Origin of the sequence: Streptomyces sp. NRRL S-340 (assembly GCF_000720185.1) — a bacterium.
Classification (GTDB): domain Bacteria; phylum Actinomycetota; class Actinomycetes; order Streptomycetales; family Streptomycetaceae; genus Streptomyces.
Genome location: NZ_JOIY01000043.1, coordinates 1 through 57,671, shown reverse-complemented (window position 1 = coordinate 57,671; position 57,671 = coordinate 1). Strand labels below are relative to the sequence as shown.

General features: G+C 73.3%; 44 protein-coding genes and 3 pseudogenes (1 of these 47 running past the window's edge). 32 read left to right on the top strand and 15 right to left on the bottom strand.

The window, feature by feature from the left end; genetic code table 11:
* Nucleotides 1-814, top strand: partial view of a transglycosylase family protein gene (locus IG64_RS29540; protein WP_037861711.1) — the 3' portion only. The gene continues 428 nt to the left of window position 1, outside the view; the window shows 814 of its 1,242 coding nt (coding positions 429-1,242); its start codon lies beyond the left edge, outside the window; the stop codon is at nt 812-814.
* Between the two features lie 16 nt (nt 815-830).
* Here IG64_RS29540 and IG64_RS29535 read toward each other — a convergent pair whose 3' ends face one another.
* Nucleotides 831-2,051, bottom strand: coding sequence for a DMT family transporter (locus IG64_RS29535; protein ID WP_037861710.1), 1,221 nt, complete (start codon nt 2,049-2,051; stop codon nt 831-833).
* 255 nt (nt 2,052-2,306) lie between these two features.
* Here IG64_RS29535 and IG64_RS42510 point away from each other — a divergent pair, with 255 nt between their 5' ends.
* The 3 genes from IG64_RS42510 to glgC are packed head-to-tail and all read left to right on the top strand — an operon-like array spanning nt 2,307 to nt 5,804.
* The gene (locus IG64_RS42510) at nt 2,307-3,245 is read left to right on the top strand and encodes a (2Fe-2S)-binding protein (protein WP_234438650.1); all 939 of its coding nucleotides are present in this window, start codon (nt 2,307-2,309) and stop codon (nt 3,243-3,245) included.
* A 40-nt stretch (nt 3,246-3,285) separates the two neighbouring features.
* Nucleotides 3,286-4,533, top strand: a complete 1,248-nt coding sequence (gene glgA, locus IG64_RS29525; RefSeq protein WP_037861708.1) for a glycogen synthase — start codon at nt 3,286-3,288, stop codon at nt 4,531-4,533.
* Between the two features lie 50 nt (nt 4,534-4,583).
* Complete coding sequence (gene glgC / locus IG64_RS29520) at nt 4,584-5,804, top strand: glucose-1-phosphate adenylyltransferase (RefSeq protein WP_037861707.1); 1,221 nt, start codon at nt 4,584-4,586, stop codon at nt 5,802-5,804.
* 88 nt (nt 5,805-5,892) lie between these two features.
* Here glgC and IG64_RS29515 read toward each other — a convergent pair whose 3' ends face one another.
* Nucleotides 5,893-6,270: a hypothetical protein gene (locus IG64_RS29515; protein WP_037861705.1), complete on the bottom strand. Its 378-nt coding sequence runs from the start codon at nt 6,268-6,270 to the stop codon at nt 5,893-5,895.
* A gap of 308 nt (nt 6,271-6,578) precedes the next feature.
* Between IG64_RS29515 and IG64_RS29510 the strand changes: the two genes are divergently transcribed.
* From IG64_RS29510 to IG64_RS29495, 4 genes are all read left to right on the top strand, one after another.
* A complete protein-coding gene (locus IG64_RS29510; protein WP_037861703.1) occupies nt 6,579-9,194 on the top strand; it encodes a glycoside hydrolase family 2 in 2,616 nt (871 codons plus the stop codon).
* A gap of 52 nt (nt 9,195-9,246) precedes the next feature.
* Entirely contained in the window at nt 9,247-11,571 is a 2,325-nt protein-coding gene (locus IG64_RS29505; protein WP_037861702.1) for a GH92 family glycosyl hydrolase, read from the top strand.
* 156 nt (nt 11,572-11,727) lie between these two features.
* On the top strand, nt 11,728-13,113 hold the full coding sequence (locus IG64_RS29500; RefSeq protein WP_037861700.1) for a wax ester/triacylglycerol synthase family O-acyltransferase: 1,386 nt from the start codon (nt 11,728-11,730) through the stop codon (nt 13,111-13,113).
* A 129-nt stretch (nt 13,114-13,242) separates the two neighbouring features.
* Nucleotides 13,243-14,742, top strand: a complete 1,500-nt coding sequence (locus IG64_RS29495; protein WP_037861699.1) for an SDR family NAD(P)-dependent oxidoreductase — start codon at nt 13,243-13,245, stop codon at nt 14,740-14,742.
* 28 nt (nt 14,743-14,770) lie between these two features.
* Here IG64_RS29495 and IG64_RS29490 read toward each other — a convergent pair whose 3' ends face one another.
* Nucleotides 14,771-15,313 carry a hypothetical protein gene (locus IG64_RS29490; protein ID WP_037861698.1) on the bottom strand — a complete coding sequence of 181 codons (543 nt, stop codon included), beginning with the start codon at nt 15,311-15,313 and terminating at the stop codon, nt 14,771-14,773.
* Nucleotides 15,314-15,748: 435 nt separating this feature from the next.
* Between IG64_RS29490 and IG64_RS40745 the strand changes: the two genes are divergently transcribed.
* A complete protein-coding gene (locus IG64_RS40745; protein WP_107474392.1) occupies nt 15,749-15,922 on the top strand; it encodes a hypothetical protein in 174 nt (57 codons plus the stop codon).
* Nucleotides 15,923-16,135: 213 nt separating this feature from the next.
* Entirely contained in the window at nt 16,136-16,531 is a 396-nt protein-coding gene (locus IG64_RS29485) for an iron chaperone (protein ID WP_107474393.1), read from the top strand.
* A 60-nt stretch (nt 16,532-16,591) separates the two neighbouring features.
* On the opposite strand, the gene IG64_RS29480 is transcribed toward IG64_RS29485, so the two are convergent.
* On the bottom strand, nt 16,592-17,935 hold the full coding sequence (locus IG64_RS29480) for an amidase (RefSeq protein WP_037861696.1): 1,344 nt from the start codon (nt 17,933-17,935) through the stop codon (nt 16,592-16,594).
* A 195-nt stretch (nt 17,936-18,130) separates the two neighbouring features.
* Between IG64_RS29480 and IG64_RS29475 the strand changes: the two genes are divergently transcribed.
* The 3 genes from IG64_RS29475 to IG64_RS29465 all read left to right on the top strand — a co-directional run bounded on the left by IG64_RS29475 (nt 18,131) and on the right by IG64_RS29465 (nt 22,254).
* Complete coding sequence (locus IG64_RS29475) at nt 18,131-20,515, top strand: alpha-L-fucosidase (RefSeq protein ID WP_037861693.1); 2,385 nt, start codon at nt 18,131-18,133, stop codon at nt 20,513-20,515.
* A 257-nt stretch (nt 20,516-20,772) separates the two neighbouring features.
* Nucleotides 20,773-21,024 (top strand): hypothetical protein, encoded by a 252-nt coding sequence (locus IG64_RS29470; protein ID WP_037861690.1) that lies wholly within the window; start codon nt 20,773-20,775, stop codon nt 21,022-21,024.
* Between the two features lie 12 nt (nt 21,025-21,036).
* Nucleotides 21,037-22,254: an SPFH domain-containing protein gene (locus tag IG64_RS29465; RefSeq protein WP_037861689.1), complete on the top strand. Its 1,218-nt coding sequence runs from the start codon at nt 21,037-21,039 to the stop codon at nt 22,252-22,254.
* 357 nt (nt 22,255-22,611) lie between these two features.
* On the opposite strand, the gene IG64_RS29460 is transcribed toward IG64_RS29465, so the two are convergent.
* Entirely contained in the window at nt 22,612-23,658 is a 1,047-nt protein-coding gene (locus IG64_RS29460; protein WP_037861688.1) for a LacI family DNA-binding transcriptional regulator, read from the bottom strand.
* Between the two features lie 220 nt (nt 23,659-23,878).
* Here IG64_RS29460 and IG64_RS29455 point away from each other — a divergent pair, with 220 nt between their 5' ends.
* The 6 genes from IG64_RS29455 to IG64_RS29430 all read left to right on the top strand — a co-directional run bounded on the left by IG64_RS29455 (nt 23,879) and on the right by IG64_RS29430 (nt 33,512).
* Nucleotides 23,879-25,171, top strand: coding sequence for an ABC transporter substrate-binding protein (locus IG64_RS29455; protein ID WP_037861686.1), 1,293 nt, complete (start codon nt 23,879-23,881; stop codon nt 25,169-25,171).
* 6 nt (nt 25,172-25,177) lie between these two features.
* Nucleotides 25,178-26,134 carry a carbohydrate ABC transporter permease gene (locus IG64_RS29450; RefSeq protein ID WP_037861685.1) on the top strand — a complete coding sequence of 319 codons (957 nt, stop codon included), beginning with the start codon at nt 25,178-25,180 and terminating at the stop codon, nt 26,132-26,134.
* The gene (locus IG64_RS29445; protein ID WP_037861684.1) at nt 26,131-27,033 is read left to right on the top strand and encodes a carbohydrate ABC transporter permease; all 903 of its coding nucleotides are present in this window, start codon (nt 26,131-26,133) and stop codon (nt 27,031-27,033) included. Before IG64_RS29450 ends, IG64_RS29445 begins: the two co-directional genes overlap by 4 nt.
* A 94-nt stretch (nt 27,034-27,127) precedes the next feature.
* Nucleotides 27,128-28,384: a glycoside hydrolase 5 family protein gene (locus IG64_RS29440; protein WP_107474391.1), complete on the top strand. Its 1,257-nt coding sequence runs from the start codon at nt 27,128-27,130 to the stop codon at nt 28,382-28,384.
* Nucleotides 28,381-30,444 (top strand): endo-beta-N-acetylglucosaminidase, encoded by a 2,064-nt coding sequence (locus IG64_RS29435; RefSeq protein WP_037861682.1) that lies wholly within the window; start codon nt 28,381-28,383, stop codon nt 30,442-30,444. Before IG64_RS29440 ends, IG64_RS29435 begins: the two co-directional genes overlap by 4 nt.
* 47 nt (nt 30,445-30,491) lie before the next feature.
* Entirely contained in the window at nt 30,492-33,512 is a 3,021-nt protein-coding gene (locus IG64_RS29430) for an alpha-mannosidase (RefSeq protein ID WP_037861678.1), read from the top strand.
* A 96-nt stretch (nt 33,513-33,608) separates the two neighbouring features.
* Here the strand turns inward: IG64_RS29430 and IG64_RS29425 are convergent, their stop codons facing one another.
* A complete protein-coding gene (locus tag IG64_RS29425) occupies nt 33,609-34,361 on the bottom strand; it encodes a FadR/GntR family transcriptional regulator (protein WP_234438651.1) in 753 nt (250 codons plus the stop codon).
* Nucleotides 34,362-34,532: 171 nt separating this feature from the next.
* On the opposite strand from IG64_RS29425, the gene IG64_RS29420 reads away from it, so the two are divergent.
* From IG64_RS29420 to IG64_RS29385, 8 genes and pseudogenes are all read left to right on the top strand, one after another.
* Entirely contained in the window at nt 34,533-35,648 is a 1,116-nt protein-coding gene (locus IG64_RS29420; RefSeq protein WP_037861676.1) for a sugar ABC transporter substrate-binding protein, read from the top strand.
* A pseudogene (locus tag IG64_RS29415) lies at nt 35,645-37,150 on the top strand (sugar ABC transporter ATP-binding protein). The gene IG64_RS29420 and the pseudogene IG64_RS29415 overlap by 4 nt, the downstream one beginning before the upstream one ends.
* Nucleotides 37,143-38,174, top strand: a complete 1,032-nt coding sequence (locus IG64_RS29410; RefSeq protein WP_037861673.1) for an ABC transporter permease — start codon at nt 37,143-37,145, stop codon at nt 38,172-38,174. The pseudogene IG64_RS29415 and the gene IG64_RS29410 overlap by 8 nt, the downstream one beginning before the upstream one ends.
* Nucleotides 38,175-38,212: 38 nt before the next feature.
* The gene (locus IG64_RS29405) at nt 38,213-39,643 is read left to right on the top strand and encodes an L-fuconate dehydratase (protein ID WP_234438649.1); all 1,431 of its coding nucleotides are present in this window, start codon (nt 38,213-38,215) and stop codon (nt 39,641-39,643) included.
* Entirely contained in the window at nt 39,640-40,395 is a 756-nt protein-coding gene (locus tag IG64_RS29400) for an SDR family NAD(P)-dependent oxidoreductase (protein ID WP_037861670.1), read from the top strand. The genes IG64_RS29405 and IG64_RS29400 overlap by 4 nt, the downstream gene beginning before the upstream one ends.
* On the top strand, nt 40,392-41,381 hold the full coding sequence (locus IG64_RS29395; protein WP_037861668.1) for an aldo/keto reductase: 990 nt from the start codon (nt 40,392-40,394) through the stop codon (nt 41,379-41,381). The genes IG64_RS29400 and IG64_RS29395 overlap by 4 nt, the downstream gene beginning before the upstream one ends.
* Nucleotides 41,378-41,692, top strand: coding sequence for an L-rhamnose mutarotase (locus tag IG64_RS29390; protein ID WP_037861666.1), 315 nt, complete (start codon nt 41,378-41,380; stop codon nt 41,690-41,692). The genes IG64_RS29395 and IG64_RS29390 overlap by 4 nt, the downstream gene beginning before the upstream one ends.
* Nucleotides 41,689-42,540: an amidohydrolase family protein gene (locus tag IG64_RS29385; protein WP_037861663.1), complete on the top strand. Its 852-nt coding sequence runs from the start codon at nt 41,689-41,691 to the stop codon at nt 42,538-42,540. The genes IG64_RS29390 and IG64_RS29385 overlap by 4 nt, the downstream gene beginning before the upstream one ends.
* Nucleotides 42,541-42,728: 188 nt before the next feature.
* Here IG64_RS29385 and IG64_RS29380 read toward each other — a convergent pair whose 3' ends face one another.
* The gene (locus IG64_RS29380; RefSeq protein WP_037861661.1) at nt 42,729-44,153 is read right to left on the bottom strand and encodes a lipase maturation factor family protein; all 1,425 of its coding nucleotides are present in this window, start codon (nt 44,151-44,153) and stop codon (nt 42,729-42,731) included.
* A gap of 95 nt (nt 44,154-44,248) precedes the next feature.
* Here IG64_RS29380 and IG64_RS29375 point away from each other — a divergent pair, with 95 nt between their 5' ends.
* Both IG64_RS29375 and IG64_RS29370 read left to right on the top strand, forming a co-directional pair.
* Complete coding sequence (locus IG64_RS29375) at nt 44,249-46,336, top strand: SpoIIE family protein phosphatase (protein WP_037861660.1); 2,088 nt, start codon at nt 44,249-44,251, stop codon at nt 46,334-46,336.
* Nucleotides 46,337-46,421: 85 nt separating this feature from the next.
* Entirely contained in the window at nt 46,422-47,285 is an 864-nt protein-coding gene (locus tag IG64_RS29370) for an Fpg/Nei family DNA glycosylase (RefSeq protein ID WP_037861659.1), read from the top strand.
* A 25-nt stretch (nt 47,286-47,310) separates the two neighbouring features.
* On the opposite strand, the gene IG64_RS29365 is transcribed toward IG64_RS29370, so the two are convergent.
* Nucleotides 47,311-47,835: a hypothetical protein gene (locus IG64_RS29365; RefSeq protein WP_037861658.1), complete on the bottom strand. Its 525-nt coding sequence runs from the start codon at nt 47,833-47,835 to the stop codon at nt 47,311-47,313.
* Between the two features lie 146 nt (nt 47,836-47,981).
* The gene (locus tag IG64_RS29360) at nt 47,982-48,527 is read right to left on the bottom strand and encodes a sigma-70 family RNA polymerase sigma factor (protein WP_037861712.1); all 546 of its coding nucleotides are present in this window, start codon (nt 48,525-48,527) and stop codon (nt 47,982-47,984) included.
* A 302-nt stretch (nt 48,528-48,829) separates the two neighbouring features.
* Here IG64_RS29360 and IG64_RS29355 point away from each other — a divergent pair.
* Nucleotides 48,830-49,986 (top strand): annotated as a pseudogene (locus IG64_RS29355) (CapA family protein).
* Nucleotides 49,987-50,166: 180 nt separating this feature from the next.
* Here the strand turns inward: IG64_RS29355 and IG64_RS29350 are convergent.
* A complete protein-coding gene (locus tag IG64_RS29350; protein WP_037861657.1) occupies nt 50,167-51,594 on the bottom strand; it encodes an amino acid permease in 1,428 nt (475 codons plus the stop codon).
* 117 nt (nt 51,595-51,711) lie between these two features.
* The gene (locus IG64_RS29345) at nt 51,712-52,191 is read right to left on the bottom strand and encodes a universal stress protein (protein ID WP_037861656.1); all 480 of its coding nucleotides are present in this window, start codon (nt 52,189-52,191) and stop codon (nt 51,712-51,714) included.
* Between the two features lie 304 nt (nt 52,192-52,495).
* Between IG64_RS29345 and IG64_RS29340 the strand changes: the two genes are divergently transcribed.
* Nucleotides 52,496-53,341 (top strand): polysaccharide deacetylase family protein, encoded by an 846-nt coding sequence (locus IG64_RS29340; RefSeq protein ID WP_037861653.1) that lies wholly within the window; start codon nt 52,496-52,498, stop codon nt 53,339-53,341.
* A 56-nt stretch (nt 53,342-53,397) separates the two neighbouring features.
* On the opposite strand, the gene IG64_RS29335 is transcribed toward IG64_RS29340, so the two are convergent.
* A complete protein-coding gene (locus tag IG64_RS29335) occupies nt 53,398-54,087 on the bottom strand; it encodes a class F sortase (protein ID WP_037861651.1) in 690 nt (229 codons plus the stop codon).
* Between the two features lie 954 nt (nt 54,088-55,041).
* Here IG64_RS29335 and IG64_RS43355 point away from each other — a divergent pair.
* Nucleotides 55,042-55,521, top strand: coding sequence for a hypothetical protein (locus IG64_RS43355; protein ID WP_078884290.1), 480 nt, complete (start codon nt 55,042-55,044; stop codon nt 55,519-55,521).
* Nucleotides 55,522-56,025: 504 nt separating this feature from the next.
* Here IG64_RS43355 and IG64_RS29320 read toward each other — a convergent pair.
* The 3 genes and pseudogenes from IG64_RS29320 to IG64_RS42495 form a co-directional block, all read right to left on the bottom strand.
* Entirely contained in the window at nt 56,026-56,448 is a 423-nt protein-coding gene (locus tag IG64_RS29320) for a hypothetical protein (protein WP_037861648.1), read from the bottom strand.
* 223 nt (nt 56,449-56,671) lie between these two features.
* Nucleotides 56,672-57,436, bottom strand: coding sequence for a DUF4239 domain-containing protein (locus tag IG64_RS29315; protein WP_107474389.1), 765 nt, complete (start codon nt 57,434-57,436; stop codon nt 56,672-56,674).
* A gap of 16 nt (nt 57,437-57,452) precedes the next feature.
* Nucleotides 57,453-57,671: pseudogene (locus IG64_RS42495) on the bottom strand (hypothetical protein); the annotation flags it as partial.

Here is a 57,671-nt window from a genome sequence, read left to right as displayed (position 1 = left end):
CCGTACGGGCAGCGGGGCCGCGTCCCACGGGGCGACCGGGGGCCGGGCGGACCGTGCGGCGGCTCCCGCTCACGACGTCAGACCGCAGACCACGCCCCAGTCCCGCGCGGGCACCGCCGAGATGTACACGGTGGTCCGCGGCGACACCCTCTCCGGCATCGCCGACGACCGCCATGTCCGCGGCGGCTGGCGGCAGTTGTACGCGGCCAACCGGACCGTCGTCGGGGACGACCCGGACCTGATCCTGCCCGGCCAGCGGCTCTCCGTGCACCCGGCGCGGCAGGCACCCGTCCGGCACCAGGATTCCGCACCCGCCCGCCGGCCGGCCGCGCAGCAGAAGACGAAGCCCGCGTCGAAGCCCGCCACCCGCCCGGAGAGCGGCAGGGCCGGCCGGCCGCACACCGCCTCGCACACCCTCGTCGCCCCCGTGCACGGCCCCATCGGCACCGGCTACCGGGCGTCCGGCTCCCACTGGTCAAAGGGCTACCACACGGGCGTCGACTTCCTGGTGGGCACCGGCACCTCCGTGCACGCCGCCGGGGCGGGCCGGGTGGTCACCGCGGGCTGGGGCGGTTCCTACGGGTACCAGGTGGTGATCCGGCACGCCGACGGCCGCTACACCCAGTACGGGCACCTGTCGGCGATCTCGGTCCGGGCCGGCCAGTCGGTCACCGCCGGACAGCGCATCGGCCGCTCCGGGGCGACCGGGAACGTCACGGGCCCGCATCTGCACTTCGAGGTGCGGACGGGGCCCGGTTTCGGCTCGGACATCGACCCGGTCGGCTATCTCCGGGCGGGCGGGGTCAACATCTGACCCCGGCCGGGCGGCGTCAGGACCCGACCCGGGGCCGGTGCCGGGCGAGGACGGGCATCGGGACGTACGCGACCCCGTGGACGAGGCCGCAGAACGGGCCGCTGTACAACATGTCCGTCACCGTCCCCGGTTCGGCCGCCGTCACCGGCCCCGGCGCATCCGCCGTCGTCGGGCCTGGTTCATTCGCCGTCGCCGGTCCGCCCTGCGCGGGCCCGGCTCCGGAGGCCGCCTCACGCGGTGCGGGGAGAGCGGGCAACGCGAGCACCGCGGGAGCGGCTGGCATCACGGGCACCGCGGGAGCGGCAGGCACGGCAGGGGAGGCAGGCACCGCGGGAGCGGCAGGCGCCGGGGGAGCCTGCCGGGGCGTCGCGTCCTGCCCGGGTGCGGCCGCCCCCGAATCCGCCGCCGTGCGTTCGATGCGCTCGGTCGTCAGCAGGATCAGGCCACCGGCGGCCACCACACCGCAGCCCAGGGCGAGCACGGTGCCCGTGGTCCCGTAGCGGAAGGATTCGCCGAACATGGTGATGCCGACCGCGGCCGCCGCCATCGGGTTCGCCACGGTGAGCGTGGCCAGCGGGGCCGCGAGGCCACCGCCCCGGTACGACGCCTGGGACAGCAGCGTGCCCGCCGTGGCCAGGACGGCGATCGCCGCCAGCGACGGCAGGTCGGCCGCCGTGATCCCGTCGGTCCAGTCCACCGCGACCGCCTTGGTGAACACCGAGGACATGCCGAACGCGATGCCGGAACCCGTGGCGAGCAGCACGCTGCGCACGGCGGGGTGCCGGTGCGCGGCACGCCCCGCCACCGTCAGCGCGATAACCGCGCCGCCGGTGAAGGCCGCCAGGGCCACCCGCTGGGCCCCGCTCAGCGACTGCGCGTGGGACGCGCCCACCAGGGACAGCAGGCCCGCCAGACCGGCCGTCGCCATGACCGCGCCGCGCCACGCGGCGGCGCCCGCCCGGCGGCCGACCAGCAGGGCGGCCATGGGCAGGGCGAACACGATCGTCAGGGCGCCCAGCGGCTGCACCAGACTGAGCGGACCGCAGGCCAGCGCCACCACGTGCAGCAGGCCGCCCAGACCGTTCAGACCGACCGCCGCCCACCAGGCCGGCCGGCGCAGCGGCGCGTACTGTTCCCCGGGACTGGACACCGCGACCTGCTCCTGCACGATCGCGCCGCCCGCGTACGCCACGGCGGACACGAGTGACAGCAGCACGGACAGCGCGAGGGCGCTCATGAGCTGGTCCTCTGCGGGAGGCGGGGGCCTCGGGCCCGGCGCGGTGAACAGGCGGCTTCCATGGTCCAACACCTTGCCGTGCCGATCTCTTCCCGTCGTCGTCCCTGAGCAGTCAATGGGTCATACTGCCGATGGAGTAGCCGTCCCGCGCTGTCCTCCCCAAGGTGGGCGACACACGGTGGAGCGCCCCTGACGAGCGGCCCGCACCCGCCCCCTGGGGGACGTCGCCCCCAGGGCTTGCTACTACTGCTTCCCGTGGAACCCGACGCACAACTCACCGCCCTCCGCCCCCTCGGCGGCTTCTTCGCCCTGCGCACGGGCGAACCGCCCCGAGGGCCGCTGCCCACCCTCGCGCAGGCCTACGCCCAGGAGCCCTCCGGGCACGGCGCCGACCCGCTCACCGTGCGGGTGCGCCGGGTCGCCGACGGCATCCGGGCCCCCGAGCCCCGGGTCGCCGCCTCGGTGGCCCACCAGGGGCTCGCCGCCCGCCTGTGGTCGGTGGCACTGGGCTGTGCCGTGCGGTACGGGCGGCTTCCCGACCTCGCCCCTGACCTGCTCCGCTGGGACCCCACGGGCAGCGCCCCCGACGACCTGTGGCTCACGGAGGTGCGCCCGCTGCCCGCCGCCCGCCCGGCCGATGGGACCGCGGCCCGCACCGAACCCGCCACCCTCACCGCCCCCGACCCTGACACCGCCACCGACCCCGAAGCCGCCACCGAGACCCTCACCCACCCCGAAGCCGACCCCGACCCCGAACCCGCCCAAGAACCTGCCACCCACCGCGAAGCCGCCACCGCCCCCGACACCCTCACCGACCCAGCCACCGCCACCGACGCCCTCGCCCGCGCCGTCCTGCACGCCCATCTGGAGCCCCTGGCCGCCGCCCTGCGCGCCCGCTACCGCCTCGCGCCGGGCCTGCTGCGGGGCAACGCCGCCTCCGCGCTGGCCGCGGCGGCACGGCAGGTGCGCGGGTGGGCGCTCCGGGACGGCCGGCCCGCGACCGGCGACCTGGCCCACGGCCTGGCCGTACGCCTGCTCGCCCACCCGGCGCTCGCGGGGGCGGGCACCCTGGGCGCCACCGGCTTCCGGCGGCGCAGTTGCTGCCTCTACTACCGCGTGCCCGGCGGCGGTGTCTGCGGGGACTGTTGTTTCTCACGTGCCCCGGCCCCTTCCCCCCGGGCCGCATCCGGGTGACCATGAAGGGGACTTGCCGCCGGACTCAGGGGGTTTGCGGGTGCGCGTGGGACTACTGACCCGGGAGTACCCGCCGGACGTGTACGGCGGTGCGGGCGTCCATGTCGAGTTCCTGGCACGGGAACTGCGGCCGCTGGTCGACCTGGAGGTGCACTGCTGGGGCGAGGCCTCCTCGGCGGAGCGGGCGTCGGGTGTCGTGCGCCACCGGCCCTGGCCCGTGCTGGACGGCGCCAACGACGCCCTGCGGACCTTCTCCGTGGACCTGGCCATGACCGCCGCCACCGAGGGCTGCGACCTGCTGCACTCGCACACCTGGTACGCGAACCTCGCCGGCCACCTCGGCAAGCTGCTGCACGGCGTGCCGCACGTGCTGACCGCGCACTCCCTGGAGCCGCTGCGCCCGTGGAAGGCCGAGCAGCTCGGCGGCGGTTACGCCCTGTCGAGCTGGGCCGAACGCACCGCGATGGAGGCCGCCGACGCGGTGGTCGCCGTCTCCGGCGCGATGCGCGCCGACATCCTCGGCTGCTACCCGGACCTGGACCCGGCCCGTGTCCACGTCATCCACAACGGCATCGACACCGCCCTGTACCGGCCCGACCCGAAGACCGACGTCCTCACGCGCATCGGCCTCGACCCGGACCGCCCCTACGTGCTGTTCGTCGGCCGCATCACGCGGCAGAAGGGCGTGCCGCACCTGCTGCGCGCCGCCCGGGACATCGACCCGGCGGCCCAGGTCGTGCTCTGCGCGGGCGCCCCCGACACCCCGGAGATCGACCGGGAGTTCCGGGATCTGTTCCGGGAGCTGAGCCAGGACCGCGACGGTGTCCACTGGATCCCGCAGATGCTGCCACGCCCGGACGTGGTCCAGTTGCTCACGCACGCGGCCGTCTTCGTCTGCCCCTCGGTGTACGAGCCGCTCGGCATCGTCAACCTGGAGGCGATGGCCTGCGGCACGCCCGTCGTCGCCTCCCGCGTCGGCGGCATCCCGGAGGTGGTCGACGACGGCCGCACCGGGATCCTCGTCGACCTGGACGGCGGCCGGGACGAAGAGCCGGTCGGGAGCCGGGACGAAGGACGCGGCGAGGGCCGGGACCCAAGGAAGGACGGCGGTCCGAACGAGGCGTTCGAGGCGGCTCTGGCCCGCGCCCTGGACGCCGTGCTCGCCGACCCGGCGGCGGCGCGCCGCATGGGCGAGGCGGGGCGGCTGCGGGCGGTGGCGGAGTTCGGCTGGGACGCCGTCGCCCGGCGCACCGCGGCGCTGTACGAGGAGATCCTCGGGCAGGCTTAGGCCACTTCGCACCAGGGCAGTAGTGGTTCAACCGGGTGAGGGGAGCGGCCATGCGTCGTGGTGGACCTTCGGTCCTCGGAATCGTCCTCGCGGGCGGTGAGGGCAAGCGTCTGATGCCCCTGACCGCGGACCGCGCCAAACCGGCGGTGACCTTCGGCGGGACGTACCGCCTCGTCGACTTCGTCCTGTCCAACCTCGTCAACGGGGACATCCTGCGCGTCTGTGTGCTGACCCAGTACAAGTCGCACTCGCTGGACCGGCACATCACCACGACCTGGCGCATGTCCAGCCTGCTCGGCAACTACGTCACACCGGTGCCCGCCCAGCAGCGCCTCGGCCCGCGCTGGTACCTGGGCAGCGCCGACGCGATCCTCCAGTCGCTCAACCTGGTCCACGACGAACAGCCCGAGTACGTGGCGGTCTTCGGCGCCGACCACGTCTACCGCATGGACCCGCGGCAGATGCTCCGGCAGCACATCGAGGGCGGCGCGGGGGTGACCGTCGCCGGCATCCGGGTGCCGCGCACGCAGTCCTCGTCGTTCGGCGTGATCACCCCGGCCTCGGACGGGCAGAGTGTCGAGCGGTTCCTGGAGAAGCCCGCCGATCCGCCGGGCCTGCCCGACGACCCCGACCACGTCTTCGCCTCCATGGGCAACTACATCTTCACCACCAAGGCGCTCGTCGAGGCACTGCACCGGGACGCCGAGGACGAGGGATCCGTGCACGACATGGGCGGCTCGATCCTGCCCGCCCTCACCGAGCGCGGCGAGGCCCAGCTGTACGACTTCAGCGCCAACCACGTGCCCGGCGAGACCAGCCGTGACCAGGGCTACTGGCGGGACGTGGGCACGCTCGACGCGTACTACGACGCCCACATGGACCTCATCGCCGAGCGTCCCGCCTTCAACCTCTACAACCGGGACTGGCCGGTCTACACCCACTCCAACCAGCTCTCGCCGGCCCGGTTCAACGCGGGCGGCATCGCGGGGGAGTCCATCATCAGCGCGGGCTGCCTGATCCGCGGACAGGTCACGCGGTCCGTGCTCTCCCCGGGCGTGCGGGTGGATCCCGGCGCGGTGGTGCAGGGCTCGGTGCTGCACGACAACGTCCACGTCGGGCGGGGCGCGGTCGTGCGCGGCGCGGTCCTCGACAAGAACGTCGAGGTACCGCCCGGCGCGACGATCGGCGTCAACCCGGAGCGGGACGCCGCGCTGTACACCGTCTCCACGGGCGGGGTGATCGCCCTGGGCAAGGGCCAGCGCGTTCCATAGGGCCTCGCGCCCGCCACGCGCCCCCCCGGCCGACGCCGCCCCGGCCGGCGTGGGCCGCCGTCCCCCGGCCCCCGGGGCGGCGGGCGGCTCAGCCGGTCAGCGGCGGGAAGTGGTTCAGGGTGATCGCACTGGCCCGGCGCGCGTCCTCGGCGGGACTGAACTGCACGTACTCGGTGCCCGGCGCCGTGTGCACGGGGACGTGGCCCGGAGGCGCGTAGAACGCCTCTCCGGCCTGGTAGACCTCGTCGTGGTCGGGGTAGCGCAGCCGCAGCTCGCCCTTGAAGACGTAACCCCAGTGCGGGCACTGGCAGCGGCCGTCCGGCAGTTCCCTGAGCAGCGGGGTGAGGTCGACGTCCTCGCGGAAGACACGGAAGTCCACCGTGTAGGGGTCGAGGTCCTCGGACTGCTCGACGACGGGTCCGTAGTCGCCGCCCTGGGTGGCGGTGCGCCGGGAGACCTTGGGCATCCGGTTCACTTCCCTTCCGCGGGAGAGGCGAGCCGCGCGGGAGCCCCGCACGACACGGGAGCGACGCCCCCATGGTGCGCGCCCCGCGGGCGTACGGTCCACTTGGATCTCGCCCCGGCCGGGGGCGCCCTGCGCGCAGGGCGGGGGCACCGGTTGATCCGACCTTTTGTCATGTCCCTGGACTACGAGGCGGATCCGTGCTGTCATGCCGTCGACTGCCTTGACAACGTTGTTCCACACCGGACCGAACAATCCCGCAACCGGGCAGTGCACAAGAGCCGCCATTTTCCCTCGTCACGAGGAGGATCGTGCGCACCAGCCGCTTCAGGGACCGACTCGCGCTGCTGCTCGCCGCAGCGCTCGGTCTCGCCGCGTTCACCGCGGCCCCCACCGCGACCGCCACCCCCGCCGACGACCCCGTGGAGGTCCACGGCCTCAAGGGCGACTACTACACCCAGTCCGCCCCCGGAGCCTTCGACTTCGACGAGCTGAAGGCCACCGCGTTCGACCCCGCACTCGACTTCGACAACCTCGAACCCCGCCTGGCCGCCACCACCGGCCGCTCCGACGACGTCAGCGTCCGCTGGACCGGCCGCATCGTCCCGGAGAAGACCGGCGCCCACACCTTCTCGATCACCGGCGACAACGGCTTCCGCCTCTGGATAGGCGGCAGCCTCGTCATCGACCACTGGGTCGACGACTGGGACCGCGAACAGAACTCGGCCCCCGTGCAGCTGACCGCGGGCACGGCCTACGACATCAAGGTCGAGTACTTCGAGCACTACGGCGGCTCCAACCTCCACGTCCGCTGGACCGAGCCCGGCGGCACCAAGGAGGCGGTGCCGCAGTCCGCGTTCCGCCTGCCCGACGGATACGCCTACGACGGCGCGCTCAGCACCACCGTCCTCGGGGACGGCCGCACCCTGAGACTCGCCTTCGCGCAGCGGCTCGCCGCGCCCCCGGCCGGCCTCGCCGACCACCTGAAGGCCGTGATCGGCGGCGCCGCCTGGCCGCTCGGCACCGCCCGCACCGACCCGGCCGACCCGCGCGCCCTGCTGGTGAGCCTCCAGCAGCCCGTCGTCGGCAACAAGAGCGGCACCGCGCGCGGCACCGCCGACGTGCGCTACGACGGCCGGGGCGGGCTCACCGGCGCCGACGCCAAGGCGGTCGGCGCGTTCTGGAGCAGCGGACCCAACCGGTCGACGTACGAACTGCGCACGCCGTGGGCCGGGCAGGTCGGGCCGGACAACGCCCTTCCCGAGTACCCGCGCCCGCAGCTGACCCGCTCCGACTGGCGCAGCCTCAACGGCCGCTGGCAGTTCGCCGCTGCCCACGAGGGCGAGCAGCCGCCCGTGGGCACGTCGCTGCCCGAGCGGATCCTCGTGCCCTACCCGGTGGAGTCCCAGCTCTCGGGGATCGAACGGCACGAGGACCGCATGTGGTACCGCCGCACCTTCACCGTGCCCGCGAACTGGCACGTCGGCCACGGCAAGCGGCTGCGGCTCAACTTCGGGGCGGTGGACTGGAGGGCCGAGGTCTACGTCAACGGCACGAAGGTCGCCGCGCACCAGGGCGGCTACGACAAGTTCAGCGCCGACGTCACCGACGCGCTGAAGCCCGGCCGCACCCAGGAGCTGATCGTCGGCGTCTACGACCCGACCGACGCGGCCGGCGGGGAGAACCCGCCGCTGGGCAAGCAGCGCCTGGACCCGAGCGGCATCTGGTACACGCCGACTTCGGGCATCTGGCAGACCGTGTGGATGGAGCCGGTCGCCCGCGACCACGTCGACTCCCTCAAGCTCACCCCCGACGTCCCGCACGGCCGCCTCACCGTCCGGGCCGACGGGGTCCGCGACGGCGTACCGGTCACGGCGACGGCGTACGCGGGACGGCACAAGGTCGCCACCGCTCACGGCCGCACCGGCTCGCCGCTCACCCTGACGATCCACGACCCGCGCCTGTGGTCGCCCGACGACCCCTTCCTGTACGACCTGAAGGTGCGCGTCGGCGCCGACGAGGTCGGCAGCTACTTCGGCATGCGCTCCATCGCGGTGGAGCAGGTGGACGGCGTCCCGCGCACGGTCCTCAACGGCAAGCCGGTCTTCATGATGGCCACGCTCGACCAGGGCTTCTGGCCCGACGGCCTGTACACCGCGCCCACCGACGAGGCCCTGGCGTACGACCTGAAGGCGCACAAGCAGCTCGGCTTCAACGCCGTGCGCAAGCACATCAAGGTCGAACCCGACCGCTGGTTCTACTGGGCGGACCGGCTGGGCCTGATGGTGTGGCAGGACATGCCCGCCATGACCGCGGGAGTGAACCCGTCCGCCGCCGCGCGGACCGAGTACGAGCGCGAGATGAAGGAGGTGATCGACGAGCACGTCAGCAGCCCGTCGGTCGTCATGTGGGTCACCTTCAACGAGGGCTGGGGCCAGTACGACGAGGCCCGCGTCGCCGATCAGGCCAAGAGCTGGGACCCGACGCGCCTGGTCAACGGCATGTCCGGGATCAACCTGGGGACCGACGGCGGAGCCGGTGACATCATCGACGAGCACGGCTACCCCTCTCCCGCGCTGCCGCCGCACCCCGACGGCAGGAGGGCCCTGGTCAGCGGCGAGTACGGCGGCCTCGGCCTCGCGGTGCCCGGCCATGCCTGGCCGGTGCAGCAGAGCTACGTCGACGTCGACCCCGCCGCCTACACCGACGACTACCTCACCAAGCTCGGCGAGGTGCGGGCGCTGGCCTGCCGCGGCAGCAACGGCGCGGTCTACACCCAGATCAGCGATGTGGAGGGCGAACTCAACGGTCTGCTCACCTACGACCGGCGGGTCCTCAAGCCGGACGCGGACCGGATACGGGCCGCCCAGCAGGCGCTGATCCGCGACGCGTCGCGCGCGACACCCGCGGGATGCCCGGCTGACTGACCATCAGACGTGATCATGCAGGCAATGACGTCTCCCTCGGAGGTCTTCCTGCATGAGCTGGACCCGGAGCCTGCGCCTGTGCGTGGGAGCGGCGGCGGTGGCGGCGTACGCGCTGTCCACCGCCCCCGTCCCCGCACAGGCCGCGGCACCCCGCGACGCCCGGCTGACCGATCTGGTCAACCCGTTCATCGGCACCGCGAACGAAGGCAACACGTTCCCCGGCGCGACCGTGCCCTTCGGCATGGTGCAGTTCTCGCCGGACACCGGTCACAGCACCGGCTACGACTACGCCCACAGCCGCGTCCGCGGCTTCTCCCTGGTCCACCTCTCCGGCGTCGGCTGCCGCATCGGCGGCGACCTGCCGGTGCTGCCCACCACCGGTGACGTCACCCGGACGGACTACGCGAAGTACGCGGCCGGCTTCCGCCACGAGAACGAGCGGGCGGGCCCCGGCTACTACCGCGTCGCGCTGGACTCCGGCATCGAGGCCGAACTGACCGCGACGACCAGGACCGGCGTCCAGCGCTACACCTTCCCGGCCACCGGCAAGGCCAACGTCCTGCTCGACGCGGGCCAGGCGCTGCACCGGATGGTCGCCTCGTCGGTGGAGATCCTGGACGAGCGCACCGTGCGGACCGCGATCACCGGCCGCGGCTTCTGCAAGGACACCCTCCCGTACACGGTCCACACGATCACCCGCTTCGACCGGCCCTTCACCGCGTACGGCACCTGGGACGGCACCACCGTCACCCCCGGCGCGCGGACCGGGCACGGCGGCGCCTACCTCCGGTTCGACACCACCCACGACCGCACGGTGGAGGCGACCACCGCGCTGTCCTACGTCGACGCGGCCGGCGCGGCGGGCAACCTGCGTGCCGAGGGCGGCCGTTCCTTCGCCGCCGTGCGCGAGGCGGCCCGGCGGGCCTGGGAGAGGCGGCTGGCGGACGTGCGGGTGGGCGGCGGTGACACCACCCGCCGGCGCACCTTCTACTCGTCCCTGTACCGGTCCTTCGTCGCGCCCAACGTCGGCGAGGACGCCGACGGCCGCTACACCGGCTGGGACCGGCGCGTCCACCGCAGCGACGGCTTCACCTACTACCAGAACTGGTCGCTGTGGGACACCTACCGCACCCAGGCGCAGCTCCTCGCCCTGCTCGCGCCCCGCGAGTCCCGTGACATGGCCGTCTCCGTGATCCGGGTGGCCGAGGAGAGCGGCTGGCTGCCCAAGTGGGGCTACGGCACGGTCGAGACGAACATCATGACCGGCGACCCGGTCACCCCGTTCCTGACCGACGCCTTCCAGCAGGGCCTGCTCAAGGGCTACGAGGAGCGGGCCTACCGGGCCCTGAAGAAGAACGCCGACGGCGTCCCGCCCGCCGGCTCCCCCGCGGTGGGCCGCGACGCCAACGAGGACTACATCACCCGCGGCTTCGCCCCCTACGTCAAGGGGCACGAGCCGGCCAAGGCCGGTCACTCGGACTACGCCTTCGGCGCCTCGGCGACCCTGGAGTACGCCCTGTCGGACGCCGTGCTCGCCCAGATGGCCCGGGCCCTCGGCCACCGCGAGGACGCCGCCCGGTGGGCCGCCCGCTCCCGCAACTACCGCCACCTGTTCGACCCCTCGACGCGCTTCTTCCGGGCCCGTGACGCCTCCGGCGCCTTCGCCGGGCCGTGGAGCCCGGCGCAGAGCGAGGGCTTCCACGAGGGCACGGCCTGGCAGTACCAGTGGCTGGTGCCCCAGGACCTGCCCGGCGTCATCGACCTCATCGGCGGCAAGCGGCTCACCAACGACCGGCTCGACGAGTTCTTCGCCTACGACCAGCTCCTCACGGATCCCGCCCGCACCGCCCGCGAGGTGTGGGTCAAGGACCCGTACGCCTACTACGACACCGACCGCTACAACCCGCTCAACGAGCCCGACCTGCTCGCCCCGTACACCTACCTGTCGACGGGGCAGCCGTGGAAGACGAGCGACGTGGTGCACGCCGCGCTGACCCTGTTCACCGACGCACCGACCGGGATCACCGGCAACGACGACCTGGGCACCATGTCCGCCTGGGACGTGCTGTCGTCCATCGGCCTCTACCCGGTGCAGCCCGGCTACGGCACCTGGGGCCTGTCCACCCCGGTCTTCGACCGCGTCGACCTGCGGCTGGATCCCCGCTACCACCCCCGCGGCGCCCTCACGATCAAGGCGCCCGGCACCTCCTCGGAGAACCGCTACACCCAGACGGTCAGCGCCGACGGGGTGACCCACGAGCGGACCTACCTGACCGCCGGCGACCTGCGCCGGACCAGGACGCTCAGCTACACCGTGGGCCCGCGGCCCTCGTCGTGGGGCACATCGGCGCAGGCGGCGCCGCCCGCACTCGGCTGACGCCCGGGGCTCCGCGTCCCGCGACCGCCGTGTCCCGCCCCGCCCACCGGGGCGGGACTTCATCTGACGTTAACTGTGCGTAACTTGATCGTACTTGACCGTAATCAGCCGCAGGCTGTTGACTGCAGACTCACCCACCGTCGACGGAGGCAAGCCTTGACCCCTGACCTGCTCGCTCCCCTCGACCTGGCGTTCTGGAACATCGAGTCCGCCGACCACCCGATGCACCTCGGCGCGCTCGGGATCTTCTCCGCCACCTCGTCCACCGCCGGGGCGCACGCGGCCGACCTGCTCGCCGCCCGCGCCGCCGGCGTCCCCGGGCTGCGGCTGCGCATCCGGGACGTGTGGCGCCCCCTCGGCCCGCGGCAGTCCTCCGCCGACGGCCCGCGCCACTCGCTCGCCGACGGGCTGCGCCGGCCGCTCGGCTTCGGCGGCGCCGCCCGCGAACCCGACCCCTGCTTCGACCCGCTCCACCACGTGCGGCTGCACACCCCGGCCGCCGACTTCCACGCCGCCGCAGGACGGCTCATGCAGCGCCCCCTGGAACGCAACCGGCCGCCGTGGGAGGCCCACGTGCTGCCCGGCGAGGACGGCACCTGCTTCGCGGTCCTGTTCAAGTTCCACCACGCCCTCGCCGACGGGCTGCGCGCCCTCACCCTGGCCGCCGCCGTCCTCGACCCGGTCGACCTGCCCGAGCGGCGCCCGAGGCCCGCACAGCCGCCGCGCGGTCCGCTGCCCGACGTACGCAGCCTGCCCGGACTCCTGCGCGGCGCGCTCTTCGACGTCGGACGGGCCCTGGACATCGGCGCCCGCGTCGCGCGATCGACCCTCGCCGCCCGCACCACACCCGCCCTCACCGCCGAACCCACCGGCACCCGCCGCACCGCCGGCGTCGTCGTCGACATCGACGACGTGCACCTGGTGCGCAAGGCCGTGGGCGGCACCGTCAACGACGTCCTGATCGCGGTCGTCGCCGGTGCCCTGCGCCGCTGGCTGGAGGAGCGGGGCGAAGCGTGCGACGGCATCGCCCCGCGCGCCCTGATCCCCGTCTCCCGGCGCCGCCCGCGCACCGCCCAGCCGCCGGGCAACCGGCTCTCCGGCTACCTGATGGAACTGCCCGTCGGCGTCCCCGACCCGCTGCGCCGCCTCGCCGCCGTGCGCACCGCGATGGACCGCAACAAGGACGCCGGACCCGACCGGGGCGCCGGCGCCGTCGCCCTGCTCGCCGACCACGTGCCCGCCCTCGGCCACCGGCTCGGCGGCCCCCTGGTCGGCCAGGCCGCCCGGCTCTGGTTCGACATCCTGGTCACCAGCGTCCCGCTGCCCGGCTTCGGACTGCGCCTGGGCGGCCACCCGCTCACGGCCGTCTACCCCTTCGCGCCGCTCGCCCGCGGCCAGTCCCTCGCCGTCGCGGTCTCCACCTACCGCGGCCAGGTCCACTACGGCCTCGTCGCCGACGCCAAGGCGGTACCGGACCTGAACCGGCTGGCCCGTGCCCTGTCCGAGGAGGTGGAGACCCTCATCACCGTCTGCGGCCCCTGACCCGCCGCCCCCGCGGGCCCTTGATCGTCACGCGTTTGGCGGGAGCGCCCGGCGCTGCCGTAAAATCCCCCGTTCGAAAGCGGTCGCGAGTCGGAGCGCCGCAGGAACGACCAGGGAAGCGGCAGCGCGATGACGGTGACAGACGAGGGCTCCACGACCATGGACGAGGTCGTGTACGCGCCCGGCGAGGAGGCCGCGTACGGGCCCGGCATCGACCCGGAGCGCCTCGCCGTCTGCCTCGACGTGCTGCGGGAGCTGGACAGCATCGAGGTCGACCACCCCGATGCCGTCGCCGTGCGCCGGGCCACCTCGCACATCTACCGCATGGTCAAGCAGCGCCGCCGCCAGGAGCGCCGGGCCGCCAAGACCGCCCACGACAAGGCGGTCACGGAGGCCACGGCCACCGGCTCGGCGCAGCGCATCGACGACGAGACCGAGGGCATCCTGCCGTCCTCCGCGACGGGCGAGGGCCAGATCGCGGGGATACTCAGGCGCCCGCGCTCCTGCTACGTCTGCAAGCAGCGCTACGTCGAGGTCGACTACTTCTACCACCAGCTGTGCCAGAAGTGCGCCGCCGAGAATCGCGCCCGCCGCGACGCCCGCGCCGACCTGACCGGCAAGCGCGCCCTGCTCACCGGCGGCCGGGCCAAGATCGGCATGTACATCGCGCTCAGGCTGCTGCGGGACGGCGCGCACACCACCGTCACCACCCGCTTCCCCAACGACGCCGTCCGCCGCTTCAAGGCCCAGCCCGACAGCGCGGAGTGGATCCACCGGCTGAAGATCGTCGGCATCGACCTGCGCGACCCCGCCCAGGTGGTCGCCCTCGCCGACTCGGTCGCCGCCGAGGGCCCGCTGGACATCCTGATCAACAACGCGGCCCAGACCGTACGGCGCTCCCCGCAGGCCTACAGCGAGCTGGTCGCCGCCGAGTCGGCCCCGCTGCCCGCCGGTGAGCTGCCCGCGGCCGAGGTGATCGGCACCTTCGGCTCCGGCGCGGTCGCCGCCCTGCCGGTGGCCGGCTCCGGCGCGCTCACCGCCGAGGACGTCACCGGCCTCGCCCTGGTCTCCGGCTCCGCCTCACTGGAGCGGATCGCCGCGGGCACGGCCATCGACGCGGGCGGTCTGGTGCCCGACCTGCACGACACCAACAGCTGGATCCAGACGGTGGACGAGGTCACGCCGGTCGAGCTGCTCGAGGTGCAGCTGTGCAACTCCACCGCGCCGTTCATCCTGATCAGCCGCCTGCGCCCGGCGATGGCCGCCGCGGCGGCCCGGCGCACCTACATCGTGAACGTCTCCGCCATGGAGGGCGTCTTCGAACGCGGCTACAAGGGCGCGGGCCACCCGCACACCAACATGGCCAAGGCCGCCCTGAACATGCTCACCCGCACCGCCGCCCAGGAGATGTTCGAGAAGGACGGCATCCTGATGACGGCCGTCGACACCGGCTGGATCACCGACGAGCGCCCGCACCCCGACAAGGTCCGCCTCGCCGAGGCGGGGTTCCACGCACCGCTGGACCTGGTCGACGGCGCCGCCCGCGTCTACGACCCGATCGTGCGCGGTGAGGCGGGCGAGGACCTGTACGGCGTCTTCCTGAAGGACTACGCGCCGGGCAAGTGGTGAACGGCCGCCGCTGATCCCTGACGGCGCGTCAGTCGACGGCGCCGAGACGGGCGTTGCGGGCCGCGACCAGCTCAAGGACGGTGCGCCAGTCCTCCAGGACCCCGGCCCCCGCGGTGTCGCAGGCACCGCGGGTGCGGGCCTCCTCGTCCGCGAGGCGCAGGGTCAGGGCGTCCTCGTCCAGAGGGCGGGCGGCGTGGCCGCCGGCCTGTTGCCGCACGAGCCGGAAGACGCGTTCACCGAGCAGGCCGCGCACCGCGTCCGCGGCGCGGGCCGCGCGGACGCCGGCGGCCTGCGGACCGGCGTCGCCGCCCGGACCGAGCAGGGCGCCGATCCCCAGGACCAGGCCCGCGACCTGCAGTTCCTTGTCCGCAGGGCGGCGCCGGCGCAGCAGCGCGGCGGTGCGCAGCGCGTGCTCGTGGGGATCGGCACGGCGCCGGGGCCGGTCCGGCGCGGCGGTGCCCCGCCCCACGGCACCCGGTCCTGCGGTGACCGGCCCCGCCGTACTCGGTCCCGCTGTACCCCGTCCGGCGTACAGCAGGTCCATCAGCTCTTCGACACTGCGCAGCTCCATGCGTCAGTCCTCCCGCGGGACGGCCGTTGCGGTACGTCAGCAGATCACGGCGACCTTGCGGCGCGGCCAACGGGAACTGAACTGCGTGACGTAGACCGGACGGGTGAATCGCTCGCCGCTCCACAAGGTGACAAATCACCTTGTACACGGCTCAATGAACACGCCTGACTTCAGATAGTTACCTGCTCTTTGCAGCCCCATCGAGCAGGGGGCCGCTCATTTGGTTAATCTGGAGTAGGCGGACAGCACCAAAGGGTTCCCACCACACCCACGGTCCGCCCCGGGGTGAGCCGGTGCACAACGGCCCGCTCGGACCTCAGTTGCCGGCGCCACCGCGTCCGACCTGTTTCGACCCAGACCCGAGCGGGCGTCAGGTGCCGCAGCGCAGACTGCCGGTGACCGCCCCGAGGGTGACCGACACATAAGGAGTGCGCGGTGACACCGGAGAAGACGAATCGCGACCAGGGCCCCCAGGAGCGCTCGGAGCGCTCGGGACGGCGGCCCGGAGACCTCGGCAGCCTCGACGTGTGGGCGCGGTCCGCCCCGATCCGTCTGGCCGGCTACGAGGACGACCTCGCCGAACCGCACATCCTTCCCAGCGTCGACTGAGCCTCCGGCGCGGCGGCCCGGCCGGGCGACCGGCCCGCCGCCGGGCCGGTCCGGCGAAACATGCCTTCCGGCCGCTGCGTCCGATATAGGGTCCCCCGCGAGATCTCCACGATCTCCACAGCCAAGATCACCGAGGGGGCCTGACCCGTGGGCAGCACCGACACCACCGACAGCACCGCGTACGAGGGTTTCACGGCCGAGGAACGGGCCGCGATGAAGGAACACGCCCGGGAGACGAAGGCGGAGGCACGGCGCAGGTCGCGCGCGGACAAGGCGGCGGAGGCCGAACGGGACGTGCTCGCCAAGATAGCCGAGATGCAGGACTCGGACCGCGTCATGGCCGAGCGCGTCCACGCGGTCGTCACGGCCGCCGCCCCGGTCCTCGCCCCCAGGCTCTGGTACGGGATGCCCGCCTACGCGCGTGACGGCAAGATCGTCTGCTTCTTCCAGAGCGCGGAGAAGTTCAAGGCGCGCTACGCGACGCTCGGCTTCAGCGACCAGGCCAACCTGGACGAGGGCACGATGTGGGCCGCCGGTTTCGCCCTGACCGGGGTGACACCCGAGGTGGAGGCGCGGATCGCCGCCCTCGTGAAGCAGGCGGTGAGCTGAGCCGCACCGGGCGGCTCGCGTCCGGCCGGTCACGACGGACCGGGCCCGGGAGGCGGGAACTCACGTGAGCGGGGCCGTACGCGGCCACGGGCGCAGCCGCTCGACCCGCTCCGCCAGGTCCAGCAGGGCGCCCTCCGAGCCCGGGCGGCCCACCAGTTGCACCGCGCAGGGGGCACCGGAGGGCAGCGTCCCGAACGGCACCACCGCCGCGGGCCAGCCGGTCAGGTTCCACGGCCCGGTCATCGGCGAACAGGCCCCGTTGACCAGGACGTTGCGCAGCCAGCCCCGTTCGTGCCAGGGCGCGGCCCGCGGGGAGCGGCGGGCCAGCGCCGGGCACAGCAGCACGTCGTGCTCGGCGAAGAAGGGTTCCAGCCGGGCCCGCAGCCGCTCCCGGGCGTCGCCCGTCCGGACCCCGTTCACGAACCGCCGTCCGACGGCGGCCTGCACCCTCGTGCGCCGGGTCAGCCGCCGCGGATCCAGGTCCGCGGCGTCCACGGCCGTACCGGCGCTCCAGTGCCGCAGCGCGGTGAACCCGGTCGACGCCGGATAGGGCGGATCGGCTCGCCGTACCCGGTGGCCCGCCCCGGCCAGCAGCCGTGCCGCCTCCCGGACGGCCGCGGCGTACGGTCTGCCGACCGCCACCCCGCGCAGGGGAGAGCGCACCGAGACGGCGACCGACAGCGCGGACGGGTCCGCGGCGGCCGCCGCCCCGGTGTCCGCCAGGACCGCGAGCATCAGCCGTGCGTCCGCCACCGTCGTGGCCAGCGGCCCGTTCTCCGACATGCCGAACCAGTCGCCGTCGCCGATGCCGGCCGGGACCACGCCGTGGCCGGGCTTGACGGTGACCAGGCCGCAGGTGGCCGCCGGTATGCGCAGTGACCCCATGCCGTCGTTGCCGAGCGCCAGCGGCACCATCCCGGCGGCGACCGCGGCCGCGCTGCCGCCCGACGAGCCGCCCGCGGAGCGCGCCGTGTCCCACGGGTTGCGGGCGGTGCCGTGCACGCCCTCCGTCGTTCCGAAGACACACAGTTCGGGCACGTTGGTCAGCCCCACCACGACCGCGCCCGCCGCCCGCAGCCGGGCGACGGTGACGTGGTCCCGGGTGTTCGGCAGGTCCGAGGTCGCCGCGGACCCGTTCCGGGTGGACTCGCCGCGCACCGCCAGGTTGTCCTTGACGGCCACCGGCACTCCCGCCAGGGGCAGCCCGGCCAGGTCCGGGCGGGCGCCGACCTCGTCGGCCTCGTCCAGTGCGGCCTCGGCGCGGACGGTGCGGAAGGCGCCGATCCGGCCGTCCAGCCGCTCGATGCGGGCCAGGTGCGAGGCCACCACCTCACGGGCGGTGACCCGCTTCTCGCGTACGGCGGCGGCGATCTCGGCGGCGCTCGGGCCGGCCCAGCTGGTCACGGGGGCTCCTCGGCAGGGGGCGGGCAGGTTCGTACTCGCGGGTACGCAGGGCGAACTCTGCCCGCGCCCGCCTCTTCCGTCGAGAGGGCGGACAGCATCATCCGATCAATAGCTCAACTTTCTTGCCGGTACGCCCCATTGACAGCCCATGACGGCCGTTCAATCATCAGACCTCCGATGAATCGGAGGCTGCTCATGAGTACGTATCCAAGACGTCACGTCCTGGGAGCCGCCGCGGGCGCCACCGCGGCGGCGGCCCTGCCGCTCGCGGCGGCGACGCGGGCACAGGCCGCAGGGACAGCCGGCGGGCCGGACGGCGCGCCTCCCGGCGGCCGGGCGGACGGCCCCGGGAACCCGTGGGTGCCCGTCCCCGACCCGGTGCCCGTCCCGCTGGAGGCCCTGTACGACAACGACGGCATCGACACCGCCGCCGCCCGGGGCGGCGACTTCGACGGCTCGGGCTACACCTTCCCCGGCGAGGCGCTCCCGGCCGGGCCGACCGAGGTCGACGGCATCCCCTTCCGCTTCCCGTCCGCGGCCGCCGGGGCGGCGAACAACGTCGTCGCCCGCGGCCAGCGCGTCGAGCTGCCCAGGGGCCGCTACCTGTCGGCGGCCTTCCTGACCGCGGGCAGCTACGGGAACGCCTCCGGCACCGCCACCGTGCACTACGCGGACGGGACCACCACGACCGCCGGGCTCGGCGGCGCCGACTGGTACGGCGCGGGCGGCACCCTCTCCGCCCCCTACCGCTACCGGCCCGACGGGACCAGGGACGACCACCCGGTCGGCATCGGCACGGCGAACCTGTGGCTCGACCCGGCCCGCGAGGCGGTCGCGCTGACCCTGCCGGTGACCGGCCCGGCCCAGGAGGGCCGGGCGGCCCTGCACGTCTTCGCCCTCACCCTGCAACCGGTCGCCCAGGGCCGGGCGCTGGTCCTGCGCGACGCCCGCTCGACCGCCTCGCTGCTGGAGGCGTCCGGAGCGCAGAGCGTCGAGGCCACCGTCGTCAACGCGGGCACGGTCGCCCTCCTCGCGGACGACGCGCTGTCCGTACGGGTCGACGTGGACGGCGCCCGAACCGTCGCCCCCGCCCGCATCCGCCGGCTCGACCCCGGCGAGGAGGTCCGCGTCCGCGTCGGCATCCGCAACCGCCCGGGGACCGCGTCCGGAACCGTCCGGGACGGCACGGTCAGCGTCACCGGCCGGGGCACCAGGGCGGCCGCCCGCACCGGCCGGCTGACCCTCGGCGTCCCGGACTACCGGCCCACCGAGGACTCCCTCGCCCGCCACCAGGCGCCGTACTGGTTCCGGTCCGCCAAGTTCGGCATCTTCATCCACTGGGGCGTCTACTCGGTACCCGCCTGGTCCCCGGTCGGCAAGCAGTACGCCGAGTGGTACTGGAACCACCTCCAGGACCCGAACAACGCGGTGTACGCCCACCACCGGGACACCTACGGCGAGGACTTCGCCTACGACGACTTCATCCCGCGCTTCACCGCCGAGAAGTTCGACCCGCGGTCCTGGGTCGAGCTGTTCCGCGACGCCGGCGCCCAGTACCACGTGCTGACCTCCAAGCACCACGAGGGCTTCGCCCTGTGGGACACCAAGGTCTCCGACCGCAACGCCGTGCGGATGGGCCCGCGGCGGGACCTGGTCGGGGAGCTGTTCGAGGCCTCCCGGCGGTACGCCCCCGGACTCCACCGCGGCCTGTACTTCTCGATGCCCGAGTGGTTCAACCCCGACAACCCCTGGGCGGGCCACGCCCCGCGCAACCCCTACACCCTGCGGCCCGTGCCCTACACCGGCTACACCGCGGGCAAGGACTACGTGAAGGACTACCAGGCCCGGCAGATGCTGGAGCTGGTCCACGGCTACGACCCCGCGATCATCTGGTGCGACATCGGCGGCGCCAACGACAGCCTCGACGTGCTCGCCGAGTACTTCAACCACGCCAAGAACCGCGCCCGTCCCACCGACGTCACCGTCAACGACCGCTCCGGCATCGCCTTCCACGACTTCACCACGCCCGAGTACACGACGTACGACAACACCGTCGTCGCCAAGTGGGAGGCCAGCCGCGGCCTCGACCCCTTCAGCTACGGCTACAACCGGGCCACCCCGGACGCCGCCTACATGACCGCGGAGGAGGTCGTGCACAGCCTCGTCGACATCGTCTCCAAGAACGGCAACTTCCTGCTGGACATCGGCCCGCGCGCCGACGGCACCATCCCTGAGATCATGCAGACCCGGCTGCGGGAGACCGGCCAGTGGCTGCGCACCAACGGCGAGGCGATCTACGACACCACCTACTGGTCGCGTACCGCCCAGCTCGGGGCCGACCTGCGCTTCACCGTCCGCCCCGACGAGGCCTTCTACATCCACTCGCTGGCCCGCCCCGGGGCGAAGCTCACCGTGGAGGCCCCGGTGCCGATCCGCCCCGGCGACAAGGTCACCATGCTCGGTCACGACCGGCCGCTGACGTGGACGGTGCGCGGCGGCGCGCTCGTCGTCGACGTGCCCGAGGCCGCCCGCCGGGCAGGCCGGTACGCGTGGGTCTTCAAGATCGAGTGGCACGGCTGAGCCTGCCCACGGCCGCGGCGGACCGGTTCCGCCTCCGTCACGTCCCGCTCCGGTCCTCGGCACGGCGAGTCCGGCCCGCACCGCCCGCGGACCCGGGCCGGGAAGCCGCCCTCCTGACCGCCGGGGCCCGCGGTCCCCGGCGGTCAGGAGCCGGACCCGCCGCCGGGGGCGCCCGGGTGCGTCCGACGCGTAGGCGGCTCGCCCGGGTGGGTCTAAGGTCGGAAGGACAGGACGAGCACGAGGGGAAGTAGTCGGCGATGGCGCAGGACGAGGCCGTGATCGGCTGCACGGGGGAGCTTCTCATCGGCACGCGCGGATCCGCCGGTCCCGGCGAGATCCTGGTGCGGGTCAGAGGCGGATCCGAGACCTTCCTCGCCTGGTCGCAGGAACCGTTGCCGATCGGTGCGACGGTCCTCGTGGTGGACTCCCGTGGATGCCGTGAGGTCGACGTCATCGAGTGGGGCGACCCCCTGGACAGGTTGCGCGACGATGCGGCCGACGCAGGCTAAGGAGAACAAACCATGTTCGGTTACCGCGTTCCCGCCCCCGACGAGGCGATGCTGATCTCGGGCGGCAGGCGGGGACTGGGGGGCGCGCCGTTCCGGGTGGTGACGGGGCACGGCAAGTTCGTGCTCCCGGTCTTCCGCAAGGTCCGCTTCCTCACCCTGTCGATGTGCGAGTCCGAGGTCGTCGAGACCTGTGTGACCAAGCAGGGCATCGCGCTGCACGTGCGCGCCGTCATCGCCTTCAAGGTCGGCAACGACACCGAGAGCATCATCAACGCGGGCCAGCGTTTCCTCTCCGACCAGGACCAGATGTCCGTCCTGACCGGCCGGATCTTCGCCGGTCACCTGCGTGCCATCATCGGCTCGATGACGGTCGAGGAGATCGTCACCGAGCGGCAGAAGCTCGCCGCCGAGGTCCTGGACACCTCCAAGACGGAGATGGCGAAGATCGGCCTGATCGTGGACTCGCTGCAGATCCAGTCGATCGACGACGGCGACACCGGATACATCGACGCCATGTCCGCGCCGCACAAGGCGGCCATCCAGCGCCAGGCGCAGATCGCCCAGGCGCAGGCCAACCAGGCCGCCGCCGAGGCGGAGCAGGAGGCGGCGCGCCGGCAGGCCGAGTACGCCCGGCAGACCGCCGTGGTGAAGGCGGAGTACTCCGCCGAGGTCGACCGGGCGCAGGCGCACGCCGCCCAGGCCGGCCCGCTGGCGCGGGCGCACGCCCAGCAGGAGGTGCTGGCCGCCCAGACCGAGCTGGCCCAGCGGCAGGCCAAGCTGCGCCAGCAGGAGCTGGTCGCCGAGATCGTCAAGCCCGCCGAGGCCGAGGCCGAGCGGGTCAGGATCCTCGCCGCCGCCGAGGCGCAGCGGATGAAGATCCAGGCCGAGGCCGCCGCGTCGTACGACCGCGTCGCCCTGGACCGGATGCTGATCGACCAGCTCCCGCAGATCGTCAAGGAGGCCGCGGGCGGTCTGGCCGGCGCCAACGTGAACGTCCTGAACGGCGCGGACGGGCTCGGTGAGATCGCGGCCGGCCTGGTCGCGCAGGGCCTGACGATCCTCGACTCGGTCCGGCAGAACCTGAACGGCAACGGCGGCGGAGACCGCCCGAGCGGCGGCCGCGCGGAGCAGGGCGACGGCCGGCTCGAACTCCAGGGGCCCTCGGCGGCGAAGCCGGACGGCGACGGCCGCCCGGGTGAGGGCGGCGCGCCGGAGCGGCGCACCTCCTGAGACGCGGACACCAAACGGCCCGGCCTTCTCCCCGAAGGCCGGGCCGCGGGCGTCCAGGAGGAGACCTCGGCGCCCCGGGCCGGGGGACGGAGATGGAGGCGCCGAGCGCCGCCACGACGACGACCAGGCCGGTCAGCATCGCCGTCGTGACGACCGGCAGGCTGCACCTGGCGCCGCGCCGCTGACCGGGAGGGCGCCTCACCGGGCCGGCCCCGCACCGCTGCGGCCCCGGCTCCCGGCCCGGCCATTCGGCCGGCGCCCCTCGGCGGACGCCGCCGCTCTTCAAGAGCTGCGAACAAAAGGGGCGCCCGGCTCGCGCTGATCGGACCCCCGTTCTGTGCGCAGTTCCCACGCCGTTCAGGCGTCCCGCGCCGCCCCCGTGCTCTCCCGTTCGATCAGCCGGGGAACCGGGACCCGTACCGTGCGGGCCGGGCCGCCGTCGAGCAGGGCGGTCAGCTCCCGGGCCGCCGTGCGGCCGAACTCCATGCTGTCGCGGGACAGGGCGGACAGCCACGGCCTGACCATGCGGCACAGGGCCGAGTCCTCCCAGGACACCACCGACACGTCCGCCGGGACGGAGAAGCCGAGTTCGCCCGCCGCGGCCACACCGGCCAGGGCCATCACGTCGTTGTCGTAGATCAGCGCCGTCGGGGGAGCGGGGGAGCCGAGCACCCGGCGGGTGACGGCGGCGCCCTCGGCGTCCGAGTAGTCGGTGGTCACCGACTGCACGCCGGTCAGCCCGCGCCGCTCGGCCTCGGCCCGCAGCGTCCGGATCCGGCGTTCGGTGTGGGCGAGGCCGGACAGGCCCGCGATGTGCGTGATCCGCCGGTGCCCCAGCCCGTACAGCCCGTCCACCACCGAGGCCATCGCGCCCGCGTCGTCCGCCCACACCGTGGACAGGCCGGGGTGCCGCTCGTCGGGGGCGCCGCCGATCACCACGGCGGGCAGGCCCAGTCCGTCGAGCAGGTCGGGGCGCGGGTCGTCGGTGCGCGGGTCCACGACGAGCACGCCGTCGACCCGGTGCTCGGCCCACCACCTGCGGTACACGTCGCACTCGTCGGGCACGTCCTCCACCACCTGGAACAGCAGCCCGAGATGGCGTTCGGCCAGCACTTCCTGGATGCCGGAGACCAGTTGGAGGAAGAAGGAGTCCACGCCCAGCGTGTCGGCGGGCCGGGCCAGCACGAAGCCGATGGTGGCGACGCCCTCCCCGGACAGCGCGCGGGCCGCCGTACTGGGCCGCCAGCCCAGTTGCTCGGCGACCCGGCGGACGCGGTCACGGGTGACCTCGGAGACGCCGGGCCGGCCGTTGAGCGCGAAGGAGACGGCGCTCTCCGAGACACCGGCGCGGCGCGCGATGTCCTTCATCGTCGGACGGCGCGCCGGGGAGCGCTTGGCCGGCATGGTCCCCCTCATTTCTCAGCGGTGATCACTAAAGCGCTTGAGTGGAAGCACCCTAAAGCGCATTAGTCCTCGCTGGCAAGTCCCTTCCCATACGCTCCTGACCTGCACTAATGTGGCCGAGGTTGCATTAGCAGGGCCGAATCCATTGACTTTTCACGAACTCGGCATGCATCGTCACTGCCGACACCAGCCGCCGACGCCGCAAGGGAGCCGTGTCACCGTGCCCATATCCCGCAGAGCACTCGCCGCCGCAGCCATCACCGCCCTCGTCCTGCCGTTGAGCGCCTGTGGCTCCGGCGGCGACGACGCCGGTTCGACGGACGCCTCCGGCAAGGTCGAGGGCAACATCACCTTCCAGACCTGGAACCTGCGCGCCAACTTCAAGGACTACTTCGAGGGCGTGATCGGCGACTTCGAGAAGAAGTACCCGGGCACGCACGTCAAGTGGGTCGACCAGCCCGCGGAGGGCTACCCCGACAAGATCAGCGCGGACGCGGCCGGCGGCACCCTGCCCGACGTCGTCAACGTCGCCCCGGACCTGGTCGCGCCGCTCGCCAAGGCGGGCCTCGCGATGGACCTCGACAAGGCCGCCGCCAAGTACAAGGGCGAGTACCTGCCCGGCGCCTGGGCCAGCCACCAGGTCCCCGGGCTGCCCGGCACGTACGCCTTCCCCTGGTACCTGAACACCGGCCCGCTGTTCTACAACAAGGCGCTCTTCAAGCAGGCCGGCCTGGACGCCGCGAAGCCGCCGAAGACGTACGACGAACTCTTCACGGACGCCCTCCAGCTGGCGCAGAAGTCCGGCGGCAAGGTCGCCACCCTCGCCAACGTGCCCACCATCGAGGACTTCGGCCGCTACGGCTCGACCCTCACGAACAAGGAAGGCACCGGATTCGCCTTCAACGACGCCAAGGGCGTCGAACTCCTCACCAAGTACAAGCAGTTGTACGACGCCAAGGCCCTCGACCCGCAGGCGCTGACCGCCACCCCCGAGTCGACCGGCAAGAAGTTCCTCACCGGTGCCGTGGCCATGAACCCGGGCAGTGCCCTGGACCTGGACAACTTCAAGAAGCAGGCGCCGAACCTGTACAAGAACATCGGCATCACCGACCAGATCACCAGCACCGGCCACGTCAACATGTACGTCCAGGGCCTGATGGTGAACGCCAAGACCAAGAACACACCCACCGCGGTCGCCTTCGCGCACTTCGTCACCGACGCCGAGCACCAGATGTCGTTCGCCAAGAAGGTCGCCATCTTCCCGAGCACCGCCGGCTCGCTGAACGACCCGTACTTCACCAAGGAGGACGGCACCGACGAGACCCGCGTCCGCATCGCCGCCGCCAAGTCCCTGAAGACCGCGGTCAACTACACGCCCGTGCAGTTCAGCGACCAGATGAAGACGGCGCTGCGCAACGAGGTCGCCAAGGCGCTCCAGGGCAAGCAGAGCCCCAAGGACGCCCTCGACAACGCTGTCAAGGCCTGTGACCAGCTTCTGAAGCAGCAGGGATAACGCACCATGTCCACCTCGACCGTCTCCCGGGCGCCCGCCGCGCGCCCGGACGGGCGTCCCGGCCGCCGCGCCGGAGACCGCCCGGCGACCCGGGTACGACGCCAACTGCCCACCAGCCCCTGGCTGTTCGCAGCCCCTGGACTGCTGGTCACCGGCGCCTTCATCCTGTACCCGTTCGTCTCCACGGTGATCAACGCCTTCACCGACCGCCGCACCCTGCTCCCGGGCCACTTCGTCGGCCTCGCCAACTTCCGCGAGCTGCTGCACGACGACGCCTTCTGGATCGGCCTGCGCAACAGCACGCTGTACATGGCCGGCGTCGTCCCGGCGCTGGTGATCCTGCCGCTGCTGCTCGCCCTGCTGGTGCAGAAGAACATCCCGGGCATCACCTTCTTCCGGTCCGCCTTCTACACCCCGGTCGTCGCCTCGATCGTCGTGGTCGGGCTGATCTGGGTGTGGATGCTGGACGGGCGCGGCCTGGTGAACTCGCTCCTGGAGACGGTCGGGCTGGGCAAGGTCGGCTTCCTCAGCGACCAGTGGCTGCTGCTGGTCAGCGCCATGGCCGTCACGGTGTGGAAGGGCCTCGGCTACTACATGATCGTCTACCTCGCGGCGCTCGCCAACGTGCCCCGCGAACTGCACGAGGCCGCCGCCGTGGACGGCGCGGGCGCGGTGCGCCGCTTCTTCACCGTCACCGTGCCCGCCGTCCGCTCCACCATGGTCCTGGTCGCCGCGCTCTCCTCGGTCGCCGCCTTCAAGGTGTTCTCCGAGGTGTACCTGATGGCCGGCCCCAGCGGCGGCCCGGCCGGCGAGGACACCACCCTCGTGATGCTCATCCAGCGCACCGGCACCGGCCTGACCGGCCGCGTCGGCTACGCCTCCGCCATCTCCCTGGTCGTCTTCGTCATCACCGTGATCCTCATGCTGCTCGTTCTGCGCGCCGACCGGAAGGAGGACGCGTGAGCACCGTGCAGACCCCGGCCGGCAGGACGCCGGCGCGCCCCCGCAAGCCCCGCTTCACCGACGAGAACGGCCGCCGCCACCGGGTGTGGGAACTGGTCCTGCGCTACGTGCTGCTGCTCGCCGTCCTCGCCCTGACCGTCGGCCCGTTCGTGTGGCAGCTGTCCACCTCGCTCAAGGGCCCCACCGAGGACATCTTCAGCTCCCCGCCGAAGTTCCTGCCCGGCCACCCCACCCTGCACAACTACGAGCGGGTCGCCGACACGATCCCGGTGTGGGACTACGCCTTCAACTCCCTCAAGGTCGCCGCCGCCAACGTCGTCACCAACTGCGTCGGCTCCGCCCTGGCCGGCTACGCCCTGGCCCGGCTGCGCTACCGCGGCCGCAGGGTGGCCACCCTGGTCTTCGTGCTGGCCATGCTGGTGCCCGCCGAGGGCATCATCATCGCCCAGTTCACGACCATGCGGGAACTGGGCCTGAACAACACGCTCATCGGCGTCCTGCTGCCCGGAGCCATCGCCTCCCTGAACGTGCTGCTGATGCGCAACGCCTTCCTCAACCTGCCCTACGAGATCGAGGAGGCCGCCTACGTCGACGGTGCCAACGTCTGGCAGCGGTTCCTGCGGATCGCGCTGCCGTCGGTGAAGGGCACCCTCGCCGTCGTCGCGATCTTCGCCTTCATGGGCGCCTGGGACGACTTCCTGTGGCCGCTGATCGTGCTCAGCGACCCGTCCAGGTTCACCCTGACCATCGGCCTCAACTACCTGCACGGCACCTTCGCCAACGACGAACGGCTCGTCGCCGCGGGCACCGTCATCGCCGTGGCGCCGCTGATCGCCCTCTTCGCCTGCCTCCAGCGCTACTTCTTCCGCGGGGTCGGCGAGGGCGCCGTCAAGGGCTGACGGGCACGGCCCCCGCCGGGGGGCCGCCCCCCAGCCCCGTGCCACCGCAGCTCCCAGGCCTGAACACCGCACCCCCACCCGCAAGGACCCCCGCATGCCTTCTGCCGTGCGCTTCGGCGTCAACTACACCCCGAGCCAGGGGTGGTTCCACCACTGGCTCGACTTCGACCTCGACGCCGTACGCGCCGACCTGGACTCCATCGCCGCGCTCGGCCTGGACCACATCCGCGTCTTCCCGCTGTGGCCCTACTTCCAGCCCGACCGCGCCCTGATCCGCCCCCGCGCCGTGGAACAGCTGGTCCGGCTCGTCGACGCGGCCGGCGAACGCGGACTCGACGTCAACGTGGACGGCCTGCAAGGACACCTGTCCAGCTTCGACTTCCTGCCCGCCTGGACCCGCACCTGGCACCGCCGCAACCTGTTCACCGACCCCGAGGTCCTCGACGGCCAGGCCGCCTACCTGCGCACCCTCGCCGCCGCCCTCGCCGACCGCCCCAACTTCCTCGGCATGACCCTCGGCAACGAGGTCAACCAGTTCTCCGCCGGGCCCCACCCCGACCCCGACCGGGCCACCGCCGAGCAGATCGACGCCTGGCTGGAGCGCATGCTCGCCGCCTGCGAGAAGGGCGCCCCCGGCAAGCTCCACCTGCACGCCGAGTACGACGCCACCTGGTACCAGGACGACATGCCGTTCACCCCCGCCCAGGCCGCCCGGCACGGCGCCCTCACCGCCGTCCACTCCTGGGTCTTCAACGGCACCGCCCAGCGCCACGGCCGCACCTCCGTGCCCGCCGAGCACCACGCCGCCTACCTGATCGAACTCAGCAAGGCCTGGGCCGGCGACGCGCACCGCCCGGTCTGGCTCCAGGAGGTCGGCGCCCCCGCCCCGCTGATCCCCGCCGAGCACGCCGCCGCCTTCACCGAGGCCACCGTCGCCAACGCGCTGGACTGCCCCGACCTGTGGGGCATCACCTGGTGGTGCTCCCACGACGTCTCCCGCGAGCTGGCCGACTTCCCCGAACTCGAGTACAGCCTCGGGCTGCTCACCAACGACCGCCGGCCCAAGGACATCGCCCGCACCCTCGCCCGCGCCGCCCGCGAGCACACCTACGCCCCGGCCCCGCGCACCACCGCGCTCACCGTCCCCGCCGACCCGGCGTCCCGCTCCCGCTGCGCGCCCGGCGGTGACGTGTTCGAGGCGTTCTTCCGGCTCACCGCCGACGGCGCCCGCCCCGCCACCGTCCTCGACACCCGCGCGGCCGACCAGGACCACCTGACCGCCCGCGGCATCACCCACGTCGTCACGCCCGACCAGGTACTCCCCAATCCACCCGGAGGCACCCGCTCGTGAGCACGCACCCCGTCCGACGCGCCGGCCGTCCCGCCCGGCGCACCGTCCTGCTGGCAGGCGCGGCATCCGCGTTCCTGCCGGCGCTGACCGCACCGTCCGCCCAGGCCGCGCCGCACACCGGTGCCGCCCCCGGCGCCGCCGCGTCCCTCCAGCCGTACGCCTCCTACTGGTACCCCGACTCGCTGCCCGCCGGCAGCCCGGGCGCCGGCATCACCTGGCGCAGCCTGAAGGCCTGGCGCGCCGCCACCGACACCGACCTCGCCTTCAACGCCGCCTCCGTCCCGCTCGCCCCCCGCTTCACCCCCGTACCGGCGAACACCACCGCCCGCGGCGGACAGGCCCGGATCCAGTCCCTGGTCTCCTTCGGCCCCACCGCGGGCAACCCCTCCCAGGGCTCGGCCACCGCCGACTACTACGCCCTCACCCACTGGGCGTACCTGGACGAACTGGTCTTCTGGGGCGGCTCGTCCGGCGAGGGCCTGATCCTCGCCCCCAACGCGCCGATCGTGGACGCGGCCCACCGGCACGGCGTCCCCGTCCTCGGCAACGTCTTCCTGCCGCCCGCCGCCTACGGCGGACAGCTCCAGTGGACCCGCGACCTGGTCCAGAAGGACGCGGCCGGGCACTACCCGCTCGCCTCCCAGCTCGTGGCGGTCGCGGCGGCGTACGGCTTCGACGGCTGGTTCGTCAACGCCGAGACCGGCGGCGGCGACAGCGCGCTCGGTGCCGCCATGCTCGGCTTCGTGAGCGAGCTGAGACAGCTCGCCGCCGCCGAGGGACAGCGGGTCACCTGGTACGACGCGATGACCGTCACCGGCTCGGTGAGCTGGCAGGGCGCGCTCGACGATCAGAACCAGCCGCTGTTCCAGGCCGCCGACGACATGTTCGTCGACTTCCGCTGGAGCCCGGACTCGCTCGCCTCCTCCGGACGCAGGGCCGAGCGGCTCGGCCGCAGCCGCTACGAGCTGTGGGCCGGTGTCGACGTGGAGTCGGGCGGCTCCGGCACCTCCGTCGACTGGGACGCCATCGTGCCCGCGGGCGCGGCGCACACCACCTCCCTCGGCCTCTACCGCCCCGAGTGGACCCGCAACCACCTGCCCGCCGGGCACACCCCGGAGCAGTTCCACGCCGCCGACGACCGGTTCTGGACCGGACGCTCCCTCGACCCGTCCCGGCCCGACCCCGCGGACACCTGGCGGGCGCCCGCCGTGTCCGTGGCCGACCGGTCCACGGTCACCTCCCTGCCGTTCGCCTCCGCCTTCAACACCGGCCACGGACTGCGCTGGTACGAGCGGGGCGAGATCACCTCCGACGCCCCCTGGAACCACCTCGGCCTCCAGGACCGGCTGCCCTCCCGCCGCTGGAGCGTGCGCACCGACGGACAGCGGCCCGCCGTCTCCTTCGACTTCGCGGACGCCTGGCACGGCGGCAGCAGCGTCCTGGTGGACGGCGCGCTCGACAGGCCCGCCGTCCTCGACCTGTACGCGACGCGGCTGCCGCTCGGCCGCAACACCGTCGTCGAACTCACCCACCGCGCGGACGCGGGCGACGTACGGGTCGAGCTGGCCGTGGCGACCGCGGAGCCGGACGCGGCCGGAGCCGCGCCGCCGTACACGTACCTCCCGCTGCCGGCCGCGAGCGGCGACGGCTGGCGGACCACGGCCGTGCGGCTCACCGGCCTGTCCGGCACCGTGCACGCGCTCGGGGTGCGGCTGACCGCCACCGGCGGAGGCCCGGTGCGCTGGCGGCTCGGCGCCCTCGCCGTCCGCGAGAAGACCGCCACCCCCACCGCCCCGGCCCGGGCCCGCGTCACCGCCGCCGCGGGCGGTGACCTCCGCCTGGCCTGGCACCACCGGGCACCGGGCACGGTCCGCCACTACACCGTGCACCGCGTCCTGCCCGGCGGCGGCCGCCGCTTCCTCGGCGCCACCGGCCAGCGGGCCTACTTCGCCGCCGGCCTCACTCCCGCCCCGGGCGAGCGGACCGTACGGTTCGAGGTACGGGCGGTGGGGGAGCTGTACACCTCCTCGGCCGCCGCCACCGTCGCCCACCCCTGGTAACCACCCGCCGATCCACCCGCTGACGTACGACCTACGGAGCATCCCGCATGCATGACGACCGCAGCCTGGTCGAAGCCCGCCTCAAGCGCGTTCTCGACGAGCGCATCCGCCCCGCCGTGTACCCCGAGTCCGTCCCGCTGGACGTGGCCGTGTGGCACGCGCCCGGGGAGCCCGTGCCGGTGGCCGAGGGACTGGCCGCCGCGCCCGAGCCGATCGAGGTGGGCACCCGCTGGGGTGCTCCGTGGGGCACCAGCTGGTTCCGGGTGACCGGCACCGTGCCACAGGCGTGGGCCGGCAAGACCGTCGAGGCCCTGCTCGACCTCGGCTTCGACGAGAACATGCCCGGCTTCCAGTGCGAGGGCCTGGTCTACCGCCCCGACGGCACCCCGGTGAAGGGCCTCAACCCGCGCAACCAGTGGGTCAGGATCGGCGCCCCCGTCGAGGGCGGCGAGGAGGTGCGCCTGCACGTCGAGGCCGCCTCCAACCCCGTCATCCTCGACTACCACCCCTTCCTGCCCACCCGGCTCGGCGACAAGGAGACCGCGGGCAGCGACCCGCAGTACACGCTGACCCGGATGGACCTCGCCGTCTTCGACGAGACGGTCTGGCAGCTCGTCATCGACCTGGAGGTGCTCGGCGAGCTGATGGCCGAGCTGCCCGCCGACTCCCAGCGCCGCTACGAGATCCTGCGCGCCGTGGACCGGGCGCTGGACCTGGTGGACCTCCAGGACGTCAACGGCACCGCCGAGCGGGCCCGCGCCCAGCTCACCGGCGTCCTGGCCGCGCCCGCCGTGCCCTCCGCGCACCGCATCAGCGCGGTCGGGCACGCGCACATCGACTCGGCCTGGCTGTGGCCGCTGCGCGAGACCGTGCGCAAGGTGGCCCGTACGACGTCCAACATGACCGCCCTGCTGGAAGACGAGCCCGACTTCGTCTTCGCCATGTCCCAGGCGCAGCAGTGGGCGTGGATCAAGGAGCACCGGCCCGAGGTGTGGGCGCGGGTGAAGAAGGCCGTGGCGGACGGGCGGTTCGTGCCGGCCGGCGGCATGTGGGTGGAGTCCGACACCAACATGCCCGGCTCGGAGGCCATGGCCCGTCAGTTCGTGCACGGCAAGCGGTTCTTCCTCGACGAGTTCGGCGTCGAGAACGACGAGGCCTGGCTGCCCGACACCTTCGGCTTCGCCGCGGGCCTGCCGCAGATCATCAAGGCGGCCGGCTCCAAGCGGCTGCTGACGCAGAAGATCTCCTGGTCGCAGACGAACAAGTTCCCGCACCACACCTTCCAGTGGGAGGGCATCGACGGCACCCGCATCTTCACGCACTTCCCGCCCGTCGACACCTACAACTGCTCCATGAAGGGCAGCGAGATCGCCCACGCGGCCCGCAACTTCAAGGACAAGGGCGTCGCCCGGCACTCGCTGGCGCCGACCGGCTGGGGCGACGGCGGCGGTGGCACGACCCGCGAGATGGTGGCCAAGGCCGCCCGGCTGCGCGACCTCGAAGGCTCCGCGCAGGTCGTGTGGGAGACCCCCGAGGCGTTCTTCGACAAGGCCGAGGCCGAGTACCCCGAACCGCCCGTCTGGGTCGGCGAGCTGTACCTGGAGCTGCACCGCGCCACGCTCACCAGCCAGGCCAAGACCAAGCAGGGCAACCGGCGCAGCGAGCACCTGCTGCGCGAGGCCGAGCTGTGGGCGGCGACGGCCGCCGTGCGCGCCGGGTTCCCCTACCCCTACGAGGACCTGGACCGGATCTGGAAGACGGTGCTGCTGCACCAGTTCCACGACATCCTGCCCGGCTCGTCCATCGCCTGGGTGCACCGCGAGGCACGCGCGACCTACGAACGGGTCGCCGCCGAGCTGGACCGGATCATCGAGGGCGCGCAGCGGGCGCTGGCGGGCGAGGGCGGCACCCCGCTCGTCTTCAACGCGGCCCCGCACGCCCGTGCCGGTGTCCCGGCGGGCGGCGCCGCCGCCCCGGCCGTCCGGGGCACGACCCGGCTCACCCCGCGCGCGGGCGGCGGCCACGTCCTGGACAACGGCCTGCTGCGCGTCGAGATCGACGGACGCGGTCTGGTCGTCTCGGTCTACGACATCGCGGCCGACCGCGAGACCGTCGCCCCCGGCCGGGCCGCGAACCTCCTCCAGCTGCACCCCGACTTCCCCAACATGTGGGACGCCTGGGACGTCGACGAGTTCTACCGCAACACCGTCACCGACCTGACGGACGCGGACTCGGTCACGGCCGGCGAGGACGGCACCTCGGTGCGGATCGTCCGCTCCTTCGGCTCCTCCCGCGTCACCCAGGTCCTGTCGCTGGCGGCGGACGAGCGGCGGCTCGTCGTGGACACGGAGGTCGACTGGCACGAGACGGAGAAGTTCCTCAAGCTGGCCTTCCCGCTGGACGTGCACGCCGAACGGTACGCGTCGGAGACGCAGTTCGGGCACTTCCACCGGCCCACCCACACCAACACCTCGTGGGAGGCGGCCAAGTTCGAGGCCTGCAACCACCGGTTCGTGCACGTCGCCGAGCCCGGCTGGGGCGTCGCGCTCGTCAACGACTCGACGTACGGACATGACGTGACCCGCGCCGTCCGCACCGACGGCGACCTGGGCACGACCACCACCGTCCGCGTGTCGCTGCTGCGCGCGCCGCGCTTCCCCGACCCGGAGACCGACCAGGGCGTCCACCGCTTCCGGCACGCCCTGGTACCCGGCGCGGAGATCTCCGACGCGGTGCGCGAGGGCTGGCGGATCAACGTCCCCGAGCGGCGGCTGACCGGCGCCGGCGAGGTCGCGCCGCTGGTGGGCGTCGACGACGACGCGGTCGTCGTGACCGCGGTGAAGCTGGCCGACGACGGCAGCGGTGACGTGGTCGTCCGCTTCCACGAGGCCCACGGCGGCCGGGCCCGCGCCACGCTGACGGCCGGGTTCGAGGTCGCCGACGCGACCGTCACGGACCTGCTGGAGCGTCCCCTGGCCGACGCGGCGCCCGTGGAGCGCGACGGTGAGCGGGTGGCGGTACGGCTGCGCCCCTTCGAGCTGGTGACGCTGCGGCTGCGGCGCGCCTGAGCCTGCCGCGCGGGGCGGCCCGGCGATCACTCGCCGGGCCGCCCCGCGCTGTTTCACGTGCGGACGCAGCCGTCCCGCCCCACTTGGCCGCGGCCCCTACTGACCCGTCTGCGTACGCAGCCATTCCTCGACCTCGCCGACGTGGGCCGCCGCCGCCGCGCGGGCCGCTTCCGGGTCGTGGGCGGTCAACGCCCGGAAGATCGCGGCGTGTTCGCGGCGGGTGCGGGCGAAGGCGCCCTCCTCCTGGTAGCCGCGCCAGACCCGGGCGCGGAAGGTGCGCGAGGACAGGCCGTCCAGGATGGCGGCCATCGTCTCGTTGCCCGCCGCCCCCGCGATCTCCCGGTGGAAAGCGAGGTCGTGGGCGAGGATCTCCTCCGGGTCGTCGGTGGCGTTCATCGCCGTCAGGTGTCTCCCGACCTCGGCCAGCCGCTCCGGGGTGATCCGGGCCGCCGCCAGCGCGGTCGCCGTCGACTCCAGGACCCGGCGCACCTCCAGCAGTTCGACCAGGCGCGGGCCGCGGGTCAGGTCGGCGACGACACCGAACGTCTCCAGCAGGTCCCCGGCCTCCAGCTGGGTGACGTAGATGCCGGAACCGTGCCGGGCCTCCAGCACGCCGAGCACGGTCAGCGCGCGGATCGCCTCGCGCATCGAACTGCGGGAGATGCCCAGTCCGGCCGCCAGGTCGCGTTCGGTGGGCAGCCGCTGGCCCGGCTCCAGCCGGCCCTCCGCGATCATCGCCTTGACCTGGTCGATGGCGCGCTGTGTCACCGTGCCCTTCGGCCCGGCACCGGCCGGTGAGGCACTCACGGCGCTCTCCGTCTCCGTCTGCCCTGCCGGGCCGGTCGGCATCTCGTCCACGCCACTCCTCCTGTCGCCGTGCGCCGCAGTCTAATCACCGAGGTGGTCCGACCACTATGGCCGAGCGGCGCGAAAACCTGGCTCCGGAGGGTGTTGTGCGCGCCAAGTGGTCTGATAAGTATGCGGGCAACTGCTCGATCTCGCTCGATGAGGAGCCGACAGATGGCCGGCACAGAAGTGCGGAACGGACGGCAAGGCAGGCGGCGGCACAGCAGGTGGCGGAACGAGGGGCGGCCCTTCGGCTGGGCGGTGCGCGCGACGGCCGCGGCCGCCTGCGGCGCCCTGGCGCTCACGGCCTGCGGCAGCACCAAGGACACCGGCGCCACCGGGGCCAAGGGCGACGGCAGCGGCAAGGTCGGAGTGATCCTCCCCCTGCTGACCTCGCCGTTCTGGCAGTCGTACAACGACTACGTGCCCAAGATGGCCGCGTCCCAAGGCGTCGACGCGCTGAAGACGGTCAACTCCAACAGCGACCCCTCGCAGCAGATCACCGACGTCAACAACGAGCTGAACCAGGGCGTCAAGGGTCTGGTCGTGGCCCCGCTGGACAGCGCCGCCATCCAGGCCGGCCTCGACCAGGCCGAACGCAAGGGCGTGCCCGTGGTCGCCGTCGACGTGGCCCCCGACAAGGGCAAGGTCGCCATGGTCGTGCGCGCGGACAACGTCGCCTACGGAGTGAAGGCCTGCCAGTACCTCGGCGCGCACATCAGCTCCGGCAAGGTCGTGCAGGTCATGGGCGACCTCGCCTCCGTCAACGGCCGCGAGCGCTCGGAGGCGTTCCGCGCTTGCGTGAAGAAGAGCTTCCCCCGGCTGAAGGTCCTGGAGATCCCCGCCAAGTGGGAGTCCGACACCGCCGCCGCCAAACTCGACACGCTCCTGAACGCCAACCCCGACCTCAAGGGCATCTACCTGCAGGCCGGCGGCGTCTACCTCGCGCCCACCCTGCAGACCCTGAAGTCGAAGAACATGCTGAAGAAGGCCGGGACGGCCGGGCACATCGCGATCGTCTCCAACGACGGCATCCCGCAGGAGTTCGACGCCATCCGCAAGGGCGAGATCGACGCCACCGTCTCGCAGCCGGCCGACGCCTACGCCAAGTACGGCATGTACTACGTCAAGGCGGCCATGCGGGGCAGGACGTTCACGCCGGGCCCGACCGACCACGGCTCCACCATCGTGAAGCTGCCCAACGGCACCCTGGAGGACCAGCTGCCCGCACCCCTGGTCACCAAGGCCAACGTCGACGACCCCGAGCTGTGGGGCAACACGGTCCGATGAGCGCCACCGACACCGCCCCGCTGGTGGAGGCGCGGGGCGTCACCAAACGCTACGGCGCCACCGTCGCCCTCGCCGACGGCCGGCTCACCGTACGGTCCGGCGAGTCCCACGCCCTGGTCGGCCGCAACGGCGCGGGCAAGTCCACCCTCGTCACCCTCCTCACCGGCCTCCAGGCCCCCGACGAGGGCGAGATCCGCTTCGACGGCGTGAGCGCCCCGCCGCTCACCGACCGCGACGCCTGGCGCCGCAAGGTCGCCTGCGTCTACTAGAAGCCGACCGTCGTCCCCGAACTCACCGTCGCCGAGAACCTGTTCATCAACCGGCAGCCGACCGGACGCGGAGGACTCATCAGCTGGCGGCGGCTGCGCCAGGAGGCCGCCGGCCTCCTCGCCACCTGGGACGTGCGCGTCGACCCCGGCGCCCGCACCTCGGAACTCAAGGTCGAGGACCGGCAGATGGTCGAGATCGCGCGGGCGCTGAGCTTCGGCGCGCGGTTCATCGTCCTGGACGAGCCCACCGCCCAGCTCGACAACCGCGAGATCGAGCGGCTGTTCACCCGCATGCGCGCCCTGCAGGACTCCGGTGTCACCTTCCTGTTCATCTCCCACCACCTCCAGGAGGTGTACGAGGTCTGCCAGACCGTCACCGTGCTGCGCGACGCCCGCTGGATCACCACCGCCCCCGTCGCCGACCTGCCCAGGGCCGCCCTGGTGGAGGCCATGGCGGGCGAGTCGGTCACCGAGAGCGGCCTCGGGCGCGAGCCCGTCGCCGCCCACGCGCCCGTGGTCCTGGAGGCGCACGGGCTCGGCTCGGGGGCGTACCAGGACATCGACCTCACCGTGCGCGGCGGCGAGGTGGTGGGACTGGCGGGCTCCAGCGGCAGCGGCAAGGTCGAACTGGCCGAGTCCTTCGCCGGACTGCACACCCCCACCGGCGGCAGCGCCCGGCTCGACGGCCGCGCCCTGCCGTTCGGCGACGTGCGGGCCGCGCTGACCGCGGGCGTCGGCTGCGTCCCGCGCGACCGGCACGAGCAGGGACTGGTGGCCGGCATGACCGTCGGCGACAACGCCACGCTGAGCGTGCTGGACCGCCTCGGCCGCCACGGCTTCGTCGGCACCGGCGCCCGGCGCGGCTTCGCCCGCGAGCTGATCGACCGCCTCGGCATCCACACCGAAGGCCCCGAACAGCCGGTGTCCGACCTGTCCGGCGGCAACGCGCAGAAGGTCGTCATGGCCCGCGCCCTCGCCGGTGACCCCCGCCTGCTCGTCCTCATCAACCCCACCGCCGGCGTCGACGTGAAGTCCAAGCAGTCCCTGCTGGCCCGTATGGACAGCGCCCGCGAGGACGGCACCGCCGTGCTCGTCGTCTCCGACGAACTCGACGACCTGCGCCGCTGCGACCGCGTCCTCGTCCTCTTCCACGGCCGGATCGTCGCCGAACACCGCGCGGGCTGGCGCGACCACGAGCTGATCGCCTCCATCGAAGGAGTGGACCATGGCTGACACCGAAGCCGCCCCGCCGCTCGCGCGCCCGCACGCCGCCGCCCGCGCCGGCCAGGCCCGGACCGTCCTGCTGCGCCGCGCCCGCGAACTCGCGCTGGTACCCGCTCTGTTGCTGCTCATGGTGCTGGGCACGGCCGTCAACGACTCCTTCCTCACCGAACGCAACCTGATCTCCATCCTCGGCTCGTCCGCCGCGCTCGCCATGGTGGTCCTCGCCGAGTCGCTGGTGCTGATCACCGGCAAGTTCGACCTGTCCCTGGAATCCGTCGTGGGCATCGCCCCCGCCGTCGGGGCCCTCCTCGTCCTGCCCGCGGCCCAGTCGGGCTGGGGAACCGAACTGGCCGCGCCGCTCGCCCTGCTCGCGGTCCTCGTGGCCGGCGCGGTCGTCGGCGCCTTCAACGGCGTCCTGGTCGTCAAGTTCAAGCTCAACGCGTTCATCGTGACGCTGGCCATGCTGATCGTGCTGCGCGGCCTGCTGGTGGGCGCGACCAAGGGCAAGACGCTGTTCGGCATGCCCGACAGCTTCTACTCCCTGGCCACCACCACCTTCCTGACCATCCCCATATCGGTGTGGCTGGCCGCCGTCGCCTTCGCCGTCACCGGCCTGGTCCTCAAGTACCACCGTGTCGGCCGCGCCCTGTACGCCATCGGCGGCAACGCGGACGCGGCCCGCGCCGCCGGCATCCGCGTGGAACGGGTCATGCTCGGCGTGTTCGTCGTCGCGGGCGTCCTCGCCTCCGTCGGCGGCATCATGCAGACCGGTTACGTCGGCGCGATCAGCGCCAACCAGGGCCAGAACATGATCTTCACCGTGTTCGCGGCGGCGGTCATCGGCGGCATCAGCCTCGACGGCGGCCGGGGCACCATGTCCGGCGCGCTCACCGGCGTCCTCCTGCTCGGCGTGGTGCAGAACTTGCTCACCCTCGCCCAGGTGCCGTCGTTCTGGATCCAGGCCATCTACGGCGGGATCATCCTGGTCGCCCTCATGATCGCCCGCGTGACGACGGGCCGCGCCCAGGACTGACCACGCCGGTCACCCCGCCACCGAACGAAAGGCCATCCGTGTCCCCGACGCCCGCCCGCATCACCGCGGTCGACACCTACGACATCCGTTTCCCCACCTCGCGAGAGCTCGACGGCTCCGACGCGATGAACCCCGACCCCGACTACTCGGCCGCCTACCTCGTGCTGCGCACCGACGCCGAGGGCGGCCCGGAGGGACACGGCTTCACCTTCACCATCGGGCGGGGCAACGACGTCCAGGTCGCCGCGATCCACGCGCTGCGCCACCACGTCGTCGGGCGGTCCGTCGACGAGGTGTGCGCCGATCCCGGCTCCCTCTTCCGGGACCTGATCGGTGACAGCCAACTGCGGTGGCTGGGCCCGGAGAAGGGCGTGATGCACATGGCGATCGGCGCCGTCGCCAACGCCGTGTGGGACCTCGCCGCCAAACGGGCCGGCCTGCCCCTGTGGCGGCTGCTCTCCGAGGCCGACCCCGAGTGGCTGGTGCGGCAGATCGACTTCCGCTACATCACCGACGCCCTCACCCCGGGCGAGGCGCTGGAGATCCTGCGCCGCGGCAGGCAGGGCGCGCCCGAGCGCACCGCCCGCCTCCTGGAGCGGGGCTACCCCGGCTACACCACGTCCGCCGGCTGGCTCGGCTACGACGACGAGAAGCTGACCCGGCTCGCCGCCCGGGCGGTCGCCGACGGGTTCACCCAGATCAAACTGAAGGTCGGCGCGGACCTCGACGACGACGTACGCCGCTGCCGGGTCGCCCGCGCCGTCGTGGGACCGGACATCCGCATCGCCATCGACGCCAACCAGCGCTGGGACAGGGCCGAGGCGATCCGCTGGACCAAGGCGCTCGCCGAGTTCGACCCGTACTGGATCGAGGAGCCCACCAGCCCCGACGACGTCCTCGCCCACGCGGCCATCCGCGAGGCGGTGGCCCCGGTGAAGGTCGCCACCGGCGAACACGTGCACAACCGCGTCGTCTTCAAGCAGATGCTCCAGGCCGGCGCCCTCGACGTGCTCCAGATCGACGCGGCCCGCGTCGGCGGCGTCAACGAGAACCTCGCCATCCTGCTCCTGGCCGCCAAGTACGACGTCCCCGTCTGCCCGCACGCGGGCGGCGTCGGCCTGTGCGAACTGGTGCAGCACCTGTCGATGTTCGACTACGTCGCGGTCTCCGGCACCACCGAGGACCGCGTCATCGAGTACGTCGACCACCTGCACGACCACTTCCTGGACCCGGTGGTGATCCGCGACGGCCACTACACGGCCCCCGCCGCCCCCGGTTTCTCGGCCGCCCTGCGACCGGGGTCCATCGAGCGCTACACCTTCCCCGGCGGCACCTTCTGGGCCGCCGACCTGGCACAGCGGGCCGGGCAGGACGAGCAGGGCGGGAACGACAGGCGGACCGGGCAGGACGGACCAGGCGGGCAGGACCGGCAGAGGCGTCACGAGCGGCAGAAGGGACACGCGGCATGAACGACTTCGACGGACTGAGGGCACTGGTGACCGGCGGTGCCTCCGGCATCGGCCGGGCCACCGCGGACCTCCTCGCCGAGCGGGGCGCCCGGGTCGCCGTGCTGGACCTGGACCCGTCGGCCGTGGACGAGCCGCTGCACGCCTTCCGCGCCGACGTGAGCGACGACGCGTCGGTGCGCACGGCGGTCGCCTCGGCGGCCGGCACCCTCGGCGGCGTGGACATCCTCGTCAACAACGCGGGCATCGGCGCCCAGGGCACCGTCGAGGACAACGACGACGACGAATGGCGCCGCGTCTTCGACGTCAACGTCCTCGGCATGGTCCGTACCGCCCGCGCCGCCCTGCCGCACCTGCGCGCCTCCGAGCGTGCCGCGATCGTCAACACCTGCTCGATCGCGGCCACCGCCGGCCTCCCGCAGCGCGCGCTCTACAGCGCCACCAAGGGCGCCGTGTACTCCCTGACCCTCGCCATGGCCGCCGACCACGTCCGCGAGGGCATCCGCGTCAACTGCGTCAACCCGGGCACCGTCGACACCCCCTGGGTCGGACGGCTGCTGGAGGCGGCCCCCGACCCGGCGGCCGAACGCGCCGCCCTGAGCGCCCGCCAGCCCACCGGCCGCCTGGTGACCGCGGCCGAGGTGGCCGCCGCCATCGCCTACCTGGCCGGCCCGCACTCCGGCGCCACCACCGGCACGGCCCTCGCCGTCGACGGCGGCATGCAGGGCCTGCGGCTGCGCCCGGTGGGACGGTGACCGCCCTCGGCCGCAGCGGCGTCGAGGCCGGCCCCCTCGGCTTCGGCGCCGCCGCCCTCGGCAACCTGTACACCGAGGTCACCGAGGAACAGGCCCACGAGGCGGTGACCGCCGCCTGGGAGGCGGGGATCCGCTACTTCGACACCGCCCCGCACTACGGGCTCGGCCTGTCCGAACGCCGCCTCGGCGCCGCCCTGCGCGCCCGGCCCCGGGCGTCGTACACCCTCTCCACCAAAGTGGGCCGCCGTCTCGAACCCGCCGCCACGGACGACGGCACAGGCGACGGCACCGGCGACGACCTTGCCGCCGGTTTCGCGGTGCCCGCCACCCACCGCCGCGTCTGGGACTTCAGCGCCGACGGCGTCCGCCGCAGCCTGGAGGCGAGTCTGGACCGCCTCGGCCTCGACCGCGTCGACGTCGTCTACCTGCACGACCCCGACGACCACGCCGAGCAGGCCTTCCGCGAGGGCTACCCGGCGCTGGAGAAGCTCCGCTCCGAGGGCGTGGTCGGGGCGATCGGCGCGGGCATGAACCAGTCCGCCATGCTCACCCGCTTCGTCCGCGACACCGACGTCGACGTGGTGCTGTGCGCGGGGCGCCACACCCTCCTCGACCACAGCGCCCTCGCCGACCTGCTGCCCGCAGCCCTGGAGCGCGGGGTCTCGGTCGTCGTCGGCGGCGCGTTCAACTCCGGCCTGCTGGCCGACCCGGGACCCGACGCGACGTACGACTACGCGCGGGCCCCGCGACCGATGCTCGACCGCGCCCTGCGCATCAAGGCGACCGCCGCAGCCCACGGCATCACCCTGCGCGCCGCCGCCCTCTCCTACTGCGCCGCGCACCCCGCCGTCGCCAGTGTCCTGGTGGGGGCCCGCTCGGCCGCCGAAGTCCGCGACTGCGCCGAGCAGTTCGCCGTCCCCGTCCCCGCCGCGTTCTGGCAGGAGCTGCGCGAGGCGGGCCTGCTGCCCCGCGAGGAGCCGTCATGAGAGTCGCCCTGCACACCAAGGTCCGCGCCGACCGCGTCGCCGCCTACGAGGCCGCCCACCGCGAGGTCCCGCCGGAACTCACCACGGCCATCCGCGCCGCCGGGGCCACCTCGTGGACGATCTGGCGCAGCGGCACCGATCTCTTCCACCTCCTGGAGTGCGAGGACTACACCCGGCTGCTGGCCGGACTGGAGAAGCTGCCGGTCAACGTGGCCTGGCAGGCCCGGATGGCCGAACTGCTCGACGTCGTGCACGACTACTCGCGCGACGGCGCCGGCGCGGGCCTGCCCGTCGTCTGGGAGCTGCCGTGACCGTCGACGCCCACCACCACGTGTGGGACCTGTCGGTCCGTGACCAGGACTGGATCACCGGGCCCGGACTGCGCCCGCTGCGGCGCGACTTCACGGTAGGCGACCTGGAACCCCAGGCCCGGGCGGCCGGGGTCGACCGCACGGTCCTCGTCCAGACCGTCACCGTGCCCGAGGAGACCCCCGAGTTCCTGGCCCTCGCCGAGGCGCATCCGCTGATCTGGGGCGTGGTCGGCTGGACGGACCTCACCCGCCCGGACGTCGCCGACGAACTGGCCCGCCTGCGCGCCCTGCCCGGCGGCCGCCACCTCAAGGGCGTGCGCCACCAGGTCCAGTCCGAACCCGACCCGCGCTGGCTGCTGCGCCCGGACGTCGCCCGCGGCCTGGCCGCCGTGGCGGAGGCGGGCCTCGTGTACGACCTGGTCGTCGTCCCGCACCAGCTGCCCGCCTGCGCCGAGGCGGCGGCCCGCCACCCCGGGCTGACCTTCGTCCTCGACCACCTGGGCAAGCCGCCCATCGCCTCGGGCGGCACGCAGCCCTGGGCGGACGCCGTCCGGGCGCTGGCAGCCCTGCCGAACACCGTCTGCAAGCTGTCGGGCATGGTGACGGAGGCGGACCCCGCCCGCCGGACCCCCGCCGACCTGCGCCCCTACGCGGACACCGTGCTGGACGCCTTCGGCCCGGACCGGCTGATGTTCGGCTCGGACTGGCCGGTGTGCACCCTGGCGGCGTCCTACTCCGAGGTGCTCGCCACCGCCCGCGACCTGACGGCCGGGCTCGCCGAGAGCGAACGCGGGGCGGTCTTCGAGGGGACGGCCACCCGTGTCTACGGGCCGGCCCGGTCCGGCTGACCGGGCCGCCGAACGGCCGGCGCGATCTCGCGGCCGAACCGCCCGCCCAGCGCGGCGACCCCCACCGGGAGGCCGGTGGCGGCCCGGGGTCCGGGTTCGCCCCGGCCGGCTCGAAGGACCGTACGGCGGGAGTTCCTGTGGCTCTCATGTCACCGACCGTAGCGGGAGGGTCTGACGAGGGGCCGCCGTCAGGTGCGCCCCGCCGTCCCCGCCAGCCGGGTCGGCGCCAGGAACTCCCGCACGTAGGTACGGTCCCAGCAGGCCCCGGTGGCGCGCAGCTCCCGCCAGGTCGTGTAGCGGTAGCGGAACAGACGGGCGCGGACGTAGCGCGGCGGCCGGCCGGGCGGGAAGGGCGAGCGGCGCAGCAGCCGCAGCGTGTCGCGGTCGTTCTCCAGGAGCCGCTCCACCAGCGCGCCGAACCACGGCCCCGCGTACGCCGGGGAGAGCGCGGCGAACCACATCAGCCAGTCCAGGCGCAGGTGGTACGGCGCGAACTGGCGCGGCCAGTGCCGTACGTCCCCGGGCTTGCCCTTGAACTCGTACTCCCGCCAGTCGGAGTCCTCGCGCGGCACCTCGTCCAGCGTGCCCTCGACGACCACCTCGTAGCGGACCCGGCTGACGCTGCCGAAGGCCCCGTAGGTGTTGACCAGGTGCAGCGGGTCGAAGGAGCGGTTCATGACCTGGCGGCGGGAGACCATGTTCGCCACCGGGCGGTGGCTGAGGAACGCCAGCAGCGCGGCGACGGCCAGGACCACCACCTCGTACCACAGCGGTGTCGCGGGCACCGGGGAGGGCGTGGCGCCCGGCCACCGGACGGCGGACAGGGCCAGCACGACGGTGATCCAGTTCAGCCACGCGAAGTTGCCCGACAGCACCAGCCACAACTGGGTGAGGATCATCAGCGAGGCGGCGGCCGTGGCGAGCGGCTGCGGTGTGAACAGCAGGAACGGCACGGCCAGTTGCGTGACGTGGTTCGCGGCCGTCTCCACCTTGTGCAGCGGGGCGGGCAGATGGTGGAAGAACCAGCTCAGCGGACCAGGCATCGGCTGGGTCTCGTGGTGGTAGTCCAGGCAGGTCAGTCTCCGCCAGCACTCGTCGCCGCGCATCTTGATCAGTCCCGCGCCGAACTCCACCCGGAAGAGGATCCAGCGCAGCAGGAACAGCACCACGACCGGCGGGGCCACCTCGCCGTTGCCCAGGAACGCCGCGAGGAACCCGGTCTCCAGCAGCAGGGACTCCCAGCCGAAGCCGTACCAGGTCTGCCCGACGTTCACGATCGACAGGTACAGCGCCCACGGCACCAGCCACAGCAGCACGCAGCCCCACAGCGGCAGCCACCCGTCCAGCCCCGCCAGCAGGGCCGCCGACACCGCGCAGCCGCCCCAGGCGACCGCCGCGAAGAGCCCGTCCGAGTAGCGCAGGTGGAACAGGCTCGGCGCCCGCCGGAACGGCACCCGTGCCACGAAGCGGGGGATCGGCAGCATGCCCCGCTCGCCCAGCAGCGCCCGGAACTGCAGGGCCGCCGTCAGGAACGACACGAGGTAGACCGCGGCCAGCGCCCGCTGGAACACCAGGCGGGTCAGCCAGTAGTCCGGTGCGGTGAACCATCCCACGGCCGTGCACGCTCCTCTCCCGACGGAATCCCCTCGTCCCCGGGTTCCCCGGGTCCCCACTCGAAGAATCCGGCAAATCCTGGCAAGGTGGCCCCATGGCTGAACGGGGAGCGCACGCCCTGTCACTCCCGGACGACTGGCCCGCGCACCCGGACCCGATCCTGGCACTCAACCGCATGGGCAGCTTCGACTGGGACCTGGACACCGGTCTGCTCAGCATGGACGCGCAGACCCACAAGATCTTCGACCTCGCCCCGGAGGAGTACGACGGCCGCCCCGAGACCCTGGCCCCGCGCGTCCCCGGCGGCGAGGGGCGCCGCCTGGAGGCCATGGTGGCCCGCGCCCTGAAGGACGGCAGCGAGAACTACGGCACCTACATGCGCCTGCGCCGCCGCGACGGCACCCTGCGCTGGATCCACACCCAGGGCTACATCCGCCGGGACGGCACCGGGCGCCCGCACCGGATCATCGGCATCATCCGGGACGCCACCGAGGAACTCGACGACGTCGCCGGCCGCCAGGAGCGGGTCGCCCGGGCCGCGGCCCGCCGCGAGCAGACCAACGTCGTGCAGGCCACCACCGCCGCCCTCGCCCACGCCCACTCCGTCCAGGACGTCATCGAGGTCGTCAAGGACAGCCACGGCCTCGCCCTGCTGGGCGCCACCAGCCTGGTCCTCGGCCTCGTCGAAGCCGGCCGCATCCGGCTCGTCGCCGAGGGACCCGAGGGCAGCTCCGTCCCCGGCACCCTCGTCACCCGGATCGACGAGCCCTACCCGATGAGCGAGGCGGTCCGCACCCTCAGCCCACGCTTCATCGAGTCCCCGGAGGACTTCGCCGAGCGCTACCCCGTCCTGTGGCCGCACATCACCGGGCTGCGCATCACCTCGGCCGCCTACCTGCCGCTCGTCGCCCAGGGCCGCCCGATCGGCGGCATGGGCCTGCTCTACAGCGGCCGGCACGGCTTCACCCAGGAAGAACGCAACCTCCTCGTCGCCCTCGGCAGCAGCATCGCGCAGAGCCTGCAGCGCGCCATGCTCTACGAACAGGAGAAGGACCTCGCCCAGAGCCTCCAGCAGGCCATGCTGCCCCGCACCATCCCCAGCGTCCCCGGCGCCGACGTCGCCGTGCGCTACCGCTCCGGGTACGCGGGCGGCTCCCTGGGCCGGGACATCGGCGGCGACTGGTACGACCTGATCCCGCTGCCCGGCGGCCGGGTCGGCGCGGTCATCGGCGACGTCCAGGGCCACGACACGCACGCCGCCGCCGTCATGGGCCAGCTGCGCATCGTCCTGCGCGCCTACGCCGCCGAGGGCCACACCCCGGCCACCGTGATGGCCCGCGCCTCCATCTTCCTGCACGAACTGGACACCGACCGCTTCGCGACCTGTCTGTACGCGGAGGCCGACCTGTCCACCGGTGTCGTCCAGGTCGTCCGCGCCGGCCACATCGACCCCCTGGTGCGGCACGTCGACGGCACCTGCCGCCGGGTCGACGTAGACGGCGGACTGCCGCTCGGCCTGTCCGCGGAGTTCGGCAGCCTGGAGTACCCGGTCTGCGCCATGGAACTCGACCCCGGCCAGTCCCTGGTGCTGTGCACCGACGGCCTCGTCGAACAGCCCGGCGCCGACCTCGACGACGGCATGCGCGCCCTGGCGGAGTCCATCGCCGCGGGACCCGAGGACGTACGCGACCTGGCCGACCGGCTGATCGCGATGGCGGAGGAGCGCGGCGGCGACGACGACGTGGCCCTGCTGGTGCTGCGCCGCCGCGCGCTCACCGAACGCCGGCCGCTCGGCCGCTTCCAGCAGCACGTCGCCCCCGGCGACCCCGAGGCGCTCACCGGGGCCCGGCACATGATCCGCGACACCGTGCGCTCCTGGGGCGCGTGGGAACGCTCCGACGAGATCGAACTCGTGGCCGACGAACTCATCACCAACGCCCTGATGCACACCGAGGGCGCCGCCGTGGTCACCCTGCGCGTGCTCAGCGGCACCGACCGGCGGCTCAGGGTCGAGGTCGAGGACTCCTCCAGCGCCCTGCCGCGCCGCCGCGAACCGGGGGAGCAGGGCGTCTCCGGGCGCGGCCTGCTGCTCGTCGACCGGCTCGCCGACGTGTGGGGCGTGGAGGCGCGCGGCGGCGGCAAGTGCCTGTGGAGCGAGTTCGTGATAGGCGACTCGGAGTGAGCCTGCCGGGGCCGGGACGGTCCGGTCCGGGCCGGGACGGTCCGCGCCGTGTGGCGGTGTCAGTGGCCGGTGGCACGCTGGAACCATGCCGGAACTGCCCGAGGTGGAAGCGCTCAAGGACTTCCTGACCGAGAACCTGGTCGGTCACGAGGTGGTCCGGGTGCTGCCCGTCGCCATCAGCGTCCTGAAGACCTACGACCCGCCCGTCACCGCCCTGGAGGGTCACGAGATCACCGCCGTCGGCCGGTACGGCAAGTTCCTCGACCTGGCCACCGGCGGCGGCCCGCACCTCGTCACCCACCTGGCCCGCGCGGGCTGGCTCCAGTGGAAGGACCGCCTGCCCGACGGGGTGCCGCGCCCCGGCAAGGGCCCCCTCGCCCTGCGCGTCGCCCTGGAGACCGGGGCGGGCTTCGACCTCACCGAGGCCGGCACCCAGAAGCGGCTCGCGGTGTACGTCGTGCACGACCCGCGTCAGGTGCCGGGCATCGCCCGGCTCGGCCCCGATCCGCTGGCCGACGGCTTCGACGAGGAGGCCTTCGCACGGCTGCTCGCGGGGGAGCGGCGGCAGCTCAAGGGCGCCCTGCGCGACCAGAGCCTGATCGCGGGCGTGGGCAACGCCTACAGCGACGAGATCCTGCACGCGGCGAAGATGTCCCCGTTCAAGCTGGCCGCCTCGCTGACCCCCGAGGAGACCCGGACGCTGTACGAGGCGCTGCGCACCACCCTGACCGAGGCGGTCGAGCGCTCCAGAGGCGTCGCAGCGGGCCGGCTCAAGGCCGAGAAGAAGAGCGGTCTGCGGGTGCACGGCCGCACGGGGGAGCCCTGCCCGGTGTGCGGCGACACCATCCGCGAGGTCTCCTTCAGCGACTCCTCGCTGCAGTACTGCCCGACCTGCCAGACGGGCGGCAAGCCGCTGGCGGACCGCAGGCTCTCCCGGCTGCTCAAATGACGCGGGCGGCGCGGCGGGAGCGCGGTCAGAAGAGGTGGATGGCGAGGTGCCCCAGCGGCAGGCCGAGCTGCCAGGCGGGCGTCCACACCTTCGGCCCCTCGTCCTCGCCCACCGCCGCGGCGCCGTCCGGCACCGCGTCCAGGTCGGGCGCGAGCAGTTCGGTCTCCTCCAGCCATCGCCACGCCGCCTCGGCCAGCGCCAGGTCGGGGGAGTGCACGCCACGGGCGTGCGCGTCGGCCGCGAGGCAGTCCATCCGCTCGCGCACCCAGTCCTGCCACGGCTGGTCGTACGCCGTCAGCGACAGCCAGGTCTCCAGTTGCGAGATCACCCGGATGCCGGACAGCTCGCCGTCGGTGTCGGACAGGAAGACGGTCAGCGCCAGCGCGTCCCGCCCGGCGCGGAACTCCACCGACGAGGGCGGCATCAGATCACCGGTGCGCAGCAGCTCGTCGGCGATGTACTCGGCGTACAACCAGGCCATCGGGACGACCAGTTCACCGCCGCCGTCCCCGTCGTCCCCGTCCGTGCTCTCTTGACCTCTGTGCAGCATCCCTTCCTGCCTTCCTCCGGTGGGTGCGCGTGGCCCGGCCCCGGATCCTGGGACACGGCCCCAGCGGAACACGGATGAGAACACCCGATTACTCAACCGTGGTCCACGGCAAGGCGCTTTACGGAGGCTTGACCCGGGGATCCGTTTCACCGCAGGTCGGCCGCGTACCCCGGGAGCACCCTGCGCAGCGCGCGCAACGCGTAATACGCGCGGGACTTCACGGTACCGGGAGGAATGCCCAGGATGTCGGCGGCCTCCGCCACGCTGGCCCCCTGGAAGTACACCAGCACCAGGACTTCACGGTGGTGCGGAGTGAGTGTCTTCACAGCGCGCCGCACATCGAGCGCGGCGGTGGAGCGTTCGGCGTGGTCGGCGCAGACCCGCGCGTTCTCCAGGACCGCGTCGCCCACCTCGGGCGGCCGGGCCTGCCGGGCCCGGCGCGCGTCGATGGCCAGGCGCCGGGCGACGGTCAGCAGCCAGGGCCGTACCGAGTCGAAGGCGTCGGCACGCAGCGCCTCCGGGTGCTGCCAGGCACGGACGAGCGTCTCCTGGAGCAGGTCCTCGGCGCGCTGCCGGTCGCCGTCGCACAGCCGCAGCAGCAGCGCGAACAGCGGGCGGGCGTGCTCGCGCTGCAGCGCGGCGAGTTCGTGCTCGGCGGTCGTCGCGGGCGGGAGGGTGGTTCCGGCCGTCATGGCCGTATCGCATCGCAGCGGGCCGGGCGACGACAGGGCGCGCGCACCACTGTGCGGCGGACGGTCGATCGCGTCGGCGAACGGTGCGACGAACGGTCCGTCAGTCACCGCCGTCCGTCCGGTGCGCACCGGACGGACCAATCGGCCCACCGCCGCCGTTTGCGACGCGGGCCTATTTCGTACCCATCTGACTATCGCCTGTCCGACTGTCACTTGTCCGCCGATACGACCGCACTCCCCTCCGCCTTCTGAACGCCAGTGAGACAGGGCGCGGGTGCGACCGCAACGAGGTGAACCGACCGATGTTCTCACGCCGACACCAGGTGGCCCTGGCCGTCACGGCCCTGCTCACCCGGCGGCCTCCTGTCAGGCCGACCACCGCGAGCAGCGGCACGCTCCGACCGCGCACCCGGGGCCCGCGGCCCAGGGATCCCGGCAGACCGCCGGGTTCACCCTGCTCGCCTCCGGCGGCATCCTGCCCGACGCCGCGGTCCTCGACCGCACCGACTTCGACGCGGGCGGCGGCGGCCACGACTTCCGGCCCATGCTGGCCGGCGTCGCCCCCGCCGTCCGGCGCGCCGACCTGGCGCTGTGCCACCTGGATGCCGTCCAGGGCGCCGACGGCGTGCCCACCGGCGCCTCACCCGGCACGTACCCGCCCGAACTGGCGCGCGACCTCGCCGCGACCGGCTACGACGGCTGCGCCACCGCCTCCGGACACACCCTCGACGACGGCGCCGACGGGGTCCGCCGCACCCTGGACGCCCTCGACCGCGCCGGTCTGCGGCACGCCGGATCGGCGCGCACCGAGGCCGAGGCCCGCGGCGCCCTGCTGCGCGCCGGCCCCGCGCTCGTCGCCCACCTGGCCTACAGCCAGGGAACCGGCCGGCCGCTGCCCGCCGGGCAGCCGTGGGCCCTGCGCCTGATCGACCCCGACCGGATCGTGGCCGACGCCCGGGCCGCCCGGCAGGCGGGCGCCGACGTCGTCGTCGTGTCCCTGCACTGGGGCGGGCGGTCCGCCGGCCCCGACCGGCAGCAGACGGACCTGGTGCGCCTGCTGACCGCCGCACGCAGCGGGAACCGCCCCGACGTCGACCTGATCCTCGGCACGGGCTCCCCCCTCCCGCAGCCCTACGAGAAGGTCGGCGGCACCTGGGTGGTCTACGGCACCGGCGACCAGATCAGCGACCCGGCGCCCGGCAGCACCCCGCGCGATCCGCGCACCGGCCAGAGCACCCTGGCCCGCTTCACCTTCGCCCCGCCCGCCCGGCCCGGCGGCCGCTGGGAGGTGACCCGGGCCGAGTTCGTCCCCGAGTGGTTCGACCCCGACGCGGGCCGGGTGGTCGACGTCGCCGACGCCATCGACCGGGGCGCCGGCCTGCAGGCCGTGCGCGATCGGATCCGCGACGCGGTGCTCGCCCGGGGGGCGGCCAAGGACGGGCTGGTCATGGGCCGGTGACGGCCGGGCACGCGGGTACGGACACCGGCCCGTGGGACCGACCCCTCCCGCGGCCGTGCCCGCCCGTCGGGGCCGTGCCCGGCCGGCGGGCTGCCCCCGTCCGTGGGGGCCGTGCGCGGCCGGCAGCTGCCCCGCCACCGGCCGCGCGCTCTCGCCGTCGTCCGGGACGCGCGCCGCCGGTCAGGCCCTCTCGTCGCGGCGCGGGGCCAGCGCCGACCGCTTGTACGAGTAGCCGAAATAGATCACACAGCCGATCAGGAACCACACCACGAACCGCACCCAGGTCTGCCACTGCAGGAACGTGATCAGCCAGACCGAGAAGACGATCCCGAGCGCCGGCACGAACGGCATCCACGGGGTGCGGAAGCCGCGCGGCAGGTCCGGCTGCTTGTAACGGAGCACGATGACCGCCGCGCACACCACCACGAACGCCAGCAGGATGCCGATGTTGGTCAGCTCCGCCGCCTCGGCGATCGGCAGGAACCCGGCGATCACCGCGGAGGCGCACCCGACGATCCACGTCACCCGGGTCGGCACGTGCCGGGTGGGGTGCGTCTTCGCGAACCAGCGCGGCAGCAGTCCGTCCCGCGACATCGAGAACCACACCCGGGTCACGCCCAGCATGAACGTGAACATCACCGTGAGGATGCCGATGATCGCGCCCACCGCGATCACGTCCGCCAGCCTGTTCAGGCCCACCGACTTGAACGCCGTCGCGAAGCCGCTCTCCTTGTCGATGTCCTTGTACTTCTGCATCCCGGTCAGCACCAGGCAGGCCGCCACGTACAGGACCATCGCGATGGCCAGCGAGTAGATGATCGCCTTCGGCATGTGCCGCTGGGCGTCCTTGGACTCCTCGGCCGCCGTCGACATGGCGTCGTACCCGAAGACCGCGAAGAACACGGTCGCCGCGCCGGTGAAGGCCCCGCCGACCCCGTACGGGAAGAACGGGTGGTAGTTCGCGCTGTGGATGTGGAACACACCCACAGCGATCACCACCAGCACCACGATGACCTTCAGCACCACCACGATCATCTCGAAACGGGCCGCGTTGCGGATGCCGAGGTTCAGCAGCCAGGCGATGAGCAGGCACAGCACCGCCGCGAACAGATCGACCCGGTGCCCGGACCCGGTGCCGGGCGCGCCCAGCATCCACGCGGGCAGGTGCGCGCCCATGTCCTCGACGAGGAAGCTGAAGTAGCCGGAGATGCCGATGGCGACCACCGCCACGATCGCCGTGTACTCCAGCAGCAGGTCCCAGCCGATGAACCAGCCCGCGAACTCGCCGAGGACCGCGTACCCGTACGTGTAGGCGGAGCCCGCCTTCGGGATCAGGCCGGCGAACTCCGCGTACGACAGCGCGGCGCACGCGCTGGCCACGCCCGCGATCAGGAAGGAGACGAGGACGGCCGGACCGGCCGTGCCGTTGGCCACCGTGCCGGCCAGCGTGAAGATGCCCGCGCCGATGATGCCGCCCACGCCGATCGCGGTGAGCTGCCACAAGCCGAGCGAGCGTTCGAGTTTCGGTCCCTCGCCGGCTTCCGTCTCCTCGATGTGTTCGATGGGTTTACGGCGGAGAATGCCCTCGCCCATACGGAGCCCGGCCATGCGCCTCACCTCTTCGCAGACGGCAAACGGCTGACGGCGGATCATGATGGCCCAGCGCCGCCGGGTACGGAAGACGCCACGCACGCCCCACCGGCCGCAGGGTCACGGCGGGCCCCGCTACGGGACCACCGTCACCGGCCACCTTCCCGCCTTCACCAGGCGCACCGCCACCGAGCCGATGATCCGGTGGCCGGCCTGCTCGGAGGCGCCGACGACCACCGCGTCCGCCTTCAGCTCGTCGGCGGCCGTCACCAGGCCGTTGTACGGATCGCCGCGGAAGGTGTGGAACTCCCAGCGGACCTCGAATATCCCCTTCAGCCGCTCGGCGGCCTCGCGGATCTGCTGGACCAGGTCCTCGGCGATCTCGTCGGTCGTCTCGGCCACCGGCGCGCCCATGGCCGCCCCCGCCGACATCACCGGCTGCACGTACACGACGGCCAGCCGCGCGCCCTGACGCCGGGCCAGACCGGCGGCGTAGGCGGCGGCCCGCATGGAGGAGTCGGAGCCGTCCACCCCGGTCACGATCACCTTCGGCCCGTCGGTGCCCCGCTCGAACCGGTGCGCCTGCTGCTCGTGCTCCTCGTGCTGTTCCGTCACGCTGAGTAGCTTATCGGAACGTCCTCCTCCGGGGCTCTTCCGGGGAGCCCCGGAAACCCGCCGCGCTCCTGCGGCGCAGGCCTCCGCCGTGGACACGTGCGGTCGGAAGACCGTCGGACGCCGCCGTCCCCCTGATGCGCCGCCGGCGGCCGGGGCGGCGCGGCGGCCGGGGACGGGCCACCGGACTCCGCCGATCGGGCCGGGCGGGACCACGGCGGCCCGCCGGCCGCCGCCAACTGGGCCGGGCGGGTGCTTTCGTGCCGCCGTACCGGTGCCGCAGGGACCGTCCGGTCACTGATGAGTCATGCAGAAGGATCAGTTGTTCACGCGGCGCCGGGCCATGCTCGCCGGGGCCGCCGCCCTCGGTGCGGCAGGCGCGGCCGGCACGGCCGGCCTGCTGCTCTCCGGCTCCTCCGGCACCCCGGCGGCAGCCCCCGCCCCCGCCGCGGGCCCCCAGGCGCGCAGCGCCCTCAAACCCTCCGCCTACCGGCTCCGCCCGCTGACCGGCGACGTCCCCCAGCGCGCCCGGCCCCTGCCGACCAAGGTGCGCACCGCCCCCATCCTGCGTTTCTCCGGCCGGGGCAACACCATGCTGCTCACCTTCGACGACGGCCCGAACCCCGACTACACCCCGCACGTCCTGGACACCCTGGCCAAGTACGACATCCGGGCGACGTTCATGGTGTGCGGCGAGATGGCCGACTGGAACCGGGACCTGCTGGCCCGGATGGCCGACGAGGGCCACGTCGTGGGCAACCACACCTGGACCCACCCGCTGCTCACCCAGCTCAGCCGCAGCGAGATCCGCGACGAGATCGAGAGCACCAGCGACGTCATCGAGAAGGCCTACGGCGAGCGGCCGCTGTGGTTCCGCGCCCCCTACGGCGCGTGGAACCGCAACGTCTTCCAGCTCAACGCCGAGATGGGCATGGAGCCGCTGGCCTGGACCGTGGACAGTCTCGACTGGACCACCCCCGGCACCAGCACCATCGTGCGCCGCGTCGAGCGCGGCGCCGCCCCCGGCGTCGTGGTGCTCTCCCACGACGCCGGGGGCGACCGGTCGCAGACCGTCCGCGCCCTGCGCAAGTACCTGCCCAGACTGCTCGACGAGGGCTACCGCTTCACCGTGCCGCGCCGCACGTACACCTGACGCGGAACGGGCCCGCCCGGCCGCGGACGCCGCCGCGCCGGGGCGGCCCGGGGCGTTCAGCGGACCTCGACCAGGCGGGCGAAGACGACGACGTTGCCCTGATATCCGGTCTGCTTGGTGTAATCGCCGCCGCAGGTGATGAGCCGCAGTTCCGGGGTGCCCTTCGAGCCGTACACGCGGTCGCCGGGGAAGTCGCTCTTCTCGAACACCTCGACGCCGTACACCTCGAAAACCGCCGTCTTTCCGTCCTCGCGGTGGATCTCTACGTGGTTCCCTTTCTTCAGGGCACCCAGTCCGTAGAAGACCGCCGGGCCCATCTTGTTGTCGACATGGCCCACGACGACGGCGGTTCCCTTTTCCCCGGGCGTGACGGCGCCGTTGAACCAGCCGGCCAGATTCGGGTCGTCCGGCGGGGGAGCGGCCACCCAGCCGTCGGAGTCCACCCCGACCGGGGTGATGGGCGCGTCGACCTGGATCAGCGGGATCCGGACCCGGTCGGGCACCGACTCGGGCAGCGACGGCCCGGCGGTCGGGTCCGTGGCCGGCGCGGCGCTGGGCGGACGGCTGACGTCCGGGGCCGCCGCCTTCGCGGGCTGCGGCGGACCGGCGTCGAACTCTCCGGAGCCGTTGCGGATGAGAGCGAGCCCGGCGAGCAGGACCAGCGCTATCACACCCCACGGGGCACGCTTCCGCCGCGGCTGCGGCTCCTCCTCTTCCACGATTCCGGACAGCCCGCTCGCAGACATTCGCCATCCCCTCTCGATGCGGCCGCCACCGCGTCGTTCGCGCACAGCAGCACGCTAAGTCCCGTGTACGGAACCGGCGACGGGGAGGACGCGAACGGGTGGCGGGCCGGATTTCCGTGCGCCATCCGAGTCGCGCCGTACGGGGGCTTTATGACAACCGGTGACCTGCGGCGATATCCAACTGGGTCAATTCACCGGGGGAATGGCTCACCAGGTCGGACGAGTGCCGAAATGCGCCCCTGAACTGGGCATCCGAGGGTTTTTCCCGGAGGTGCTTTCTCGCCGATCGACCGGGTACGGGCCCCCGGGGCGCCTTCCGCGGAGGAACACATGTCCATCACTCGCACCCCTCTGGCGGTCCTGGTGGCCGCCGTCGCCGCCGTAGGGCTGGCCGCCCCGGTGGCTGTAGCGAAGGGCGGCGATGCCCCGGGCGGCTGGGACGTCGCACCGGGCAGCGGCCAGGTCGGCGGCCCGGGGAACGGTCAGGTCGGTGGCCCGGGGAACGGTCAGGTCGGTGGTCCGGGGGGAGGGTTCGGCGGCGGGCAGATCGGTGGTCCGGGGGGAGGGTTCGGAGGCGGGCAGATCGGTGGTCCCGGCAATGGGCAGGGGGGTGGGTTCGGCGGAGTGGGAGGCGGTCCGGGCGGTGGCCCCGGTGGCGGTCCGGGCGGCGGTCCGGGAGGTGGCCCGGGCAACGGACCGGGGGGCGGTTTCGGCAACGGCCAGGCGGGCGGCGGGCCGGGCAACGGCCAGGTCGGTGGTTTCGGCCGGGGACCGGACGGCAACTTCGGACGGGGTCCGGACCGGGGGCCGCGGCACGGCCACGGAGGCGAGTTCGGACAAGGCCACGGCGGTGAGTTCGGCCATGGCCGTGGTGGTGAGTTCGGCCATGGCCACGGCGGTGAGTTCGGCCGCGGCGGCGGCCCGGGCAACGGTCAGGGCGGTGGGTTCGGCGGAGTGGGAGGCGGTCCGGGCGGTGGCCCCGGTGGCGGTCAGGGCGGCGGTCAGGGTGGTGGGCCGGGCGGTGGCGCCGACGGCATCCGCAACATCCAGGCCCTGCCCGGTGCGATCGCCCGCGGCGGTCAACTGGCGATCACGGTGCAGGGCTGCCGCACCGACGGGGCCGCAGTGTCGGGCGCCTTCGCGCGCACCCCGCTGCGCCCCTTCAACGGCGCCGGTGAGATCGCACGGGGCGTGGTGACGATCCGTCAGGACGTCCGGCCCGGCACCTACGAGATCACGGTCGAGTGCGCCGGCCGCACCCTGACCCGCCCCGGGGCGTTCACCGTGGTCGGCGGCGTCCGTGGCGGGCTCGGCGGCGCCACGAAGACCGGCGCCACCAAGGCGGACGTCGCCATCGGTGGCGGGCTGCTGGCCGCGGGCGCCATCGGCGGCGGCGTCTTCTGGACGCGCCGCCGTCCCCAGAGGCGCGGCTGACGCCCGGCGGGGCAGGTGCCGGGCTGACGCCTTGGTTCCAGGGGACGGCTGACGCCCGGCGGTGGAGCGCTGTGCCGGTGGCCCCTGTCGAGAAGTGTTCCGAGAGACGTGTGTCTGAGAGAGGGCTGAGGGAAGCCGAGGGAGGGCCCGGAGAGGGCCCAGAAGTACGGCTGACGCCGCGCGACTCCGTGCGGCACGGCCGTCGCCGGCGCTCCCGGCCCGGGGCCGCCGGTCCCGGCCTGCGCACGGGGCGGAGACCGGGACCGGCGGCCCCGGAGACGAGCCGCCCCCATCCGACGCCCTCCGTGTTCCTCTGCTTTCTGTCCCCTGTCCCCTGTCCCCTGTCCCTTGCCCCCTGTCGCCCTGCCTTCCGCCCTCTGACCCTTGGGCGTCCGTCCGCTTCCTCCCCCCGGCCCCGCCTTCCCCTTGTCCGTCTCGTGGACATGTCTTCGCCCCGGACCCGCGCGGGTCCGGGGCGAAGACATGTGCCGACGGCCGGCGGCGTCAGGCGACGCCTTCCTCGCCGGTGCGGCGACGCGACAGGTAGTACGCCGCGCCGACCGAGCCGGCGATGAGCGCCGTGCCCATGCCGACCTCCTTCAGGTCGAAGCCGGCGATGGTGCCGCCCTCGCCCGCGCGGACGCCGTGCTGGAAGTGCTCCGGCTTGCCCCCGCCCCGGCCGCCGCGGCCCTCCTCGTCGTCACCGCCGTCGTCGGAGCGGCCGCCGCCTCCGCCGCCGTACGAGCGGCTGTCACCACCGCCACCGCCGTACGAGCGGCTGTCGCCACCGCCGCCACCGTAGGAGTGGCCCTCACCGCTTCCCCCGCCGTAGGAGCTGTCGCCGCCGCTGGCGACGGCCGCGGGCGCGGAGAGGGTGAGGGCGCCGAGCCCCAGCAGTGCCGCCGAAACAACGCCTATCACGCGCATGGTGAATCCTCCGGTCCCCGAGGAGCAGCTGCGGACCTCTTCCGCGTGCGCCTGAAATGCACCTCGATGATCGAAACGCTAGGAAGATGTGCACCGGGGCGCGATCGTACCCGGGCGAACGGGGCAACCGTGTGGGCCGCACAGGGGACGGCGTTCCTGCGGCCGGGGGACCTGCGCGTGAGGACGTGTCAGGCCCCCGCGGCGCCGGGAGGGTGAGCGCCCGTCAGCGGGTGACGCCGGGGAACATGTCCAGGAAGGGTGCCGTCGACGACGCGACCCCCCGGCTGTAGGGGGCGTCGAAGTCCCAGATCAGGAAGAGGAGGAAGGCGATCAGCGCGGAGAACAGCCCGGCGAGGACCAGTTCTCTCGGGGTGCGCCGGATCTGCAGCACGAACACCATGCCGATGGTGATCACCGCCCCCGCGATCAGCCCGAACCACACCACGCCCGGCATCGTCGCCCCGGTGGAGTCCGAGCGTGCCGCGCGCGCCTGGTCGGCGGCGGTGACCTGGTCGACGAGCGGCTGGTAGGCCTGCGCCTCGAAGTCCGACTTGGGCTGGTAGTCCGAGACGTCGGCGCGGATCTTCTGCAGCAGTTCGTCGCCCCGCTCGGTGACCTGGCCGTGGTCCACCATGCTCTTCCACTCGGTGGTGACGACGTGTCCGACATAGGCGTTGACATCGGCCCGGATCCGGTCACGTACCTCTGGCGGGTAGACCCGGACCCGTTCGGAGATCTCGTGCAGGGCCTGGGCCTCCGCCTGGACGTGGTCCTGTGCGGCGACCCGGGCCTCCCAGACGCCCGCGATGGCCAGACCCAGCACGATGGCGTACACGACGCCGATCCACATCGTCATGTACTCGATGACGTCGGGCGTCTGACTGGGGTCGTCGTCCTCGGTCGCCGTGCGGTGGCGTACGAGGGTGATGACGACGACCACGGCGCAGGCGGCGAGCATCGCCAGGACGAGAACAAGCCATTCCGACAACGGGTGCCTCCAGGGGTCAGCGCGGACGGAGCGCGGCCACGGCGACCAGCGCGGGCACCGCGATGAGCAGGACGTAGGTGATCGGTGAGGGGGCGTGCCGGGGCGCGTGCCGGTGCGGCTGGGTGTGGTACCGCGGGTAGGTGACGGGAGTCACCGAGGGGCGGGGCGTCGGGGTCGGTTCCGGTGCCGGAGCGGGTGCAGGCGGCGGTGTACGGGGCGGAGGGGGCGCGGGCGG

Excerpts from the sequence above, each read along its gene's own strand:
- IG64_RS29535 (WP_037861710.1), bottom strand. The coding sequence starts at position 2,051 with ATGAGCGCCCTCGCGCTGTCCGTGCTGCTGTCACTCGTGTCCGCCGTG.
- glgC (WP_037861707.1), top strand. The coding sequence starts at position 4,584 with ATGCGTCGTGGTGGACCTTCGGTCCTCGGAATCGTCCTCGCGGGCGGT.
- IG64_RS29515 (WP_037861705.1), bottom strand. The coding sequence starts at position 6,270 with ATGCCCAAGGTCTCCCGGCGCACCGCCACCCAGGGCGGCGACTACGGA.
- IG64_RS29505 (WP_037861702.1), top strand. The coding sequence starts at position 9,247 with ATGAGCTGGACCCGGAGCCTGCGCCTGTGCGTGGGAGCGGCGGCGGTG.
- IG64_RS29495 (WP_037861699.1), top strand. The coding sequence starts at position 13,243 with ATGACGGTGACAGACGAGGGCTCCACGACCATGGACGAGGTCGTGTAC.
- IG64_RS29490 (WP_037861698.1), bottom strand. The coding sequence starts at position 15,313 with ATGGAGCTGCGCAGTGTCGAAGAGCTGATGGACCTGCTGTACGCCGGA.
- IG64_RS29485 (WP_107474393.1), top strand. The coding sequence starts at position 16,136 with ATGAAGGAACACGCCCGGGAGACGAAGGCGGAGGCACGGCGCAGGTCG.
- IG64_RS29475 (WP_037861693.1), top strand. The coding sequence starts at position 18,131 with ATGAGTACGTATCCAAGACGTCACGTCCTGGGAGCCGCCGCGGGCGCC.
- IG64_RS29470 (WP_037861690.1), top strand. The coding sequence starts at position 20,773 with ATGGCGCAGGACGAGGCCGTGATCGGCTGCACGGGGGAGCTTCTCATC.
- IG64_RS29465 (WP_037861689.1), top strand. The coding sequence starts at position 21,037 with ATGTTCGGTTACCGCGTTCCCGCCCCCGACGAGGCGATGCTGATCTCG.
- IG64_RS29460 (WP_037861688.1), bottom strand. The coding sequence starts at position 23,658 with ATGCCGGCCAAGCGCTCCCCGGCGCGCCGTCCGACGATGAAGGACATC.
- IG64_RS29450 (WP_037861685.1), top strand. The coding sequence starts at position 25,178 with ATGTCCACCTCGACCGTCTCCCGGGCGCCCGCCGCGCGCCCGGACGGG.
- IG64_RS29440 (WP_107474391.1), top strand. The coding sequence starts at position 27,128 with ATGCCTTCTGCCGTGCGCTTCGGCGTCAACTACACCCCGAGCCAGGGG.
- IG64_RS29430 (WP_037861678.1), top strand. The coding sequence starts at position 30,492 with ATGCATGACGACCGCAGCCTGGTCGAAGCCCGCCTCAAGCGCGTTCTC.
- IG64_RS29425 (WP_234438651.1), bottom strand. The coding sequence starts at position 34,361 with ATGCCGACCGGCCCGGCAGGGCAGACGGAGACGGAGAGCGCCGTGAGT.
- IG64_RS29420 (WP_037861676.1), top strand. The coding sequence starts at position 34,533 with ATGGCCGGCACAGAAGTGCGGAACGGACGGCAAGGCAGGCGGCGGCAC.
- IG64_RS29410 (WP_037861673.1), top strand. The coding sequence starts at position 37,143 with ATGGCTGACACCGAAGCCGCCCCGCCGCTCGCGCGCCCGCACGCCGCC.
- IG64_RS29400 (WP_037861670.1), top strand. The coding sequence starts at position 39,640 with ATGAACGACTTCGACGGACTGAGGGCACTGGTGACCGGCGGTGCCTCC.
- IG64_RS29390 (WP_037861666.1), top strand. The coding sequence starts at position 41,378 with ATGAGAGTCGCCCTGCACACCAAGGTCCGCGCCGACCGCGTCGCCGCC.
- IG64_RS29375 (WP_037861660.1), top strand. The coding sequence starts at position 44,249 with ATGGCTGAACGGGGAGCGCACGCCCTGTCACTCCCGGACGACTGGCCC.
- IG64_RS29370 (WP_037861659.1), top strand. The coding sequence starts at position 46,422 with ATGCCGGAACTGCCCGAGGTGGAAGCGCTCAAGGACTTCCTGACCGAG.
- IG64_RS29365 (WP_037861658.1), bottom strand. The coding sequence starts at position 47,835 with ATGCTGCACAGAGGTCAAGAGAGCACGGACGGGGACGACGGGGACGGC.
- IG64_RS29360 (WP_037861712.1), bottom strand. The coding sequence starts at position 48,527 with ATGACGGCCGGAACCACCCTCCCGCCCGCGACGACCGCCGAGCACGAA.
- IG64_RS29350 (WP_037861657.1), bottom strand. The coding sequence starts at position 51,594 with ATGGCCGGGCTCCGTATGGGCGAGGGCATTCTCCGCCGTAAACCCATC.
- IG64_RS29340 (WP_037861653.1), top strand. The coding sequence starts at position 52,496 with ATGCAGAAGGATCAGTTGTTCACGCGGCGCCGGGCCATGCTCGCCGGG.
- IG64_RS29335 (WP_037861651.1), bottom strand. The coding sequence starts at position 54,087 with ATGTCTGCGAGCGGGCTGTCCGGAATCGTGGAAGAGGAGGAGCCGCAG.
- IG64_RS29320 (WP_037861648.1), bottom strand. The coding sequence starts at position 56,448 with ATGCGCGTGATAGGCGTTGTTTCGGCGGCACTGCTGGGGCTCGGCGCC.